The sequence below is a fragment of the Mycobacterium sp. NPDC003449 genome, assembly GCF_053588415.1.
The window spans coordinates 1-50,344 of record NZ_JBSFPX010000027.1 but is presented as its reverse complement, the minus strand read 5'-3'; the positions used below and the strand labels follow the sequence as shown (position 1 = coordinate 50,344).

47 protein-coding genes are annotated in these 50,344 nt (G+C 68.2%); 27 read left to right on the top strand and 20 right to left on the bottom strand.

The window, feature by feature from the left end:
* Positions 1–67: 67 nt before the first annotated feature.
* Positions 68–1,006 (bottom strand): type I pantothenate kinase, encoded by a 939-nt coding sequence (coaA, locus tag ACWDTP_RS10405; RefSeq protein ID WP_450019230.1) that lies wholly within the window; start codon positions 1,004–1,006, stop codon positions 68–70.
* Between the two features lie 30 nt (positions 1,007–1,036).
* Between coaA and ACWDTP_RS10400 the strand changes: the two genes are divergently transcribed.
* The 10 genes from ACWDTP_RS10400 to ACWDTP_RS10355 all read left to right on the top strand — a co-directional run bounded on the left by ACWDTP_RS10400 (position 1,037) and on the right by ACWDTP_RS10355 (position 12,679).
* On the top strand, positions 1,037–2,296 hold the full coding sequence (locus tag ACWDTP_RS10400; protein WP_450019228.1) for a DUF885 domain-containing protein: 1,260 nt from the start codon (positions 1,037–1,039) through the stop codon (positions 2,294–2,296).
* Positions 2,297–2,317: 21 nt separating this feature from the next.
* Positions 2,318–3,781: a glycine hydroxymethyltransferase gene (locus tag ACWDTP_RS10395; protein ID WP_450019226.1), complete on the top strand. Its 1,464-nt coding sequence runs from the start codon at positions 2,318–2,320 to the stop codon at positions 3,779–3,781.
* Positions 3,782–3,893: 112 nt separating this feature from the next.
* Entirely contained in the window at positions 3,894–5,177 is a 1,284-nt protein-coding gene (gene glyA / locus ACWDTP_RS10390) for a serine hydroxymethyltransferase (RefSeq protein WP_450019234.1), read from the top strand.
* A gap of 51 nt (positions 5,178–5,228) precedes the next feature.
* Positions 5,229–6,056: an acyl-ACP desaturase gene (locus ACWDTP_RS10385; protein ID WP_450019224.1), complete on the top strand. Its 828-nt coding sequence runs from the start codon at positions 5,229–5,231 to the stop codon at positions 6,054–6,056.
* 184 nt (positions 6,057–6,240) lie between these two features.
* Positions 6,241–7,584 (top strand): PhoH family protein, encoded by a 1,344-nt coding sequence (locus tag ACWDTP_RS10380; RefSeq protein ID WP_450019222.1) that lies wholly within the window; start codon positions 6,241–6,243, stop codon positions 7,582–7,584.
* 20 nt (positions 7,585–7,604) lie between these two features.
* Complete coding sequence (locus ACWDTP_RS10375) at positions 7,605–8,489, top strand: polysaccharide deacetylase family protein (RefSeq protein WP_450019220.1); 885 nt, start codon at positions 7,605–7,607, stop codon at positions 8,487–8,489.
* A gap of 140 nt (positions 8,490–8,629) precedes the next feature.
* Complete coding sequence (locus ACWDTP_RS10370; RefSeq protein WP_450019218.1) at positions 8,630–9,610, top strand: Acg family FMN-binding oxidoreductase; 981 nt, start codon at positions 8,630–8,632, stop codon at positions 9,608–9,610.
* A 9-nt stretch (positions 9,611–9,619) separates the two neighbouring features.
* Complete coding sequence (locus ACWDTP_RS10365) at positions 9,620–10,273, top strand: universal stress protein (protein ID WP_450019216.1); 654 nt, start codon at positions 9,620–9,622, stop codon at positions 10,271–10,273.
* Positions 10,274–10,284: 11 nt separating this feature from the next.
* Entirely contained in the window at positions 10,285–10,920 is a 636-nt protein-coding gene (gene dosR, locus ACWDTP_RS10360) for a hypoxia response regulator transcription factor DosR/DevR (RefSeq protein WP_450019214.1), read from the top strand.
* A gap of 43 nt (positions 10,921–10,963) precedes the next feature.
* On the top strand, positions 10,964–12,679 hold the full coding sequence (locus tag ACWDTP_RS10355; protein ID WP_450019212.1) for a GAF domain-containing protein: 1,716 nt from the start codon (positions 10,964–10,966) through the stop codon (positions 12,677–12,679).
* A 94-nt stretch (positions 12,680–12,773) separates the two neighbouring features.
* Here ACWDTP_RS10355 and ACWDTP_RS10350 read toward each other — a convergent pair whose 3' ends face one another.
* From ACWDTP_RS10350 to ACWDTP_RS10320, 7 genes are all read right to left on the bottom strand, one after another.
* Positions 12,774–14,198, bottom strand: coding sequence for a class II fumarate hydratase (locus ACWDTP_RS10350; protein WP_450019210.1), 1,425 nt, complete (start codon positions 14,196–14,198; stop codon positions 12,774–12,776).
* 52 nt (positions 14,199–14,250) lie between these two features.
* Positions 14,251–15,279 (bottom strand): class II fructose-bisphosphatase, encoded by a 1,029-nt coding sequence (gene glpX / locus ACWDTP_RS10345; protein WP_450019208.1) that lies wholly within the window; start codon positions 15,277–15,279, stop codon positions 14,251–14,253.
* Between the two features lie 65 nt (positions 15,280–15,344).
* Positions 15,345–16,532 carry a mandelate racemase/muconate lactonizing enzyme family protein gene (locus ACWDTP_RS10340; RefSeq protein ID WP_450019206.1) on the bottom strand — a complete coding sequence of 396 codons (1,188 nt, stop codon included), beginning with the start codon at positions 16,530–16,532 and terminating at the stop codon, positions 15,345–15,347.
* Positions 16,529–17,434, bottom strand: coding sequence for a dihydrodipicolinate synthase family protein (locus ACWDTP_RS10335; protein WP_450019204.1), 906 nt, complete (start codon positions 17,432–17,434; stop codon positions 16,529–16,531). The genes ACWDTP_RS10340 and ACWDTP_RS10335 overlap by 4 nt, the downstream gene beginning before the upstream one ends.
* Positions 17,435–17,487: 53 nt before the next feature.
* Positions 17,488–18,882 (bottom strand): MFS transporter, encoded by a 1,395-nt coding sequence (locus ACWDTP_RS10330; protein WP_450019202.1) that lies wholly within the window; start codon positions 18,880–18,882, stop codon positions 17,488–17,490.
* 166 nt (positions 18,883–19,048) lie between these two features.
* Positions 19,049–19,741: a GntR family transcriptional regulator gene (locus ACWDTP_RS10325; RefSeq protein ID WP_450019200.1), complete on the bottom strand. Its 693-nt coding sequence runs from the start codon at positions 19,739–19,741 to the stop codon at positions 19,049–19,051.
* Between the two features lie 95 nt (positions 19,742–19,836).
* Positions 19,837–20,661 (bottom strand): GntR family transcriptional regulator, encoded by an 825-nt coding sequence (locus ACWDTP_RS10320; RefSeq protein WP_450019198.1) that lies wholly within the window; start codon positions 20,659–20,661, stop codon positions 19,837–19,839.
* A 195-nt stretch (positions 20,662–20,856) separates the two neighbouring features.
* Here ACWDTP_RS10320 and ACWDTP_RS10315 point away from each other — a divergent pair, with 195 nt between their 5' ends.
* The 6 genes from ACWDTP_RS10315 to ACWDTP_RS10290 are packed head-to-tail and all read left to right on the top strand — an operon-like array spanning position 20,857 to position 27,285.
* A complete protein-coding gene (locus ACWDTP_RS10315) occupies positions 20,857–21,885 on the top strand; it encodes a zinc-dependent alcohol dehydrogenase (protein WP_450019196.1) in 1,029 nt (342 codons plus the stop codon).
* Positions 21,882–22,886: a TRAP transporter substrate-binding protein gene (locus ACWDTP_RS10310; protein WP_450019194.1), complete on the top strand. Its 1,005-nt coding sequence runs from the start codon at positions 21,882–21,884 to the stop codon at positions 22,884–22,886. The genes ACWDTP_RS10315 and ACWDTP_RS10310 overlap by 4 nt, the downstream gene beginning before the upstream one ends.
* On the top strand, positions 22,876–23,463 hold the full coding sequence (locus ACWDTP_RS10305) for a TRAP transporter small permease (protein WP_450019192.1): 588 nt from the start codon (positions 22,876–22,878) through the stop codon (positions 23,461–23,463). Before ACWDTP_RS10310 ends, ACWDTP_RS10305 begins: the two co-directional genes overlap by 11 nt.
* Positions 23,460–24,740: a TRAP transporter large permease gene (locus ACWDTP_RS10300; protein WP_450019190.1), complete on the top strand. Its 1,281-nt coding sequence runs from the start codon at positions 23,460–23,462 to the stop codon at positions 24,738–24,740. The genes ACWDTP_RS10305 and ACWDTP_RS10300 overlap by 4 nt, the downstream gene beginning before the upstream one ends.
* Positions 24,741–24,781: 41 nt before the next feature.
* On the top strand, positions 24,782–26,026 hold the full coding sequence (locus ACWDTP_RS10295) for a RuBisCO large subunit C-terminal-like domain-containing protein (protein WP_450019189.1): 1,245 nt from the start codon (positions 24,782–24,784) through the stop codon (positions 26,024–26,026).
* Positions 26,026–27,285 carry a four-carbon acid sugar kinase family protein gene (locus tag ACWDTP_RS10290; RefSeq protein ID WP_450019188.1) on the top strand — a complete coding sequence of 420 codons (1,260 nt, stop codon included), beginning with the start codon at positions 26,026–26,028 and terminating at the stop codon, positions 27,283–27,285. The genes ACWDTP_RS10295 and ACWDTP_RS10290 overlap by 1 nt, the downstream gene beginning before the upstream one ends.
* Positions 27,286–27,290: 5 nt before the next feature.
* Here the strand turns inward: ACWDTP_RS10290 and ACWDTP_RS10285 are convergent, their stop codons facing one another.
* Genes ACWDTP_RS10285 through ACWDTP_RS10270 form a run of 4 tightly spaced genes read right to left on the bottom strand, consistent with a single transcriptional unit; the run spans position 27,291 to position 31,222 of the window.
* On the bottom strand, positions 27,291–28,613 hold the full coding sequence (locus ACWDTP_RS10285; protein WP_450019186.1) for an MFS transporter: 1,323 nt from the start codon (positions 28,611–28,613) through the stop codon (positions 27,291–27,293).
* Positions 28,610–29,467 carry a fumarylacetoacetate hydrolase family protein gene (locus ACWDTP_RS10280; RefSeq protein ID WP_450019184.1) on the bottom strand — a complete coding sequence of 286 codons (858 nt, stop codon included), beginning with the start codon at positions 29,465–29,467 and terminating at the stop codon, positions 28,610–28,612. Before ACWDTP_RS10280 ends, ACWDTP_RS10285 begins: the two co-directional genes overlap by 4 nt.
* Positions 29,445–30,200: a hypothetical protein gene (locus ACWDTP_RS10275; protein WP_450019182.1), complete on the bottom strand. Its 756-nt coding sequence runs from the start codon at positions 30,198–30,200 to the stop codon at positions 29,445–29,447. Before ACWDTP_RS10275 ends, ACWDTP_RS10280 begins: the two co-directional genes overlap by 23 nt.
* Positions 30,200–31,222 carry an NAD-dependent epimerase/dehydratase family protein gene (locus tag ACWDTP_RS10270; RefSeq protein WP_450019180.1) on the bottom strand — a complete coding sequence of 341 codons (1,023 nt, stop codon included), beginning with the start codon at positions 31,220–31,222 and terminating at the stop codon, positions 30,200–30,202. Before ACWDTP_RS10270 ends, ACWDTP_RS10275 begins: the two co-directional genes overlap by 1 nt.
* A gap of 103 nt (positions 31,223–31,325) precedes the next feature.
* On the opposite strand from ACWDTP_RS10270, the gene ACWDTP_RS10265 reads away from it, so the two are divergent.
* From ACWDTP_RS10265 to ACWDTP_RS10255, 3 genes are all read left to right on the top strand, one after another.
* Positions 31,326–32,510 carry a PucR family transcriptional regulator gene (locus ACWDTP_RS10265; RefSeq protein ID WP_450019178.1) on the top strand — a complete coding sequence of 395 codons (1,185 nt, stop codon included), beginning with the start codon at positions 31,326–31,328 and terminating at the stop codon, positions 32,508–32,510.
* 17 nt (positions 32,511–32,527) lie between these two features.
* Positions 32,528–33,160 (top strand): DUF4245 domain-containing protein, encoded by a 633-nt coding sequence (locus tag ACWDTP_RS10260; protein WP_450019176.1) that lies wholly within the window; start codon positions 32,528–32,530, stop codon positions 33,158–33,160.
* A gap of 81 nt (positions 33,161–33,241) precedes the next feature.
* On the top strand, positions 33,242–34,042 hold the full coding sequence (locus tag ACWDTP_RS10255) for a dienelactone hydrolase family protein (protein WP_450019174.1): 801 nt from the start codon (positions 33,242–33,244) through the stop codon (positions 34,040–34,042).
* On the opposite strand, the gene ACWDTP_RS10250 is transcribed toward ACWDTP_RS10255, so the two are convergent.
* The 3 genes from ACWDTP_RS10250 to ACWDTP_RS10240 are packed head-to-tail and all read right to left on the bottom strand — an operon-like array spanning position 34,020 to position 37,180.
* Positions 34,020–35,177, bottom strand: coding sequence for an AI-2E family transporter (locus tag ACWDTP_RS10250; RefSeq protein WP_450019172.1), 1,158 nt, complete (start codon positions 35,175–35,177; stop codon positions 34,020–34,022). The genes ACWDTP_RS10255 and ACWDTP_RS10250 overlap by 23 nt on opposite strands.
* 51 nt (positions 35,178–35,228) lie before the next feature.
* Positions 35,229–36,077 (bottom strand): SDR family NAD(P)-dependent oxidoreductase, encoded by an 849-nt coding sequence (locus ACWDTP_RS10245; protein WP_450019170.1) that lies wholly within the window; start codon positions 36,075–36,077, stop codon positions 35,229–35,231.
* Complete coding sequence (locus ACWDTP_RS10240; RefSeq protein ID WP_450019168.1) at positions 36,074–37,180, bottom strand: NAD-dependent epimerase/dehydratase family protein; 1,107 nt, start codon at positions 37,178–37,180, stop codon at positions 36,074–36,076. Before ACWDTP_RS10240 ends, ACWDTP_RS10245 begins: the two co-directional genes overlap by 4 nt.
* A gap of 465 nt (positions 37,181–37,645) precedes the next feature.
* On the opposite strand from ACWDTP_RS10240, the gene ACWDTP_RS10235 reads away from it, so the two are divergent.
* Both ACWDTP_RS10235 and ACWDTP_RS10230 read left to right on the top strand, forming a co-directional pair.
* Positions 37,646–37,855, top strand: coding sequence for a hypothetical protein (locus ACWDTP_RS10235; protein WP_450019166.1), 210 nt, complete (start codon positions 37,646–37,648; stop codon positions 37,853–37,855).
* 91 nt (positions 37,856–37,946) lie between these two features.
* Complete coding sequence (locus ACWDTP_RS10230) at positions 37,947–38,081, top strand: hypothetical protein (protein WP_450019165.1); 135 nt, start codon at positions 37,947–37,949, stop codon at positions 38,079–38,081.
* Here the strand turns inward: ACWDTP_RS10230 and ACWDTP_RS10225 are convergent.
* The 5 genes from ACWDTP_RS10225 to ACWDTP_RS10205 form a co-directional block, all read right to left on the bottom strand.
* Positions 38,071–38,952 (bottom strand): formylglycine-generating enzyme family protein, encoded by an 882-nt coding sequence (locus tag ACWDTP_RS10225; protein ID WP_450019163.1) that lies wholly within the window; start codon positions 38,950–38,952, stop codon positions 38,071–38,073. The two genes, ACWDTP_RS10230 and ACWDTP_RS10225, sit on opposite strands and share 11 nt — an antisense overlap.
* A gap of 78 nt (positions 38,953–39,030) precedes the next feature.
* Positions 39,031–39,930 carry an HAD family hydrolase gene (locus tag ACWDTP_RS10220; RefSeq protein ID WP_450019161.1) on the bottom strand — a complete coding sequence of 300 codons (900 nt, stop codon included), beginning with the start codon at positions 39,928–39,930 and terminating at the stop codon, positions 39,031–39,033.
* Positions 39,931–39,932: 2 nt separating this feature from the next.
* On the bottom strand, positions 39,933–41,486 hold the full coding sequence (locus tag ACWDTP_RS10215) for an arylsulfatase (RefSeq protein ID WP_450019159.1): 1,554 nt from the start codon (positions 41,484–41,486) through the stop codon (positions 39,933–39,935).
* Positions 41,487–41,489: 3 nt separating this feature from the next.
* Positions 41,490–43,040, bottom strand: coding sequence for an arylsulfatase (locus tag ACWDTP_RS10210; protein WP_450019232.1), 1,551 nt, complete (start codon positions 43,038–43,040; stop codon positions 41,490–41,492).
* Between the two features lie 95 nt (positions 43,041–43,135).
* Complete coding sequence (locus ACWDTP_RS10205) at positions 43,136–43,807, bottom strand: GntR family transcriptional regulator (RefSeq protein WP_450019157.1); 672 nt, start codon at positions 43,805–43,807, stop codon at positions 43,136–43,138.
* A gap of 55 nt (positions 43,808–43,862) precedes the next feature.
* Between ACWDTP_RS10205 and ACWDTP_RS10200 the strand changes: the two genes are divergently transcribed.
* The 6 genes from ACWDTP_RS10200 (at position 43,863) to ACWDTP_RS10175 (ending at position 50,243) form a co-directional block, all read left to right on the top strand.
* Positions 43,863–45,248: an FAD-dependent oxidoreductase gene (locus ACWDTP_RS10200; protein ID WP_450019155.1), complete on the top strand. Its 1,386-nt coding sequence runs from the start codon at positions 43,863–43,865 to the stop codon at positions 45,246–45,248.
* Complete coding sequence (locus tag ACWDTP_RS10195; protein ID WP_450019153.1) at positions 45,245–46,939, top strand: dihydroxy-acid dehydratase domain-containing protein; 1,695 nt, start codon at positions 45,245–45,247, stop codon at positions 46,937–46,939. The genes ACWDTP_RS10200 and ACWDTP_RS10195 overlap by 4 nt, the downstream gene beginning before the upstream one ends.
* A gap of 25 nt (positions 46,940–46,964) precedes the next feature.
* The gene (locus ACWDTP_RS10190) at positions 46,965–48,323 is read left to right on the top strand and encodes an MFS transporter (RefSeq protein ID WP_450019151.1); all 1,359 of its coding nucleotides are present in this window, start codon (positions 46,965–46,967) and stop codon (positions 48,321–48,323) included.
* A gap of 18 nt (positions 48,324–48,341) precedes the next feature.
* Positions 48,342–48,617, top strand: a complete 276-nt coding sequence (locus tag ACWDTP_RS10185) for a dsRBD fold-containing protein (RefSeq protein WP_450019149.1) — start codon at positions 48,342–48,344, stop codon at positions 48,615–48,617.
* A gap of 115 nt (positions 48,618–48,732) precedes the next feature.
* Positions 48,733–49,302: a TetR/AcrR family transcriptional regulator gene (locus ACWDTP_RS10180; RefSeq protein ID WP_450019147.1), complete on the top strand. Its 570-nt coding sequence runs from the start codon at positions 48,733–48,735 to the stop codon at positions 49,300–49,302.
* Positions 49,303–49,409: 107 nt separating this feature from the next.
* Positions 49,410–50,243, top strand: coding sequence for an NAD(P)H-binding protein (locus tag ACWDTP_RS10175; RefSeq protein WP_450019145.1), 834 nt, complete (start codon positions 49,410–49,412; stop codon positions 50,241–50,243).
* Positions 50,244–50,344: the final 101 nt, after the last annotated feature.

The following is a 50,344-nucleotide window of genomic DNA, read 5'->3' as shown; positions in this document are numbered from 1 at the left end:
TCAGACGCGGCGGTACCCTGGAATGCGCTTTCCCGGGTACCGCCGCGTCTGCTCGGCGGAAAAAGCTTCAGAGCTTGCGCAGCCGCAACCGGTTGATCGCGTGGTCGGCGTCCTTGCGCAACACCAGGGTGGCCCGCGGCCGGGTCGGCAGGATGTTCTCGATCAGGTTGGGCCGGTTGATCGAATGCCAGATGTCGCTCGCGGCGAACACCGCCTGATTATCGGTCAGTGTCGCGTAGTGGTGGAAGTGTGACGCGGGATCGGCGAAGGCCGTCGACCGCATGGTCAGGAACCGCGAGATGTACCACTTCTCGATGTCCTCGATGCGGGCGTCGACGTACACCGAGAAGTCGAACAGGTCCGAGACCATCAATGCCGGACCGGTCTGCAGGACGTTGAGGCCCTCCAGGATCAGGATGTCGGGATGGCGCACCAGCTGCTGCTCGTCGGGCACGATGTCGTAGAGCAGGTGTGAGTAGACCGGCGCGCAGACCTCGTCGGCGCCGGCTTTCACCGCGGTGACGAACCGCATCAGCCCGCGGCGGTCGTAGCTTTCGGGGAACCCTTTGCGGTGCATCAGGTTCCGGCGATTGAGTTCGCGATTGGGGTAGAGGAACCCGTCGGTGGTGACCAGGTCAACCCGGGGATGGTGCCCCCACCGGGACAGCAGCGCCTGCAGCACACGCGCCGTGGTGGACTTACCGACCGCCACGCTGCCTGCCACCCCGATCACGAACGGCACCGGCCGGTCCGGATTCTGCTGCGGCTCGCCGAGGAACTCCGCCGTCGCGGCGAACAACCGCTGCCGGGCCGCGACCTGCAGGTGGATCAACCGGGCCAGCGGCAGGTAGACCTCCTCGACCTCGAGGAGGTCGATCTTCTCACCCATACCGCGCAGCCGGAGCAGCTCGTCCTCGGTGAGTTTCAGCGGCGTCGACATACGCAGGGAACGCCATTGACTTCGGTCGAACTCCACATAGGGGCTCGGCTCGCTGGGCCGCGGCATTCGGTCAGTCTTACATTTACGGTTGAGGGCATGGCTAACGGGATGGATTCCGGCGCGAACACATCGACAGATTCGGCGACCCTGATCCGCGAATATCTGCTGCTCGGTCTGCGGTTCGACCGGGTCGAGGAGGGCTACGTCGACTCGTTCACCGGCGATCAGGCGCTGCGCCGGGCGGTGGCCGACGAACCCGCCCCCGACCCGGCCGATCTGGCCCGGCAGGCCGAACGACTGCTCACCCGGATCCCCGATGAGCTGAGCCGCGACCGCGCCGCCTACATCGCCGCGCACCTGCGGGCGTTGAACTGCGCCGGGCGCAAATTCGCCGGCGAGGATGTCGGTTTCGTCGACGAGGTGGCCGCCTACTTCGACGTCCGGATCACCAAGGGGGATCCGGAGCGCTACCGGGCCGCCCACGCGAAGCTCGACGAGGCGCTCGGCGGCACCGGCCCGCTGGCCGACCGGATCCAGGCCCACCGGTCCGGCGACGAGATTCCGCCGCACCGCCTCGAGGAGTGCATCCACGCGTTCTCCTCGGCGCTGCGCGACCGGGTGCGGGCCGAATACCCGCTGCCGGAGACCGAGACCATCACCTACGAGGTGGTCACCGACAAACCGTGGTCGGGGTTCAACTACTACCTGGGCGATTACCGGTCCACCGTCGCCGTCAACGCCGACCTCAAACAGCAGATGTCCAATCTGCCGCGGCTGGTGGCCCACGAGTCCTATCCGGGCCATCACACCGAGCACTGCCGCAAGGAAGCCGGGCTGGTGGCCCGCGGCAACCAACTGGAACAGACCATCTTCCTGGTCAACACCCCGCAGTGCATCATGGCCGAGGGTCTGGCCGACCTGGCGCTGCACGCCGTGATCGGGGATGGGGCCGGCGAAGCGACGGGGGTCAAGGGAGGCTGGGGAGCCTGGGCCTCGGAGATCTACGCCGACCTCGGGCTCCGGTTCGACGGGGAGCGCGCCGCGGCCGTGTCGGAGGCGGTCGCCGGGCTGGCCGAGGTGCGTCAGGACGCGGCGCTGATGCTGCACGACGAGCATCGCGACGTCGACGAGGTGGTCGCCTTCCTCAAACGTTGGCTGCTGGTCAACGACGAGCGGGCCCGGCAGATGCTGCGGTTCCTGTCCTCGCCGCTGTGGCGGGCCTACACCAGCACCTACGTCGAGGGGTATCGGCTGCTGCGCGGCTGGCTGGACGACCGGCCCGACGGTGTGTCGTTGACGCAGCGGTTCGGCCGGCTGCTGGACGAGCCGCTGATCCCGTCGACGTTGCGGGGATAGGCTGCGACTAGGCTGAACGCCATGGCAGTCGACTCGTCATCCACCTTGCCCGCGGCTACTGGCGCCGATTACGCCGATACCGCCAGCGCCGCATACACGGCCGCGCTGCAGGTCATCGAATCCGTCGAGCCCCGGGTCGCCGCCGCAACGCGCAAAGAGCTTGCCGATCAACGTGATTCGCTCAAATTGATCGCCAGCGAGAACTACGCCTCGCCCGCGGTGCTGCTGACCATGGGGACCTGGTTCTCCGACAAGTACGCCGAGGGCACCGTCGGGCACCGGTTCTACGCGGGCTGCCAGAACGTCGACACCGTGGAGGCGCTGGCCGCCGAACACGCCCGGGAACTGTTCGGCGCCCCGTACGCCTACGCGCAGCCGCACTCCGGCATCGACGCCAATCTCGTTGCGTTCTGGGCGATCCTGGCCACCCGGGTGGAGGCCCCCGAGCTGGCCAACCTGGGTGCCAAGCATGTCAACGACCTGTCCGAGGCGGACTGGGAGACGCTGCGCAACAAGCTGGGTAACCAGCGTCTGCTCGGCATGTCCCTGGACGCCGGCGGGCACCTCACGCACGGCTTCCGGCCCAACATCTCGGGCAAGATGTTCCACCAGCACAGCTACGGAACGAATCCGGCTACTGGGTTTCTTGACTACGACGCCGTGGCCGCCGCGGCCCGCGAGTTCAAGCCGCTGATCCTGGTCGCCGGCTACTCGGCCTATCCGCGCCGGGTGAACTTCGCCAAGATGCGCGAGATCGCCGACGAGGTGGGCGCCACCCTGATGGTCGACATGGCGCACTTCGCCGGCCTGGTGGCCGGCAAGGTGTTCACCGGCGACGAGGACCCGGTGCCGCACGCCCACGTCACCACCACCACGACGCACAAGTCGCTGCGCGGCCCGCGCGGCGGGATGGTGCTGGCCACCGAGGAATTCGCGCCCGCGGTCGACAAGGGCTGCCCGATGGTGCTCGGCGGACCGCTGTCCCATGTGATGGCCGCCAAGGCGGTCGCGCTGGCCGAGGCGCGTCAGCCGGCGTTCCGGACCTACGCCCAGCAGGTCGCCGACAACGCCCAGGCCCTGGCCGACGGGTTCGTCAAGCGCGATGCCGGGCTGGTCACCGGCGGCACCGACAACCACATCGTGCTGCTCGACGTGCGCTCGTTCGGACTGACCGGCCGCCAGGCCGAATCGGCCCTGCTGGACGCGGGTGTCGTCACCAACCGGAACTCGATCCCGGCCGACCCCAACGGCGCCTGGTACACCAGCGGCATCCGGCTGGGCACCCCGGCACTCACCAGCCGCGGGTTCGGTGCCGACGACTTCGACCGGGTCGCCGGGCTGATCGTCGACGTGCTGTCGAACACGCAGCCCGACGGGACATCCAAGGCCAAGTACAAACTGGCCGACGGCACCGCCGACCGCATCCACGCGGCATCGGCCGAGCTGCTGACCGCCAACCCGCTCTACCCGGGACTCACGCTCTGACCGTCGCTTTCAGCGAATTCACAGCAACTGGACAGGGTAGGCCCCAATAGGCGGGCCGGGACTGCCAGACTCACGCAGCGTGACCGCCGCAACGAGCCTCGCCGCATCCGTGATGTCCGCCCCGCTCGCCGACGTCGACCCCGATATCGCCGGGCTGCTCGACAAGGAGTTGGGTCGCCAGCGCGACACCTTGGAGATGATCGCGTCGGAGAACTTCGCGCCGCGGTCGGTGCTGCAAGCCCAGGGCAGCATCCTGACCAACAAGTACGCCGAGGGGTTGCCGGGGCGGCGGTACTACGGCGGCTGTGAACACGTCGACGCGATCGAGAACATCGCCCGCGACCGGGCCAAGGCGTTGTTCGGCGCCGAATTCGCCAATGTGCAACCACATTCCGGCGCGCAGGCCAACGCCGCGGTGTTGGCCGCGCTGATGAACCCGGGGGAGCGGCTGCTCGGCCTTGACCTGGCCAACGGCGGGCACCTGACCCACGGCATGAAGCTCAACTTCTCCGGCAAGGTCTACGAATCGGGGTTCTACGGCGTCGACCCCGCCACCGGCCTGATCGATATGGCTGCGGTGCGGGAGCGCGCGCTGGCCTTCCGGCCCAAGGTGCTCATCGCCGGCTGGTCGGCCTATCCGCGCACGCTGGACTTCGCGGCGTTCCGCGAGATCGCCGACGAGGTCGGCGCCCACCTGTGGGTCGATATGGCGCACTTCGCCGGGCTGGTCGCCGCGGGCCTGCATCCCAACCCGGTGCCGCACGCCGACCTGGTGTCGAGCACCGTGCACAAGACGCTCGGCGGCGCCCGGTCCGGGCTGATCCTGGGCCGCAGGGAATTCGCCAAACAGTTGAACTCGGCCATGTTCCCCGGCACCCAGGGCGGGCCGGCGATGCAGGTGGTCGCGGGCAAGGCGGTCACCTTCAAGATCGCCGGGACGCCCGAGTTCGCCGAGCGGCAGCGGCGCACACTGTCCGGGGCCCGCATGGTGGCCGAGCGGTTGCTGGCCGCCGACGTCGCGGCGTCCGGGGTCTCGGTCGTCACCGGCGGCACCGATGTGCACCTGGTGCTGGTGGATCTGCGCCGCTGCGCGCTGGACGGGAAGGCCGCCGAGGATCTGCTGCACGAGGTCGGCATCACGGTCAACCGCAATGCGGTGCCCGACGACCCGCGCCCGCCGATGGTCACCTCGGGGGTGCGGATCGGCACGTCGGCGCTGGCCACCCGAGGTTTCGGCGACGCAGAATTCACCGAGGTCGCCGATATCATCGGGACCGCGCTGGCCCGCGGCGCCGAGACGGATGTGGCCGCGCTGCGCGGCCGGGTGACCCGGCTGGCGCGCGAATTCCCGCTGTATGACGGGCTGGAGGGCTGGGAGTTGCACCCCTCGGTTTGACACGCCCCGCCCGATTTCAAGGAATGTGTGTACTCGGGTTACAGTTACCTCATGGCACAGAAACCTGTCGCTGATGCACTGACCCTCGAGTTGGAACCTGTGGTGACCGCCGAGCTGCGCCGCCACCTCGACTCCGAGGTGCTGTGGTACGCCCACGACTACGTGCCGTTCGACCTGGGGGAGAACTTCGCCTTCCTCGGCGGCAAGGACTGGGACCCTTCCCAGGTCACCCTGCCCAAGAACGTCACCGACGCCTGCGAGATCCTGCTGATCACCAAGGACAACCTGGGTGGCTACCACCGCGAGCTCGTCGAACACTTCATCCTCGAGGAGAAATGGGGCCGGTTCCTCGGCCGGTGGACCGCCGAGGAGCACCTGCACGCCGTCGCGTTGCGCAACTACCTGGTCGTCACCCGTGAGATCGACCCGTCGGCCAATGAGGACGTCCGGGTCGAGCATGTGATGAAGGGTTACCGCGCCGGCACCTACAGCCAGATCGAGACCCTGGTGTTCATGGCCTTCTTCGAGCGCTCGCACGCCGTGTTCTGCCGCAACCTGCAGGCGCAGCTCGAGGAGCCGGTGCTGGGTGCACTGATCGGCCGCATCGCCGTCGACGAGGAGCGCCACGAGGAGTTCTTCGCCAACCTGGTCTCGCACCTGCTGGAAACCCATCGCGAGGAGACCGTCGGGGCGATCGCGGCCCGGGCCGCCGAACTGGACGTCATCGGCGCCGATATCGACGCTTACCGGGACAAGGTCGCACTGGTGGCCGAATCCGGCATCTTCGACACGGCCGCGCTGCGGCGCGTCGTCGCCGACCGGATCGACGCCTGGGGCCTGGCTGACGAGCCACGACTCCGGGATTTCATCGGCGCGTAACGCGCTGGGCGCCAAATATGCGGCGCGCCAATCAGCAAAGCCGCTGCGGCGGGAGTAGCGTCGATTCCGATGGCTAGCGACATGCTCTGCTGTCCGGGCGGTACCGATCGGTTCGATCACGAGAGGACCGGCCCCGGTCCTGGTACTGCAGTGTCCACCACCGAAGAAGTTCGTGTGGGGTCGCATGAACTCGCCTCGCCTCGAGGAGCGCCACGTGACTGATTCGCCTGTCCGTACCTATGTGCTCGACACCTCGGTCCTGTTGTCCGATCCATGGGCCTGCACCCGGTTCGCCGAGCATGAAGTGGTGGTTCCGCTGGTTGTCATCAGCGAGCTGGAAGCCAAACGGCACCATCATGAGCTGGGCTGGTTCGCCCGGCAGGCACTGCGGATGTTCGATGATCTGCGGCTCGAACACGGACGGCTGGATCAGCCGATTCCGGTTGGGACACAGGGCGGCACGCTGCACGTCGAGTTGAACCACAGCGATCCCACCGTGTTGCCCGCCGGCTTCCGCACCGAGACCAACGATTCCCGCATCCTGACCTGCGCTGCCAACTTGGCCGCTGAAGGCAAGCGAGTTACATTGGTGAGCAAGGACATTCCGCTTCGGGTCAAGGCCGGTGCGGTGGGTCTTGCCGCCGACGAGTACCACGCCCAGGATGTCGTGGTGTCGGGCTGGACCGGGATGAGCGAGCTGGACGTCGCGGCCGAGGATATCGACACCCTGTTCGCCGACGGCGAGATCGACCTGGCCGAGGCGCGGGATATGTCCTGCCACACCGGAGTTCGGCTACTTGGTGGCACCTCGCACGCACTTGGCCGGGTCAACGCGGCCAAGCGAATCCAGTTGGTCCGCGGTGACCGTGAGGTGTTCGGGTTGCGCGGCCGGTCCGCCGAACAGCGGGTGGCGCTGGATCTTTTGCTCGACGAATCGGTCGGCATCGTATCGCTGGGCGGCAAGGCGGGCACCGGCAAATCGGCGCTGGCCCTGTGCGCGGGCCTTGAGGCCGTGCTGGAACGTCGCACCCAGCGCAAGGTCGTGGTGTTCCGGCCGCTGTACGCGGTCGGCGGCCAGGAGCTCGGTTACCTGCCCGGCAGTGAGAGCGAGAAGATGGGCCCGTGGGCCCAGGCCGTGTTCGACACCCTCGAAGGGCTGGCCAGCCCGGCCGTGCTGGAAGAGGTGCTGGCCCGGGGCATGCTGGAGGTGCTGCCGCTGACCCATATCCGGGGCCGGTCGCTGCACGACTCGTTCGTGATCGTCGACGAGGCGCAGTCGCTGGAACGCAATGTGCTGCTGACGGTGCTGTCCCGGCTCGGTGCGGGCTCGCGGGTCGTGCTCACCCACGACGTCGCCCAGCGCGACAACCTGCGGGTGGGCCGCCACGACGGGGTCGGCGCGGTGATCGAGAAGCTCAAGGGGCATCCGCTGTTCGCCCACATCACGCTGCAGCGCAGCGAACGGTCGCCGATCGCGGCGCTGGTCACCGAGATGCTTGAGGAGATCAGCCCGGCGGCCCTGCCCTGAGGGGCCGGTAGGCTGCCGGGGTGAGCAGCCCCGCAAACCGGCAGGCCTGGTTATGGACCGTGATCGGTGTGATAGCCGCGGTTGCGGTGTTGGTGGTCGGCGCGCTGACGGGGCATGTGCGGCGCGCCGACGCCGACGACGTCGACTGCGCGGTGCAGAAGTGCGTCGCCTTCACCTTCGATGACGGCCCCGGCCCCTACACCGACCGGCTGCTGCAAATCCTCAAGGACAACGACGCCAAGGCCACTTTCTTCGAGATCGGGAACAAGGTGGCCGCCAACCCCGAGGGCGCCAAGCGGGTGGTCGAGGCCGGGATGGAACTGGGCAGCCACACCTGGGAACACCCCAATATGACCGCCATCCCGCCCGAGGACATCGCGGCCCAGTTCAGCAGGGCCGGCGACGCCATCGAGGCCGCGACCGGGCAGCGACCCAAGCTGGTCCGGACCGCGGGCGGGCTGATCAACGATCAGGTGCTCGCCGAAGCCGGCCGGCAGGGCCTGGCCGATATCAACTGGGACGTCATCCCGTTCGACTGGGCCAACGACGCCAATACGGCGGCCACCCGCTACATGCTGATGACCCAGATCAAGCCGAACTCGGTGGTGCTTTTCCACGACACCTATTCGTCCACGGTGGATCTGGTCTACCAGTTCATTCCGGTGCTCAAGGCCAACGACTACCACCTGGTGACGGTCAGCCATATGCTCGGGGACCGTGCGCCGGGCAGCACCTACGGCGGCCGCGAGAACGGGCCGCCGGTCCCGCCCGCCGATGCGCTCAAGGACATCCCGCCCGGCGAGATCCCGTCGCTGCCCGCTACGCCGTCGCCGGCGCCGATGCCCAACTTCCCGATCACCGACATCCCCGGGGCCAACTCGGGCGGCCCCAACAACGGCGCCTGATTCTTCCCGCCGAGCCCGCCGAGCAGACACAAAACTGCCCACTTTCGGCGGAAAATGGTCAGGTTTGCGTCTGCTCGCGCGGGAGAAGGTGAGGACCAAAGACCCTAACCGGCGCGCGTCCGCGCGACGAGGCTGATGTCATGCCCGACACCATGATCGAACCCGCAACCATCACCAGCGCAGTGCAGTTGGCCGCGCGGGCCCCCTCGTTGCACAACACCCAGCCGTGGCGATGGCTCTCCCACGCTGGTGACCTGCAATTGTTCCTCGACCCGAACCGGGTGCTGCACTCGACGGACCGGTCCGCGCGCGAGGCGCTCATCAGCTGCGGGGCGGTACTCGACCATCTACGAGTCGCGATGGCGGCGGCCGGATGGAGCACCACCGTCGAGCGGTTTCCGAACCCGAACGATCCCGACCATCTGGCCACCCTGCGGTTCGGCCCGATGGCATTCGTCACCGACGCCCATCGTCGGCGGGCCGATGCGATCCTTGCCCGGCGTACCGACCGGTTGCCGATGGCGGCGCCCGCGGACTGGGCGTCGTTCGAGAGGCTGCTGCGGGTACGGCTGGCTGACGGGCCGGTGCAGCTCGACGTGGCGGGCGATGACATGCGCCGCCAGCTCACCGAAGCCGCCGACCTGAGTGAGTCGCTGCGCCTGTACGATTCCGCGTACCATTCTGAACTCATCTGGTGGGCAACACCGTTCGCGACCGAGGATGGGATTCCGCAGAGCGCGCTGGTATCTGCGGCCGAAAGTGAACGGGTCCCGGTGGGACGCACCTTCCCGGTCCTCGCGCACGGTGAGCGTCGGCCCGCGGTCAACGATGACGCCGCGGAGATCCTGGTGCTGTCCACCGACGGCTACAGCAGGGCCGATGCGCTCGATGCCGGCGAGACCCTCTCGGCGGTGCTGCTCGACGCCACCATGGCCGGATTCGCCACCTGCCCGGTAACGCACGTGACCGAGTTGCATGCCAGCCGCGATATCGTCGCTGCCCTGATCGGCCGCGACGCGTGCCCGCAGGTGCTGGTTCGGGTCGGGGTCGCTCCCCTGCTGGACGGGGTACCGCCGGCCACGCCGCGCCGGCCCGTCGACACCTTCCTCACTTTCGCGTAGGAGGCGGCCATGACGAGTGGACCCGCGGTCGTCGTCGGCATCGACGGATCGCGCAGCGCCGTCGATGCCGCCATCTGGGCGGTCAAAGAGGCGGTATCCCGTGACATCGCGGTGCGGCTGACCTACGTCGTCGACCCGGACTGCCCAGCAACCGACCATCAGGACCCGGCCGGCGCGCTCGCGACCGCCGAACGCGCCGTCCGGCAGTCGTTCATCGCGCCAGAAGTCGCCGAACAGCCGGTCAAGATCGAACTGGAAGTGCTGCGGGACAATCCGATTCACGGTCTGATCGCCGCATCGCGGTCGGCGGCGATGCTGTGCGTCGGCGCCGTGGGGCTCAGGCACGCCGCCGGAGCACGCATCGGGTCGACCGCGGCGGCGGTGACGAAATCCGCGCACTGTCCGGTCGCGGTGGTCCGGACTGCGGGAGCGGAACGTGGGGGAGTGCTGGCGGAGTTCGACGGCCATGCAGCGGCAGGGGCGGTGCTACAGGCCGGGATGGAGGAGGCGCGGCTGCGCGGCGCGCCGTTGCGGGTGATGACGGCATGGCGGGCCCCGCACCGCGGCGGGGCGGCGGCCGATCCGGCCGGCCCACCCGGTCTGGCGGTGCTGGCCGGGTCCCAATGCTCGCTGCTCACTTGCGATCGCCGGCAGCGGTTGTGAGACTCGACAAGATGATCAGGGTTTTTCTGGTCGACGACCACGAGGTGGTGCGCCGCGGTCTGATCGATCTGCTCGCCGCCGATCCGGAATTGGAGGTGATCGGCGAGGCCGATTCGGTGGCGCAGGCGCTGGCCCGGATCCCGGCGGCGCGGCCCGATGTCGCGGTGCTCGACGTCCGGCTGCCCGACGGTAACGGCATCGAGCTGTGCCGGGATCTGCTGTCCGGGGTGCCCGATCTGCGGTGCCTGATGCTGACCTCGTTCACCTCCGACGAGGCGATGCTCGACGCGATTCTGGCCGGGGCCAGCGGGTATGTGGTCAAGGACATCAAGGGCATGGAACTGGCCAAGGCCATCAAGGACGTCGGCGCGGGCCGCTCCCTGCTGGACAACCGGGCCGCCGCGGCGCTGATGGCCAAGCTGCGCGGGGACACCGGGCGTTCCGATCCGCTGTCGGGATTGACCCAGCAGGAACGGGTGTTGCTCGACCTGCTCGGGGAGGGCCTGACCAACAAGCAGATAGCGGCCAGGATGTTCCTGGCCGAAAAGACGGTCAAGAACTACGTGTCGCGGTTGCTGGCCAAGCTCGGTATGCAGCGTCGCACCCAGGCGGCCGTGTACGTCTCCAAGCTGGACCGGCACGGGTGACGCCGACGGGTGAGGCTTGGTGTGGTGCCGCGTTGGTGCCAGCATGGGCAGGGTGACCGGGCAGGCGCCGCAACCCGACGACGAGCGGCGGACGTCGTCGTTGCGGGACACGCTCTCGCAGCTGCGGCTGCGCGAGCTGCTCAGCGAGGTCCAGGACCGGGTCGAGCAGATCGTCGAGGGCCGTGACCGGCTTGACGGGTTGGTCGAGGCGATGCTGACGGTCACCTCGGGGCTGGACCTCGAAGTCACGCTGCGCACCATCGTGCGGACCGCGATCGAGCTGGTCGACGCCCGGTACGGCGCGCTCGGGGTGCGCGGTGACGGTCATGAGCTGACCGAGTTCATCTACCAGGGTGTCAGCGATGAGATGCGCCGCGCCATCGGACCGCTGCCGGAGGGCCGCGGTGTGCTCGGGGTGTTGATGGAGGACCCGAAACCCATTCGGCTCGAAGACATCCGGATGCACCCGGCGTCGGTCGGATTCCCGCCCAACCATCCGCCGATGCGAACCTTCCTCGGCGTGCCGGTCCGGATCCGCGACGAGGTGTTCGGCAACCTGTACCTGAGCGACAAGACCAACGGCCAGCCGTTCGGCGAGGACGATGAAGTGCTGGTGCGGGCGCTGGCCGCGGCGGCGGGCATCGCGATCGAGAACTCCCGGTTGTACGAGCAGTCGCGGGCCCGACAGGCCTGGATCGCCGCGACCCGCGACATCAGCACCGAACTGCTCGGGGGCACCGATCCGGCCACGGTGTTCCGGCTGGTCGCCGACGAGGCGCTCAAGCTGGCCGGTGCGGACCGGATCGTGGTCGCGATACCGCTCGACGCCGACGTTTCGGCCGCCGAGGTGGATGCGCTGGTGGTGGCCGCGACGGCGGGCACGCCCATTGCGGTCGAGTCGATCCCGGTCGGTGACAGCGCGGTCGGCACGGCCTTCCGCGCCGGCACACCGCACCGGCTGGACCGGTTCGACCTCGACGGATTCGGCGGCCCTGCAATGGTGCTGCCGCTACGCGCGACCGACACCGTGGCCGGTGTCCTGGTCGCGGTGCGCGCCGAAGGCGCCAAGGCCTTCACCGCTGAACAACTGGAACTGGCCGCGGTGTTCGCCGATCAGGCGGCCGTGGCCTGGCAGCTGGCGAGTTCGCAGCGCCGGATGGCCGAACTGGATGTCCTGGCCGACCGCGACCGCATCGCACGCGATCTGCACGACCATGTGATCCAGCGGTTGTTCGCGGTCGGGCTGTCGCTACAGGGCACGATTCCGCGGGCTCGTTCGCCGGAAGTGCAGCAGCGCCTGACCGATTCGGTCGACGATCTGCAGGCCGTCATCTCCGAAATCCGGAGCGCCATCTTCGATCTGCACAGCGCGCAGACCTCGACGACCCGGCTGCGCAAACGCCTCGAAGACGTCGTTGCCCAATTCGCGGCTGTCGGGCCTGGGATCACCACCCGTTTCGTCGGACCGTTGTCAGTGGTCGACACCGGATTGGCCGATCATGCCGAGGCGGTGCTGCGGGAGGCGGTGAGCAATGCCGTGAGGCATTCCGGGGCAACCGAACTCGCGGTGCGGGTGAGCGTGGACGACGACCTGTGCATCGAGGTCACCGACAACGGCAGCGGGATCACCGGCCCGGTCACCGAGAGCGGGCTGGCCAATCTGCGGGACCGGGCGGCGGAGGGTGGCGGGGAGTTGACGGTCGAGGACCGCTCCGGGGGCGGTACCGTGCTGCGATGGTCGGTCCCGCTTCCCGATTAGCTCCCCGAGCCCGCCGAGCAGACACAAAACTGCCCACTTTCGGCGGAAAATGGTCAGGTTTGCGTCTGCTCGCGCGGGGGAAGGAACAGGAAATCTAGTCGCCGTCTTTGACCTTGGCCATGGCGAGCACGTCGAGGCGGCGGTCCAGCTCCTCCTCGCTCAGCTTGTCGCCGATCAGCCCGCGGTCGATGACGGTCTGGCGGATGGTCTTCTTCTCCGCCAGCGCCTGCTTGGCGACCTTGGCGGCCTCCTCGTAACCGATCGCCGAGTTCAGCGGGGTCACGATCGACGGCGAGGACTCGGCCTGCTCACGCAGGTGCGCCTCGTTGGCCACCAGGCCGTCCACGCAGCGTGCCGCGAACAGCCTCGACACGTTCGCCAGCAGGGTGAACGATTCCAGCAGGTTGCGGGCCATCATCGGGATGTAGACGTTGAGCTCAAAAGCGCCCGACGCCCCACCCATCGCGATCGCGGCGTCGTTGCCCACCACCTGGCAGGCCACTTGGGTAACCGCCTCGGGCAGAACGGGATTGACCTTGCCCGGCATGATCGAGCTGCCCGGCTGCAGATCGGGAAGCTGGATCTCGGCCAGGCCGGTCAGCGGGCCCGAGCCCATCCAGCGCACATCGTTGGCGATCTTGGTCAGCGACACCGCGATGGTGCGCAGCGCCCCCGAGGCCTCGACCAGTCCGTCGCGGGCCGCCTGGGCCTCGAAAGAGTCGACGGCGGTGCGCAATTCGGCCAGGCCGGTCTGGTCGACCAGCACCTCGACCACCTTGGCGCCGAACCCTTCCGGGGCGTTGAGTCCGGTGCCGACGGCGGTGCCGCCGATGGCCAGCTCACCGAGCCTGGGAAGGCAGCCGCGCACTCTTTCTATGCCGGCCTCGATCTGGCGCGCATAGCCGCCGAATTCCTGGCCCAGCGTCACCGGCACCGCGTCCATCAGGTGGGTGCGGCCCGACTTCACCACGGTGCGCCACTGCTTGGCCTTGGCGGCCAGCGATTCGTGCAGCAGCTCCAGCGCCGGAACGAGATGGCGCACAGCGGCTTCGGTGGCCGCGATATGGGTCGCGGTGGGGAACGTGTCGTTGGAGCTCTGCGACATGTTCACATCGTCGTTGGGGTGAACCGTCATCCCGTTGCGGGCGGCGATCGAGGCGATCACCTCGTTGGTGTTCATGTTCGAGCTGGTGCCCGACCCGGTCTGGAACACGTCGATCGGGAACTGGTCGTCGTGTCGGCCGTCGGCGATCTCACCGGCCGCGGCGATGATCGCATCGGCCTTCTCGGGGTCCAGCAGACCGAGGTCCTTGTTGACCTGGGCACAGGCCGCCTTGAGCAGGCCGAGCGCGCGGATCTGGGTGCGCTCGAGGCCGCGGAACGAGATCGGGAAGTTCTCCACGGCCCGCTGGGTCTGCGCGCGCCACAGGGCATTGACCGGAACCCGGACCTCGCCCATGGTGTCGTGCTCGATGCGGTATTCCACGTCGCCGGATTGGTCGACAGCGCTGTCGGTCATATGCTCCCTGTTCGTCTTTCGGTGTGGTGGGGGAAGGGGACTAGGGCAGTGACTAAGGCAAGGGGTAGGCGGCGGTCTTGTCGCCGGTGAAGTCGACCGAGGAGTACTCGTTGAGCTTGGCCAGCCGGTGGTACGCCTCGATCATCCGGACCGTGCCCGACTTGGACCGCATCACGATGGACTGGGTGGTGCACCCACCGCCCGAGTAGCGCACACCCTGCAGCAGGTCGCCGTCGGTGACGCCGGTGGCCGAGAAGAAGACGTTCTCGCCCGAGACCAGGTCCTCGGTACTGAGCACCTGGTCGAGGTCGTAGCCGGCGTCGATGGCCTTCTGGCGTTCGGCGTCGTCGGTCGGCGCCAGCACCGCCTGGATCGCGCCGCCCATGCAGCGGATCGCGGCCGCGGTGATGATGCCCTCCGGGGTGCCGCCGATGCCGGCCAGCAGGTCGGTGCCCGAGTTCGGTCGGCACGCCGAGATCGCGCCTGCCACGTCGCCGTCGGAGATCAGCCGGATCCGGGCGCCGGCCTCGCGCACATCGGCGATCAGCTGCGCGTGGCGGGGCCGGTCCAGGACGCACACCGTGAGGTCGGCGACGCTGGAGTTCTTCACCTTCGCGACCCTGCGGATGTTCTCGCCGATGGGGGCGGTGATGTCGATGACGTCGACGGCGTCGGGACCCACCGCGATCTTGTTCATGTAGAACACCGCCGACGGGTCGAACATGGCGCCGCGCTCGGCCACCGCGAGTACCGAGATGGCGTTCGGCATGCCCTTGCTCATCAGCGTGGTTCCGTCGACCGGGTCGACGGCGAAGTCGCACTCCGGGCCGTCGCCGTTGCCGACCTCCTCGCCGTTGTAGAGCATCGGGGCGTTGTCCTTCTCGCCCTCCCCGATGACCACGACGCCGCGCATCGACACCGAGTTGACCAGCTCGCGCATGGCGTCGACGGCGGCCCCGTCGCCACCCTCTTTGTCGCCGCGGCCGACCCACCGGCCCGCGGCCATGGCGCCGGCCTCGGTGACGCGGACGAGTTCGAGGGCAAGGTTGCGGTCCGGCGCTTCACCGCGCGAGGGGCTCATGGCGGTGATTCTCCCAGAACGGGCTCGTCAATTGGGAGGCGGGATACGGGCGGGCCGATCAGGTGCTATGCGGTGTTTGTCGAATCAACCGCATCGTGGCGACTCACCCGGTCCACGACGCCCGCGATGTCGGTGACCGGCCAGCGCAGCGGCCCCGAGGCCGCAGACAGCCGCTCGGGATCGATCTGGAGCCCGAGCCCGGGTCCGTCGGGCAGCAGCAGGTCACCGCCCCGGTAGCGGACGGGCTCACGGACCACGTCCGTGGTGTAGAGGAGCGGGCCGACCGGGTCACTCGCCACGGTCACCGACGGGGCGGCGACACCGAGGTGTGCCGCGGCCGCGGTGCCGATGGAGAGCTCCTGGGTGGTGCCGATCAGGCAGCGCAGTCCGGCTGCCTCGGCGATGGCGAGGAGCCGTCGCGCTCCGGTGATGCCGCCGATCGCGAACAGGCCCACGTTCAAGACGTCGACGGCCCGCGCGGCCACCAGCTCGAGCGCCCAGCGTCCGCTGTAGACATGTTCGCTGACCGGAACCGGAGACCGGTTGCGCGCGTATGCCAGGCCGGCCAGGTCGCCGGTCCGGGCCGGCGCCTCGATGAGCTCGTAGCCCAGCTCGCGGGTCCGGTCCACGAAAGCACATGCGTCGCGTGCCTCGAGCAGGTTGGAGAAGTCGAGTGACTTGATTTCGATTGCGTCCCCGAACCTTTCCCGCGCCCGCCGCAGGAACGATTCGTCCAAATCGAGCCGCCGCCCCAGATAGACCCGGAATCGGAAGAACCCGGCCGACAGTTTGTCCGCGACGAGTTCGAGGTTCGCATCGACGTCGTCGGGCTCCTGTTGGCGGAAGATCGGGTACGCGACCGGGAGGGAGTCCCGGACGGCTCCGCCGAGCAGCTCGGCGACGCTTCGACCGTCGAGCTTGCCGATCAGGTCCCACACGGCAATGTCGACGCCGCACTTGACGACGCTGCTCTTGTCGTAAAGGTTCCCGGCCTGCGGGAAGTTCTCCTCGAGCCGCCGCTCGATCTCGTTGAGAGCGCGCGGATCGAGCCCGATCAGGAGGCCGTTGAGGGTGCGTTCGAGTTCGCCGACATCGATATGGAAGCGCGGCAGATGCTGGAAGTCCGACATTTCCCCGATGCCCACCAATTGGTCGACGTCCGTGCCGATTTCCACGATGACATGCCCACACACGAGCCCGCTCGTGCGTGGGGTGTTGACGGAGGTGAGCTTCACCTCGGTGATCCGGGTCATGCCGCCCCCCATGAGGCGAGCACGTCGCGCACGGCATCGCGCTCGTCCCGGTTCAATGCCCGGATCGGTGGCCGCACGTCGGGACGGCAGAGACCGAGTTGCGCGAGTGCCTCCTTCACGACGCTGACGTTGTTGGCCGATCGATTGGCCGCGCGCATCTCCTCGAACCGGCGAATCTTGTCCCAGACCCGCATCGCCGCGGCGTTGTCGTCCTGCCGGAGCGCCTCGAGCAGGGCCAGTGACATGTCCGGCTGGACGTTGACCAGCCCGGAGGTGAATCCGCGAGCTCCCGCTGTCCAGTGACTGGGCGCGTACGGCTCGGCGAGGCCGGCGATCCACACCAGCCGATCGAGGCCGACATCCCTTGCCACCGAAGCGAATCGCACCGGGTCGGGGACTGAGTACTTGATCCCGACGAGGTTCGCGCAGGCGTCGCACAGCCGGCCGATGTGTTCGCCGGTGAGCTCGGGATCGCGGAGGTAGGGCACGACGCCGAGCTCGGGAACGGCATCCGCGATGGCTCGGTGATATTCGACCCAGCCGTCTGCCGACACGAACGGGTGGACCGGTTGATGAACCATGATCGCCTCGGCGCCAATGCTTCTGGCGTGCTGGGCGTCGGCGATCGCGGTCGCCACGTCGTGACCGACGCCGACCAGCACGCTGGCGCGGTCGCCTACCGTCTTGACGGTCAACTCGGCGCATCGCCGGGCCTCGTCCCCGGTCAGCGAGTAGAACTCGCTGGTGTTGCCGTTGGGGGTGACCGCTTCGATTCCCTGATTGATCAGCCGGCCGATCAGGCCTACGTAGGACTCGGTGTCCACCGCACCGTTCGAATCGAACGGGGTGACCGGGATCGCGACGACGCCGGCCAGGCGTCCGCTCAGCGGCTTGAATTCCATGAGGTGTGCATTCTCCTTGATGTCGACCATTGTTGGGGTTTGCTCCGCTCGGGTCAACGCGCTTGCAGCGGTTCGACTTTGACCACGAAGGTGTAGATCAGCGCGCCGAGCACGCAGATCCCCGCGGTGGCCAGCAGCGCGGGAGCATACGAGCCGCCGCTGGCGGTCAGGATCAGGCCGATCATGATCGGCCCGCCGATGCCGCCGATCTGGGAACCGACATTCTGCAGGCCCGCGAGCGTGGCGACCGTCGAGGATGTCGGTGCGACGTCGGTGGGCAGCGACAGCACCGGGCCGGACGCGAACGATGCCGCGCACGACGCCAGGGTCAGGAAGAACATGACCAGGAAGGCGTTGTCGGTGAGCGCTGCGCCCGCGATCGTGGAGGCGCCGAGTAACGCCCCGACGATGGGGATCTTGCGGGCGAGGCCCGTGCTGTACCCGAGCCGCACCAGATGGTCGGAGAACCAGCCGCCGATCCAGCCGGCGAACAGCGACAGCAGGGGCGGAAGCATCCCGTAGATACCCAATTCCAGCAGCCCGAAACCCCGTTCGTCCACCAGGTAGCTCGGATACCAGGTGAGGAAGAAGTAGACCACGACGCCGCGGCAGACGTAGCCGAGGATCATGCCCCAGACGGTGGAGTACCGCAGCAGATCGAGCCAGCGAACGGTCGGCTCGCCGTCCTGCCGCACGGATCCGGTGTATGCGCCGCCTGCCTCGATGTACTCGAGCTCCTCGGCGGTGATCCGCGGGTGCTTGTGCGGGGAGTGATACCCCCACCGCCACAACAGGATCCACCCGAGACCGACGACGCCGATCACCACGAATGACCAACGCCAGCCGCTCAGGGCGAGCAACCCCGCCATGACCGGTAGCGCGACCGCGCTGCCGAGCTGCTGGCCGGTGTCGACGAGGCTGGAGGCGAACGCCCGTTCCCGTTTGGGGAACCACTTCGAGACCACCGCGATATTGGCCGGCTGCACCGGAGCCTCCCCGACCCCGAGCGCCATTCGCGCACCGATGAGACCGCCGACGCCCTGGACCAGCGCCGTGGACGCCGTGCACACCGACCACCATGCGACGGCGGCGCCGTAGACGACTTTCGGGCCCAAGCGGTCGGTCAGCCACCCGCCGGGGATCTGAAACACGGCGTAGGTCCAGAAGAACGAGGAAAGGATGACGCCTTGCAGGGCGGGATCGATGTCGAGGTCGGCCTTGATGCTGGGCATCGCCACGCTCAGTGCCGACCGGTCGAGGTAGGCGATGGCCAGGCCGAGCGCCCCGACCGCCAGGACGGTCCAGCGCACGTACCCGTGCCATCGCGCGGCAGGCGCCGGCGGCCCCTCGGCCCCGGGAACCGCCTCGCTACCAGACTGTTTCACCACACCGTCGGCCGCGGAGGCGGCGGGTTGGGCGCCACCGGTTCGGATATCATCACCGTGCATACAAACTCCTCCGAGTTCTTCGCGGGCGGACGCGCCTCTCGGCTCGTCTGGTGGCTTCCCGATCCGCGCCAACGGATGGGACGCCGGGGTTATATGTGAGGGTGTGACCCGGTGCTCGTGTCCGACGGTTCCGGGTCACACCCGCCTGTTACTCGTCCATCCGCGGCTACGGTGCGGACGCCTTCCACGCGGGCAGGCCGTTCCTTTCGGCCGGCAGCCGGGCCAGCACCCGGTCACGGAAGTCTTGGATGTGCGCGCGTAGCAGCCCGGCTGCGTGTTCGGCGTCGCCGCTCGTGGCGGCGGTCAGGATGGCGCGGTGTTCGCGTTCCTCGTCGCCCCAGGTGGGGCTGACGCCCCAGCCGGTAATGCTGATCAGGGCGGTCTGGTCCCGCAGCCCGTCCAGGATCTCGATCATCAGCGGGTTGCCACAGGAGCTGTACAGCGCGCGGTGGAAGTCCCGGTTGGCCTGGTTCATCTCGGCGTGCGCGGCCGCGTTGTCGGCGCACGACATCCTGGCCAGCGCGTCGGCCGCCGCGGTGAGATCGGCGCCGAGTTCCACGCCGCGTCGCAACGCTTCGGGCTCCAGCACCATGCGGACGTCGCTGACCTGCCGGACCATCGCGGCATCGGCGATGCGGACCGAGGCTCCGCGGTATTCCGTCATCACCACCAGACCCGATCCGCACAGCGTCTTCAACGCCTCCCGGACCGGGGTCTTGGATACGCCGAGCGAGGCGGCGAGTTCGCTTTCGACCAGTGGCTGTCCGGGCCGCAGCGCTCCGCTCAGGATCGAGGTGGTGATCGCCTGCAATACGAAGGCGCTCCGCGATGTCGGCGCCGCAGCAGCACTACCCGCCAAGATTATCTCCGATGATATATGAGCTCATATATTGTGATGCCGGACACGTTATCGTGCCGATCCGGGCCGGTCAAGATGGGTGGTGCGGTCCGCGCTCAGCCCCGTCGGGGCGGGCCCCCGGGGTCGGACGGGGCGATCAATGACGACAACTCGGCGACCAGGTCGCGGACCCGCTGCAGGTCGGGCGGGGTGGATTCGCCGTCCTCGACCCGCGCGTCGACGTCGAACACGGTCGAGGGCTGGTGCCACACCGTGGACCACTCCAGCCCGCGGTCCTGAGCATCGTTGGTGACGGCTTGCAGCAGCAGGATGGGGGTCCCGACTTCGATCCCCAGGTGCCCGGCGACGATCGGGTCGGCGGGGACCGCGCGCAGCTGCCGGGGGCCGCCGACCGGGACGGTGCCGGTGGATCTCATGTAGCCGAGCAGCGATCCGGCGATCGCGTCGGCGGTGAGATCGGGGAACAGCCGGCGCGACACCCACGACCGCATGAAGACCAGCGGGACATCGTCGACATAACGCAGCCGCTCGATGCGCCAGGCCTCCGATGTGCCCAACGCGGTGGCCGCGGCCTCGGGTGCGGTGTCGGCGGTGAGGTCGAGGACGACGGTCCGCAGCTGTTCGCCCGCCGCGGCCAGTTGCCGGCTCAGCCCGCCGGCCTGTGCGGCCCGCCGGTGGTGCACCCGGGCAGGCACGACGACGCTGCCGCGGCCGCGTTCGCGGCGGATCAGGCCGGCGTCGGCGAGCTCGGCCAGCGCCTGCCGGATCACGCTGCGGGCCACGCCGAATCGGTCCTGCAGCTCGAGCTCGCCAGGCAGATGCTCGCCGGGGGCGATGTTCTGGGCGAGGATCTGGCTGCGCAGCACATCGCGAACCTGGGCGTACAACGGAACGCCGCTGGCGCGGTCCACAACCGGCATCGAAGTCACAGTACCCACGGTGCTCGGCTCCCTCGATCGCAGTCATTGTTGACACGCCATGTGAGCCACAGCATACTTGTCCGCACCAATTGTACGTACAAGTTTGTGCAGTCGACGCATGGAGGACGACGTGGTCCGATCCGGCCCCACCCAGTCAGGCTCACCCCGCACGCCGCGACGCCCGGAGCCTCGCGCATGAAGGCGGCCGTGCTCACGGCCCATCGCGAGGTCGAACTGCACGACATCGCCGAACCGCAGCCGCGGGCGGACGAGATCGTGATCGCCGTCGAGGCCTCGGGCATCTGCGGATCGGATCTGCACGCCTGGCACGGCAGGCATCCGTTCCGGCAACCGCCGGTCGTGCTGGGCCACGAACCCGCGGGCACGGTGCGCGCGCGGGGCTCGGCGGTCACCGACGTCGAGGTGGGTGAGCGGGTGGTGATCCAGCCGCACCGGATCTGCGGCACCTGCGCTGCCTGCCGGCACGGTGACAACGAGATCTGCGAGCACAAGCAGTACCCGGCCACCCACGGCTGGACCGGCAGCCTCGCCGAATATTTCGTCGCGCCGGCGAATATGGTGCACCGGGTGCCCGACGGGGTGCCGCTGGACCTGGCCGCGCTCGCCGAACCGCTCGCGGTGGCCTGCCACGCCAACCGCCGCGGCGGCACCGGGCCCGCGACGACAGTCAACATCGTCGGCTCGGGCACCATCGGGCTGCTGTGCCTGACGGTCGCCCGTCAGCTCGGCGCCGAGGTCGACGTCGTCACCGATATCGACCCCGACAAGCTCGGCGTGGCAGGGCGATTGGGTGCGGCCCGGCCCAGCGATGTGCGGACCTCCGATATCGTCGAGGAGCTGCGGGGCAGCCGGTTCGAGCGGGCCGACATCACCATCGTGGCCGCCACCGCGCCGCAGAGCCTGCTCGACGCCGCCGCACTGACCAGGCCCGGCGGGCGCATCGTGCTGCTCGGGCTGTACCCGGACACCGCCGAGGTGGCCGCCTCGGCGCTGGTCACCGATGAGCAGACCATCGTCGGATCGCTGACCTACAACAGTGCCGACTTCGATGCGGCCCTTGGCCTGCTGGCCGGTGAGACCGACCGCTACGCCGGGTTCGTCACCAAACGGATCGGGCTGCACGAGGTCGGCGCGGAGTTCAGCCGCCAGGCCGGCGGCGGTGCGGCGATCAAGACGCTCGTGGTGCCGGGGCTGACGGTATGACGGTGCGAAAGTCGGGTCGGGGCAAGCTCATAACGTCGTTGCTGACGGTGACGACGGTGCTGGCCGCGGTGACCGGCTGCTCGGGCGGCAGGCACGACACCATCGAACTGCGGCTCGGTCACGTCAACTCCGCGACCGATCCGTGGCAGACCTCGGCGCAGGAGTTCGCGCAGCTGGTGAACGACAACAGTGGCGGCGAGATCGAGGTGGAGGTCTATCCGGGCGCCCAACTCGGCGGGGACCGCGACATGGTCGAGGGCATGCGGATCGGGTCGGTCGACTTCACCATGGTCGCTGGCGTGCTGTCCTCGGTGGAGCCCGAGATGACCATGCTGGAGATCCCGTACCTGTTCACCAGCCAACGCTCACTCAATCAGGCACTCGCCGGGCCCGGCGGGCAGAAATTGTCGGAAGGTCTGCTGGAGAAGGGGATCCGGAACCTGGCCTGGCTCGACCGGGGGCCGCGAGAGCTGACCGCCAACCGTAAGATCACCACCCCGGCGGAGCTGGACGGCGCCAAGATCCGGGTTCCGGAGATCCCGGCCTCGCTCGACGCCTGGCAGGCCATGGGGGCCAACCCGACACCGATGGCGTTCTCCGAGGTGTACGGCGCGCTGCAGCAGGGTGTCATCGACGGGCAGGAAAACCCCTACGCCATCATCGAATCCTCGAATCTGTACGAGGTCCAGCGCTACATCATGCAGACCGACCACGTATTCGGCTACGTGATGCTGGCAATGTCCGAACGGGCCTGGAACCGGCTCTCGCCCGAACAGCGGGATGTGGTCAGCGAGGCCGCCGAGACCGTGCGCGCGCATCACAACGAGCGGACGGCGGCCGAAGAGCAGCAATATCAGGACGAGTTGCGCTCACAGGGAATGACTTTCGTCCAGGTGGACAAGAACGCCTTCCGGCAGGCCGTCCAGCCCGTGCACCGGCACTACGCACAACAGTTCGGCCAGGACCTCTACAACGATCTGGTGGCCTCCAATGACTCGTAACCAAGCGGTCGGTGCGTTCGGCCGGTTCGCCGACGGCGTCGATATGGTGGCCAGGGCCGTGGCGGCGGCCGGGCTGGTCGGCATGATCGTGGTGATCACCCTGCAGGTACTGTTCCGCTACTTCCTGGACCAGTCACTGGCCTGGACCGAGGAGATCTCCCGGTTCCTGTTCATCGCAGCCAGTTTCATCGCGATCACCGTCGCCCACCGCAGACAGATGCATGCCGGCTACTCCAGCCTGGTCACCAAGTTCCCGGTGCCGGTCCGGCGCATCGTGATCCTCGCCGTCGACGCGATCAGCATCGCGTTCTTCGTGGTGGTCGGACTGTCGAGCCGCAACCTCATCGAGATCGGCTTCGACTCCAAGGCGCCGGCCACCGGAATGCCGATGGCCTGGATCTATTTCGTGTTCCCGGTGTTCGCGGTGCTCGGCGTCGTGTTCAGCCTCGAGCACATCGTCATGCATCTGCGCGGCGGGGCCGACGAACTGTTGTCGGCCGACGAGGACCGCGCGGTGGCCGAGGAGGCCGCGGGAGCGATCGGGGACGATCACAACGACGGACGGAGCGCATCATGATGATCGCCTGGCTCTTCGGCGGTTTCGCGGTGTTGGTCGCGGTGAACGTGGCGGTGGGGATCGCCCTGCTGATGTCGGTGGTCGTCGCCATGATGGCGACCGGAACCGATCTGCCGCTCGCGGTGATCGCGCAGCGGATGTTCACCGGCATGGATTCTTTCGCGCTGATCGCTATCCCGGCGTTCCTGCTGGCCGGCGAGATCATGGCCCGCGGTGCGATGGCCCGGCGGATGGTCGAGTTCGCCGCGACCATGGTGGGTCACCTGCGCGGCGGTCTGGCCGTGGTCGGTGTGCTGTCCACGATGCTGTTCTCGGGAGTGTCCGGATCGTCGGTGGCCAACACGGCCGCGGTCGGCAGTGTGCTGGTGCCGCAGATGCGTCAGCGCGGCTATGACCCGGCGTTCGCCGGTGCCGTCGTCGCCAACGCCGGTGTGCTGGGTTCGGTGTTCCCACCGTCGATTCCGATGGTGCTCTACGGGATCGCCGCGGGAGTGTCGATCAGCTCGCTGTTCGTCGCGGGCATCGTGCCAGGCATCCTGATGGTGGTCTTGCTGATCGCCGTCGGCTACTGGCAGTCGGTCAAAGCGGGCTACCCGGCCGGTGAGCGCGCATCGGTGCGGGAGTTCGGCCGTTCGTTGGGGCGGGCCTTCCTGGCGCTGCTGACCCCGGTCCTGATGGTCGGCGGCATCGTGTCCGGAATCCTCACGGTTACCGAAGCCGCGGTCGCGACCGTGCTCTACGCACTGGCGGTGGAACTGTTGGTCTACCGCGAGCTCAAATTCCGCGACCTGTCCGCGGTGCTGACCAGGGCGACCACCGCGACCGGCATCGTCATGCTGATCATCGCGGCCTCGACGCTGTTCGGCTGGATCATGACGATCGAGCAGATACCGCAGGCGATCGCCGGATTCATGCTGTCGCTCACCTCGACGGTGTGGATCCAGCTGATCCTGATCAATATCCTGCTGCTGATCATCGGGACTTTCCTCGACGTCGCACCGGGGATCATCATCGCCGTCCCGATCCTGGCGCCGCTGGCCGACGCGCTCGGCATGGATCCGGTCCACTTCGGCGTCATCGTCGTGATCAATCTGCTTGTCGGACTGGTTACCCCGCCGGTGGCCCCGACCCTGGTGGTTGGCGCCTCGATCGCCGGGGTGAGCCTGGACCGGATCACCGCCGCATCGTGGCGGTTCTTCCTTTCGCTGCTGCTCACCCTGGCGCTGATCACCTTCATCCCCGCCCTGTCCACCTGGTTGCCCAGCCTGTTCGGTTGAGCGGCACCCGATTCCGACCAGAGCCACTGAGAGGTAACGACTTGACCGACACCATCGACGTCACCTACCGCATCCTGAGCTACCTGCCGCTGGAGCAGGCCGCCGAGGCGATCGCCGGGGAGCAGACCACCGGAACCTTCACCAAGGTCGCCGGCGAAACCCCGGAACTGCATCGCAAACACCGGGCTCAGATCCTCGACATCACGCCGATCGCCGAGGATCTCAGTTCCGCGCTGCCCGGAGCCCGCGGCCGCGAGACCGGGACGCTACGGGGCGGGCTGGTGCGCATCGCCTACCCGCTGGCCAACAGTGGGCCGTCGCTGACCCGGCTGCTGGCCTTCGTATCGGGCAACCTCTACGAGCTGAGCGAACTCGCAGGCATCAAACTGCTCGACATCGACTTCCCCGAGGAGTTCGGTGTGGCCTATCCGCCGGCCCCGCACGGTGTCGCAGGCACCCGCCGGCTCGTCGGGCGCGAATCGGGGGTGCTGCTCGGCACCATCGTCAAACCCAACATCGGGCTGGCGGCGCCCGACTACTACCACGTGGTACGCGAACTCGGGCTCGCCGGTTTGGATTTCATCAAGGACGACGAGGTCAACGCCGACTGCCCGCCCACCCCGCTGCGGGACCGGGTGCCGCACATCATCCGGGCCCTCGACGAGGTCGAGGCCGAAACCGGCAGGCGGCCGCTGTACGCGTTCAACATCAGCGACGAGATCGACCACATGCTGGCGTCGGCGGATTTCGTCGCCGAGGCGGGCGGCAGATGCGCCGTGGTCAACACCGCGCTGGTCGGAATCCCCGGGGTGGCCGCGGTGCGCAGGCACACTGATCTGGTGATCCACGGTCATCTCGCCGGATTCGCGGCCGCGTCCCGTCATCCCAATCTCGGGATGGGGTTCACCGCGTTCCAGAAACTGGCCCGGTTCGCCGGGGTGGACCACCTGCACGTCGGCGGGTTCAAGTCGAAATTCTTCGTGGAGGACGCCGAGACCGCGGCCAACATCGGTGCCGTGCGGACGCCGCTGCTGGGCGGGCGGGCATGCCTGCCGGTCATCTCCTCGGCGCAGTGGGCCGGCACCGCGCCCACGACGTGGCAGCACACCGGCACCGACGATCTGCTGGTGCTGGCCGGCGGGGGTGTGCTCGGGCATCCCGGTGGCGCGGGTGCGGGGGCGCGCAGCATGCGTCAGGCCTGGGACGCCGTCACCGCGGGAGTGTCCCTGCAGGACGCGGCCACCGAACACAGCGATCTCGCCGCGGCCCTGGCCCACTTCGGCTGATGGTGCTCGCCGCCTTCGTCGCCGACGATTTCACCGGGGCCACCGATGCGCTGTGGCAGTTTCAGCGGTTCGGGCTGCGGTCGCGGCTGTTCACCTCGGCGGCCGAACTCGACACCCTCGACGGTGATTACGACGTGATCGGGATCGCCACGACGGCGCGTTCGGCCGAGGGGCCGGGCTCGGCCGCGATCGCCATGCCCGCGCTGCGGACATTGGCCGGTCTCGCACCGGAACTGCTGCAGTACAAGGTGTGCTCGACGTTCGACTCGTCGCCGCGGCGGGGCAGCATCGGGGCGGTGATCGACACCTGGCGCCGCGAATCCAGGTCCGGCGTGGCGGTGCCGGTGCTCGCCGCGCAGCCCGAATTCGGGCGCTGGACGGTGTTCGCCAATCACTTCGCGGCCTATGCGGGGGACAACTACCGGCTGGACCGCCACGATCCGATGCGGCGGCATCCCGCGACCCCCGTCGACGAGGCCGACCTGCGTCGGCACCTGAGCCGTCAACTCTCCGGGACCGTCGGGACGCTGCCGGTACCGCTGCTGACCGAGACCGCGGCGCTGGCCGGCGCGCTGCGGGACTGTTTGGGCGCGGAGCCGGGTGCGTTCATCGTCGACGCGATGACCAACGACGATCTGGTCCGGTTCGGCGCGGCGCTGCGCGAACTGCGGGCCGGGTCCGGCGGGCCGGTCCTGGCCGTCGGCTCGGGAGGGCTGTCCTACGGGTATGCGGCCGCCGCGACGGGATCGGATCCGGCGCCCGCACACGGCGACGTCGCGCCGCCACCGGGCCCGGTCCTGGTGGTGTCGGGCAGTTGTTCCCCGGTGACCGACCGGCAGATCCGGGTGGCCGAGGAGGCCGGCTGGTTCTGCACCCATATCGATGACGACGCGGGCCGGGCGGTGGCGGCACTGCGCGAGGGCAGGCACACCGTGGTGTACACCGCGCGCGGCGCGGGCTCGGGCACCGCCACCGGTTGGGGGGAGCGGCTCGGTGCACTGGCGTTGACGGCCGTGGCCGGCGGGGCCACCCGCCGCCTGGTGGTGGCCGGCGGTGACACCTCGGGTGAGATCGTCGGCATGGCCGGGGTCACCGCGATCGAGATCGTCGGCTCGATCGACGTGGCGGGCCTGCTGTGCCGCACCTTCGGGACCGGCTCGGTGCTCGACGGCGCCGAGGTGGTCCTCAAGGGCGGTCAGGTCGGTGGTGACGACTTCTTCCTGCGGGTCGCGGGCGCGTCGCGCAGCCGGCCGTCGTGACCACGTTAGTCCGCGGTGATGGTGCGGCCCGCGGTGTCGGGCACGAACAGGCAGCCGACCAGGCCGAGCGCCGCGCCGACACCGCCCAACGCAAGGGCAAGCCGGAGATCGCCACCGGCGATGGTCAGGGCGAACAGCGGGTAGAGCCCCGAGCCCAGCCCCCTGGCGATGTAATACGTGGCGTTGGAGCCGAACGCGCGGAACCGGGTCGGGTAGAACTCCGATATCCAGGTGCCGAGCACCCCGAACCCGGCGTAGCCGATCGCGGTTCCGGTCAGCGCGGCGATACCGACGGCGGGAGATCCGTTGCCCCAGACCGCGAACACCGCGAACCCGGCCACTCCGAGCACACCCGCGTAGAGGGTGGCCTTGCGCCGGCCGGTCCGGTCGGATAGCCAGCCGAAGGCCACGTAGCTGGCGATCCCCAGCAGCGTGCCCACCGTGAGGACGGCGGTCGACACCGCCAGCGACGCGCCGAGCGTTTCGCGTACGAACGTCGGGGCGAAGGTGATGTAGGAGTAGCTGGCCGCGAAGACCCCGGTGGTGCAGACGGTCAGGAACACCGCGCCCCACGCCAGTTTCGCACCGCGCAGGTCGTCGCCGGGTTCGGGTGCCGCGCCGGTGTGTTCGGCCGGGGCTTCGGCGCCGGCCCGCCGGGCGGCCTGCCACAGTTTCGACTCGGGCAGCCAGAAGTAGGCTGCCACCGCGATCAGCAGACACCCGGCGCCGATGACGGCGAATCCGGTGCGCCAGCCGGCATTCGAACCCAGCGTGGAGATGGTGATGAACAGGACGAGCTGGGTGATCAGCTGACCGCCGATGAACATCGCCTGCAGCACCGAACCCATCAGGCCGCGCTTACGTGATTTCCAGCTCTCGGCGAACATCGCGAACAGCACCCCGAACGCGCCGCCCATCGCGACACCGGCGATGACCCTGGTCACCACGAAGGCGTCGTAATCGGTCAGCAGGCTGCCGACGATGGCGGCGACCGAATAGGTACCGGTGAACAATATGTACGACGGTTTGCGCCCGAACCTGTCGGCGATCCAGCCGAACAGGAATCCGCCCACGATCGATGCGAGACCCTGCGCGGTGATGGTGGCCACCACGTCTTGATGGGTGACGCCGAAGGATGCGGCGAGATCGGACATCGGGAAGCTCAGCAGGTTGAGCTCCATGCTTTCGATCACCGCGCCGACGATGGCGAACCACAGCACCAGACGACGTTCGCGCGGGGTGTAGGCGGTGGCGGCGGTGAGCGTGCCGGCACGGTGCGCTGAGCCGGCTGCGGGCCGGGAACCAACCGGCCCAACGGGTTTGGTCATGATGCTGGGCCCGCCGTCGGGCCGCCGACCAGGCGGTGGCGCATCGAACCGATCCGCTCGATCGAGGTCACGAGTTCGTCCCCGGCGTTCAGATAGGACGGGGGAGTGCGGCCGAGGCCGACGCCTTCCGGGGTGCCGGTGAAGATGAGGTCGCCGGGCAGCAGCGTGACGATGCCGGACAGGTAGGCGATCAGCCTCGGCACGCTGAACACCAGATCCGACGTCCGCGAGTCCTGCACCGTGGCACCGTTGAGTCGGGTGGCGACATGCAGGTCGTCGGGATCGTCGAACTCGTCGAGGGTGAGCAGGGCCGGCCCGATCGGGCCGTAACCGGGAAACGACTTGCCCATGCTGAACTGCGCGGGGTTCCCGGCCTGTTGGACATCGCGGTCCGAAATGTCCTGCCCCACGGTGAGTCCGGCGACGTGGCTCCACGCGTCGGCTTCGGTCACCCGGCTCGCGCTGGTGCCGATCACCACCACCAGCTCGACCTCCCAGTCGACGGTGTTCCCGCTCAAGGCGATCTCGCCGTGCGGGCCGGTGATCGAGCTGGGAAACTTGGTGAACACCATGGGTCGTTCCGGGAGCGGTAAACCGGACTCCGCGGCGTGCTTGACGTAGTTGAGGCCGATCCCGAAGACCTGAGCCGGCCGGGGTACCGGGGCGCCCAGCTCGGTTTCGGCATAGGGTTGCCCGTCACCGGACGCGGTGCGGGCCCAGCCCGCGAAGGCCGGCCAGTCCTCGAACACCGCCTGCGGGTCGGGGCCGAACCGACCTGCGCTGGCGGTGTGGACGTCGATCGCCCCGCCGTCGGTCAGCAGAACGAGACGGTCACGAAGGTTGGCTATCCGCATGGGATCTCCTCACGGGGGTTGGGGCGGCGCGAAGTTCGACGATCAACTCGAAGCTGCGGGCCGGGGTGGGCTGGCTGATCCGGATGCCGGCCTGCGCCGCACGGCCGAGCAGCGCGGCGATGAGCCCGTCGGGATCGGTGCCGCTGTGCAATTCGGCCAGCAGCACGGCCGAGGATACCTGTTGCTGCTGGGCCGACGACTGTCCCTCGGCGGTGGCGTTTTTCGCCGAGCTGACCGCCGTATCGGGTTCGTACAACGACCCGGCCAGCAGCGCATGTTCGGCAATCAGCCCGGGGAACAGGGTGTCGGCGAGCAGGGTGCGCAGTGCGGGCAGCGCGGTACCCGCGTCGATCTCCATCGCCACCACGCGGCCCGCGGAGCCGTACCCGCATGAGACGCTCACCCGGCATGCGGCGCGGCGGAACTCGGCGAACAGCGGCACCATCCTCCGCGTCAGCTCGGTGGGATTGTCGAGCCGGCGCAGGTATTCGGATGAGGCGAGCACATCCAGGCCGGTGGTCTCGTACAGCGTGAGGTAGTCGAGCCGCGGCCGGTCCCGTCCGTCGGTGCCGATGAACCGCCTGGCGCGCAGAAACCCCGGCGTGGAAACCCGTTCGGGCAGATGCTGGTAGTTGTACCAGTCCTCGTACAGCGGTACGTGCTCACGGGCCACCGTGATCCAGTTGATCATCGCGCCGGCACCGAGCACCGATTCGAACGGTGCGGACTCCATCAGAAGGCTCCGTCGCGCTGCTGGAACTTGGTCGGCTTGCCGATCAGCGGATGCGCGGCCGAGACCCAGTCCGTCACCGTCTCGATCATCTCCGGCAATGTGGTTCTCGGATAGCCGAATTCGCCGTGCAGGGCGGAGCCGTCCATCACATAGGCGGTGCCGCTCTCGGTGCCGTCGAACACCGGAGGCCGCCCGAACCGCTCACCGAACTGTTCGGCCAGCCACCGAATCGACACGATCTCGGGCCCGGTGATGTTGAGCGCGCGTGGCGGATTCGCCGCGAGCCGCAGCGAGCGCAGCGCGTACTCGGCGACGTCGCGCTGCCAGATCACGCTGGCGTGGCCCATGTCCAACGGAATGGGAACGCCGTCGTGGACCGCCTGGGCGATCTCCTGCAGCACGCCGTAGCGCGTCTCGATCGAGTAGCCCAACCGGAACAGCAGCACCTCGGTGCCGTGTTCACGGGAGAAGTGCTCGAAGATGCGCTCCCGGCCCACGCACGACGCGGCGTACTCACCGATCGGGCCCGGTGGGTCGGATTCCCGGGATCCGCCGGTGGCGACGTCGGCAAGGGGATAGGTGACCAGCGTCGAGAACACCACGATGCGCGAGGCCCGGAAGCGCTGGGCGATGCGGCCCGGCAGGTAGGAGTTCATCATCCAGGTGTAGTGCTCGTTGCCGACCGTGCCGAATTTGTGACCGGCCATGTAGACGACGTTCGCGGCGTCCGGTACGGCGTCCAACTCGAGGTCGTCGGTGAGGTCGGCCCGGATCGGGATGACGCCGCTGCGCTCCAGCGAGGCCAGGGCCGCCGGGTCGGAGAACCGGGCGACACCGAACACCTTCTTGTCGACGCCGGCCTCGTCGACCGCGCGCCGGGCCATCACCGCCACGCTCGGACCGACCTTGCCGCCGACGCCGAGCACCAGGATGTCGCCGTCGAGCCGGGCGATGTCCTGGACGAGTTCGGGGGTGGGACCGGTCAGGTCTCGTTCGATCCGATCGATCGCGGTGGTGTTCACGCTGCCTCCTGCCTTCGCCTTGTCCGTGGCAGCAATCACCCTGCTATGTGTTATCTCCTCATGTCGACCCGTAAATACCCAACGTTCCTCCTATCATGTTGTGATGGTTTCACAGCCTCCGCGGTATGCGCCCGATCTGGACGTGCTCACCCAGCGGGCCGCCGAGCTGATGTGGAACGTCTATCCCGGGTACTCGCCGGACAGATTCGGGCTGGATGAGTTGATCCCGTCGGTGCGGGAGAATCTGGAACTCGCCGTGCACGTGCTGCACCGCGACCGCAAGCCCGGGTCGGCCGAACTGGCACCGGCCCGGGCCCTCGGTTCGCGCCGGGCCAGCCAGTCCGTGCCCCTGGAATCGGTCATCCAGGCCTACCGCTCGACCGAGCGGGTGATCCTGCTCGACCTGTTCTCCGACTCCCGGAAGTGGCCGGCCCGCCAGGCCAGCCATCGGGCCGATCTGATCATCAGCACCTTCGATCTGCTCACCGACGAGATGATCAACGCCTACCGGGACACCTCGTCGGCGATCGAGGGGTCGCGGCGCCGCACCGAGGCCGACCTGGTCAACGCGCTGACCAGCGGGCATCCGGTGGCGACCGCCGAATTTCAGCAGTGGACCCGGATTCTGGCGATCGATCCGGACCTCGGCTGGTTCGCCTTCGCGCTGCTCGGGGAGGCCGGGGCCGATCCCTTGGATCTGCAGCGTTTGCGGCGCAGGCTGGTGGCCCAGTTGCAGCCCCATGTCACCGCCGTGGTGCTGGGTGATGTCGGGCGGGCGACCATCGCGCTGGTATCGCCGCGCGACCCGGCCGAGCCGCCGCGCCGGATGCTGGACACGGTGCTGCCGGTGTTGGCCGACCAGGCCACGATCTTCTGCGGAATCGGCCGGACCAGCGACAGCCTGACCGCGGCGGGCGAATCCTGCCGCCAGGCGCTCGACGCCGCGGGTGCGGCGGCGGCGCGCACCGGTGCCTCGGGTGCCGTGGTGCTCGACTATCACGAGGCGCTGGTCGAAGTGCTGCTCAGCGGTCGCCCGACGGTCGCCGACACCCTGGTCGAAACCAGGCTGGGGCCACTGGCGGGGCACCCGCACCTGACCCAGACCCTGGAAGCCCTCCTCGACAACGATCTGTCCCAATCCCGGGTGGCCAGGACCACGTTCGTCCACGTCAACACGGTGAACCATCGGGTGAAGCGGATCCGCGACATCACCGGCATGGACCTCACCAAGTTCTCCGACGCCGTGGAGTTGGCGTTGGCGGTGCGCTGGCGGCGGCTCACCCGCTGACTGGGATACTGGCGTCCATGACTGAGCAGCCGCGGCCCATCCCCAGGCCGGCCAAGGCCCGGTTGTTGCAGGACGGCCGCGATATGTTCTGGTCGCTGGCTCCGCTGGTGGTGGCCTGCATCGTGCTGGCGGGCATGCTGGGGATGTGCTCGATCCAGGGCAGCGGGCCCGATTCCGGCCCCGCCCCGCAGTACGACGTCCCGGCCGCGCTGCAGGCCGACGCCGAGGTGCTGCAGATTCCGATCCGGATGCCTGCGCTGCCCGAGGGCTGGACGGCCAACTCCGGCGGCCGGGGCGGGATCGACGGCGCCGTGACGCGGCCGGACGGCACCCGCTCGCGGGCCGTGACCTCCCGGGTCGGCTACCTCACGCCGAGCGGCATGTATCTGAGCCTGACCCAGAGCGACGCCGAGGAGTCGGCGCTGGTGGCCTCGCTGAAACCGGACTCCTATCCGTCCGGGGCGCAGGATGTCGACGGGGTGACCTGGGTGGTGTACGAGAGCGCCGACCCGGAGCCGGTGTGGACGACGCGGCTGAGCGGTCCGGGTGGTCCGGTGCAGCTCGCGATCACCGGTGCCGGTGGTACGGATGAGTACCGTACGCTTGCGGGTGCGACGCAGAAGCAGTCGCCCTTACCCGCGCACCACTGACAGGGGCCGAACGTGAAGAAGATGGCGAGATTGCCCGGAAATCTCGCGATCGTCTTCACGTTGGGCGCAAAAGGATGAGTGATGACCGCACTGGAAGCTGATCTGACCGGCTGGACCGTCGCACCGTTCACCGCGGCCGACCAGACCCACGACGTGTACCGCAAGGGGCAGGGCCCCGGCGTGGTGCTGATCCCCGAGATGCCCGGCCTGCACCCCGGTGTGCTGGCCCTTGGTAATCACCTCGTCGAGAACGGGTTCACCGTCGCGGCCCCGTCGCTGTTCGGCACGCCCGGCGCGCCCGCGGTGCGGCTCGGTGCCCTCCCGGCGATTGTGAAGGGCTGTGTGACAAAGGAGTTCGCGGCTTTCGCGACCAACGCCGACCGGCCCGTCGCGCACTACCTGCGGGGGCTGGCCCGCGATCTGAACGCCAACACCCCCGGCCGGGGTGTCGGCGTGATCGGCCAGTGCTTCACCGGCGGATTCGCCCTGGCCGCCGCCGTCGACCCCAGTGTGGCGGCCCCGGTGCTCAGTCAGCCGTCGGTGCCGATTGCGCTGACGCTCAAGCAGAAACGTGACCCCGGCCTGTCGGAGGCCGAGCTCAAGGTCGTCGAGCAGCGGGCCGCCGAGGACGGCCTGTGCGCGCTGGGCCTGCGGTTCAGCCAGGACCGGATGTCGCCCGGCGAGCGGTTCGGCACGCTCAAGGCCCGCCTCGGTGATGCGTTCGAGGTGATCGAGATCGACTCGGGCAAGGGCAATGCGCACGGCCTCTCCGCGGCTGCCCATTCGGTGCTGACCGATCAGGTGCGCGAGGTCGACGGACACCCGGCCTATGAGGCCCGCAAACGGGTGGTGGAGTTCCTCACCGCGCGGCTGGCGGGGTAGCCGCCGGTTTGCCGGGGCGGCGCCACCGCCACTGCCACCGCCGCCGGCGCGGTTCATCGGGTTCGCCGGTGTCGAGTTCGACGCCCTTGTACACCGCGAGGTACACGCTGACGGTGGTGACGATGATGATCATCAGCACTGGGCCGATCACCAGGCCGAAGAAGCCGAACATCGAGATGCCGGCGAACACCGCCAGCATCATCAGGGCGGAGTCCATCCGCGCGGCCCTCGGCACCAGGATCGGCCGCAACACGTTGTCGATATTGGTGACGACCAGGATGTGGAACGCCACCACGAAGATTCCGCCGACGACGTTGCCGAAGAACATCATCCCGATGCCGAACGGAATCGAGAGGATCCCGCCGCCGAGCGGGATCACCGACAGCGCGGTCAACAGGATCGCGAAGATGAAGAACCCGTCGTGGAAGCCGCCGATGTAGATCGAGACGGCCCCCGCGATGCCTTGACACAGCGCTATCACGAACTGCCCCTTCACCGTGCCCTTGACCATGGCGCCGGTCTTGGCCAGATACAGGTCGGTGATCTCCTCGCCGAGCGGGTTGAGCCTGCGGATCAGGATGATCACCTCGTCCTTGTTGACCAGGAGCGAGATGAAGACGTAGAGGAAGATCACCGCGGCGGTCAACGCGCCGACCACCCCGCCGACCGCGCCCTGGAGGACGCCGAGCAGCCATTCGCCGACCCGCTGGGAAACCGAGACGATGGTGCCGCGCAACGACTCCGGGGTGAGATGCACATCGAGGAAGGGCACCCGCTCCGCGAGTGAGTTGATCAGATCGAGGGTGCGGTCGCCGAGGGTGCTGACATCGGTGTCGGCGACCCATGCGCTGACCGTGTTCACCATCTCGGTGATCTGCACGACGGCGAGGAAGACGATCGCCGAGACCGGGATGATCACCATCAGCAGTGCCGAGAGCACGGTCAGGGTGACCGAGATGCCGGTGCCGAAGCGGTGCCGAAATCGTTGGTACAGCGGAGAAAACAGGTAGGCGCCGACCGCGGCCATCACGATCAGGATGAAGAAGGTACGCAGGAAGTAGGCCCCGAGCAGCAGGGCCAGCACGGTGATGACGGCCAGCGCACGCTTCTGGGAGACGGTGAATTGACTGTCCATGACCTCTTCCCTCGCTGCGCTGACCTTAACCGGGCGGGCGCCGGAACGGGGTCAGGCGCGGGCCTGGCGGGCCCGCTGCGTCGCGACGAACCGCACCGACACCCGTTGCAGCAGGCCGGGCGCCAGGCGGGCGAACACCCATGAGGCGTGGGCGCGACGGGGTTTGACCAGGATCGCCTTGTTCCGCTCGATCGCGCGCAGGGTGTCGGCGGCCAGCCGGTCGGCGTCGTAGGCGGTCTTCACGCCCTGGCCCTGCAGGAAATAGTCGCGGCCGATGAACCCGCCGACCGCGCCCTTGTCCAGGATCGGGGTCTCGACCGCGGCCGGGCACACCGCGAGCACCCCGACGCCGTGTGCGGCGGCCTCCGAGCGCAGTGCCAGCGAGAGCCCGACCACGGCGTGTTTGGTCATCACATAGCTGGTGAGCTGTCCGGCTGCGGCCAGTCCGGCCATCGACGCGGTGTTGACGATATGGCCGTGGCCCTGCCGGATCATCTGCGGATAGGCCGCGGCCACCCCGTGCACCACACCGCGCACGTTGACGTCGATGATGGCGTTCCACTGGTCCAGGGTCAGCAGCTCGGTGTCCCCGCCCCACACGATGCCCGCGTTGTTGAACATCAGGTCGAGCCGGCCGGACCGCTCGACCATGCCGTCGACCGCGGCCGCCACCGCGCCCGCATCGGTCACGTCGAGGCGCTGCGACGGTGCGCCGAGCGGATCGGCGGTACGGGCGGCCGCGTCCTCGTCGATATCGGTGCACAACACCTCGGCCCCGGCGGCCACCAGGGCGCGACACAGCGCCGCGCCGATCCCGGATCCGGCGCCGGTGACGATGGTCTGCTTACCGGCGAACGAGGGTGGCTTCGTGACGTGCGGCGCGCCGCGTCGTGTGCTCATGGCCGGCTCCGATCCGGGCTCGGGTCGCCCCACTTCGCACCGATGGCGTTCCAGACGTCGGCGTAGCGCCCGGGATGGTCCTTGTAGGCCGACTTCGACCGCAGGAATCCGCGGATCAGCAGTGCGGCCAGGCCGATCGGGACACGCTTCCATCCGGTGTTGGCCCTGGTGTCGGCCAGCAGCCGGGGCCAGGAGTGCCGCTGGAACCCGAGGACCTCCTGGGCGCGGCGGGTGTCCATCCAATCGGTCGAGAACCAGGCGGCGGCGTCGTCGTCCGGGTTGCCCGGCCTGCCGAGCGGCAGCCCGCCCTTGATTCCCATCGCGGCGGCCGCCTGCGATCCGACCGCGGACTGGGTGTGCCGGTGGGTTTCGGGATCGCCGCCGATCAGCAGCACCTCGTGGTTGGCGGTCTCGGCCGGCACCGTGGTGGCCGCCGCGAAGGCCGCCGCGACGTCGCGCACATCGACGGTCTGCAGCCGCCCGTCGGCGGGCAGCACGCTCTCGAACGAGATCAGGTCGACGTCCATGTCGAGGCTGAACTCGGAGCTCATCACGCCGCCGAGGCGCAGGATCAACCAATCCAGCGTGGACGCCCGGACCAGGCCCTCGGCCTCGACCTTGTGCGCGCCGTAGATGTCGGACGGATCGGTCGGGGTGTCGGGCGTCAGCACGTCGTCGATGCGGTGCGGATTGCGGGCGCCGTAGACCGCGACGCTGGAGGCCTGGACGAACCGGGGCGGGCTGGGCCGGGCCTCGGCCGCGCGCAGCAGCGATGCGGTGGCGTCCACGTTGACCCTGCGGGCGAGCCCGCGGCGCCGATAGCAGAACGGCGGGATGATCGCGGCCAGGTGGACGATCGCGGCGGGGGAGACGTCAGCCACCAGTGCGTCGACGGCGGCCGGATCGGTCAGGTCGGCCCAGTGCACCGCGACCGAAGCGGGCAGGCCTGCCGCCGCCTTGCGGTTGGCCGGCACGTCGAGATCGGTCGCGACGACGCGGCGGCCTGCCGCGGCCAGGGTCTTGACGACCGCCGAACCGACCAACCCGAACGCGCCGGTGACCAGTACGGCGTCGGACGACTGCGGGCTTACTGGATTGCTCACCGGCCTCCTCACTAGAACGTGTTGCAACCCTAACCAACGGCGGTGTGGTGTGTGTCACTGTGGCTGCGGCCGATTTTTGTGCCGAACCGGTCAGCGTTCGCCTTCGCGCAGTCAGCAACGTTAGATCCGCAGTTCACCGGCATGATGACAGTCATGGCGAATTTCGCGACAGTTGCCTGAACGGCAATGATCGATGGCGTCGGGCAAAAGGTAAGTGTGACCGACATCGCGCCACCGACGGCACTGTGACGCATTTGCCTGATGGGGATTCATTCGTCAATTTGTATATTTGCTTGAGGCCTATGGATCGTGTGGCTGTCGGAATGAAACGAAAACGAGCCTATTGCCGACGTATGTGGTGTACTCGGTTGCACGCGTCAGCAATTGGGGAGGTGCGAAATGTCGAAAGATGTAGCCGCGGAGGTTAACGGAAGCGGACCTGAGGACGTTGCCGGGGACATTGCTGTGGACAGCCGGGTGGTGGTCTATCCGGGCAGCGATCAGGAACTCCACGGCATCGTCGTCGAAGATTTCGCCGATCTCGCGGGAACCGCGGTCGAGGTCGCCGGCGAGCGGATCGTCGGGCCGGCCCGCAGGTGGGCCGTCAACCTCGACGAAGGCGGTCTGGTGTTCGTCGACGACGACAGCATCGTCGTCGAAGCACAGCCGGCCTGATCTCACCCGCACTGCAGCGGTAGCCGGCTCAACCGGCGCACCAGCCATTCGGCCTCCACGGCTGGCCGCGTTCCCCACCGAACTCAACGGGTTGGCCGAGGACGATCCGGTCGCTGCGGCCTGGATCGTGCGGTTGGTGCTCTCGCTGCTGGTCTGGCCGGGCGCCGACGAGGAAACCGAACAGGAGATGTTGCGCCGCTTGGTGGTGCCGGGGTTCAGCGTTTGACGCAGCGAAACCCGATGTGGCTCATGCCGGTGTCGATCATCTGCGGCCGGCGGGCGGCGGGCCGGTACCGCATGCAGTAGCTGTCGGCGCACAGGAACGATCCGCCCTTGATCACCCTGCGGCCGATCTCGAACTGCGGCTGGTCCGGATCGTAGCTCTCCGCGGCGCAGCAGGGCCGGGTGTCGCGGTCGGCGCCGTACCAGTCGGTGGTCCATTCCCACACGTTGCCCGCCATGTCGAACAGCCCGTACCCGTTGGGCTCGAAACTGCCCACCGGTTTGGTGGTGCCATAGCCGGTGTCGGGGAGGTAGGGAAACTCGCCGTGCCAGTAATTGGCCAGCCGCTGCCCGGGCCGCTCCGGTTCGTCGCCCCAGGTGTAGGCCGCGCCCGAGAGCCCGCCGCGGGCCGCGGTCTCCCACTCGGCCTCGGTGGGCAGCTCCAGACCGGCCCAGCCGGCATACGCCTGCGCATCCTGGTAGGCGATGTGCACCACCGGATGATCCGCCCGGCCGGTGAGCGAGGACCTGGGCCCGCGTGGGTGATTCCAGCAGGCCCCAGGGGTCCACGCCCACCACAGGTTGATGTGGCGCAGGTCCACCGGGCCCGGCGTGCGGCGGAACACCATGGACCCCGGTACCAGGTTCTCCGGTGGAGCGCCGGGGAAGTCGTCGGGGTCGACCGGCCGCTCGGCGACGGTGAGATAGCCGGTGGCGGCCGAAAACTCGGCGAATTCGGAGTTGGTGACCTGATGGCGCTGGATCCAGAACCCGTCGGTGTCGACCCGCCGGGCCGGCGCCTCCTCGGGGTAGTGCGTGTCAGAGCCGAGGATGGTGGTCTGCGCCGGAATCCGGACCAGATCGGTGGTCGTCATGCGTCGAGCCTGCGGTGAGGGCGGGGATCACTCGCACAGGCGCGCCCCGGACGCAGAGTCGACGATGACCGGGCGCCCTCAGTCAAAGACCCCGGTCCAATCGTCACGCATGCTCGCGACCGGCCAGCCCCGGTCGGCGGCGAGCCCCAGCGCCTTCTCCGCGCCTGCGGTGTAATCGAATTCGCGCTCGGCGTCGTCGTGGCGGACCAGCAGACTCAGCGACGGGCCACCGCCCGCCGCGGTGTACTCGAGCATCTCGATATCGCCGTTGGAGTTGCCCACCGCGAAGATCGGTCTGCGCCCCACCCGCCCCCAGATGCGTACCGCCTTGACCGGGCCGTCGTTCAGGAACTCCGGTGTGGCGGTCGTTTTGAGCTGGCCGTCGGCGAAATCCAGCCCCACCGAGCTGCCGATCACCCGTTCCGGCGGGATGCCGTACATCGACGTCGTGACCGGGCGCATGAAGTCCCGGCCGCCGCCGGAGACGATGTAGTTGGTGAAGCCGTTGGTCTCCAGATAACGCAGTAGGTCCACCATCGGCCGGTAGCCGCACGCGGTGTACGGACGTCCCAATGTCGGGTGCTGCGCTTCGGCGAAGAACGCCATGATCTGGTCGGCATGCTCTTCGACCGACAATCCGGCGTACGCCGAAAGTATGCCGCCCGCCAGGACTTTGAGGGCCGAGTCGTCACCGTTGTAGTGTTTGGTGACCGCGTCGCCGAACCAGCCGAGATCGCCCGACGCGGCCGCGGTGTAGGGCTGGCGGGCGGCCAGCGCGGGGTCGGCGGCGGCCTGTTCGGCCAGCCTGCGCACCAGGAAGTCGAGCTGGATGTAGGCCGGCTTCTCGACCCACAGCGTGCCGTCGTTGTCGAACACGGCGACCCGTTCCTCGGGCGCCACCTCGGCGCGGGCCCGGTCCACGAAATCGACGATCGCCGACTTCGTGGACCCGTCGGTCCAGGAGTCGAGGTCCGGCACGGTCAGCCGCCCCGGGTGGCCAAGAACTTCTCCAGCTCTTCGACCGCATGGTTGATGGTGAAGGACGCGGGCTCCTGGCGGGGCGGGAACTCTTTGAAGGTTTCCAGGAACTGATTGACGATCGCCCCCGCGTAGAACATCAGGTACAGACGGTCGATCACCCAGTCCCAGTAGGTGTTCGACGTGACATCGGCGTGTTCGAACGGGTCGGTGCGCAGGTTGAACAGCTTGGGCGCGCGCAGTTTGGTGAACGGTTCGAACCACACCTCAAGGGTGCCCTGGCAGCGCTGCTCCATGAACACGACCTTCCAGTTGTCCGCGCGGACCCCCAGAACATCGCCGTCGTCGGAGAAGTAGATCATCCCGCGCCGAGGGGATTTGTCGACCTCGCCGGTCAGATAGGGCAGCAGGTTGTACCCGTCGATGTGAACCTTGTATTCGGTTTTCCCGTCGGCGCCCGCCTGGTAGCCCTTCTTGAGCTTCTCCACGATGTCCGGGTCACCGGCGGCCGCGACGAAGGTCGGCAGCCAGTCGTGGTGCTGGACGATCTCGTTGGACACGCTGCCGGCCTTGATCTTTCCGGGCCAGCGGATCATCTCGGGGATGCGGAAGGCACCCTCCCAGTTGGTGTTCTTCTCGCTGCGGAACGGTGTCGTGGCACCATCCGGCCAGCTGTTGGCGTGCGGGCCGTTGTCGGTGGAGTAGATGACGATGGTGTCCTCGGCGATGCCGAGTTCGTCGATCAGGTCCAGCAGTTTCCCGACGTGGCCGTCGTGGTCGATCATGGTGTCGTGGTAGGAGGACTGCCAGCGTCCGGCCTGGCCCTTGCTCTCCGGCTTGGTGTGGGTCCGGAAATGCATGTGGGTCGCGTTCATCCAGACGAAGAACGGGGTGTCCGACTCGTGCTGTCGTTGGATGAAATCCACACAGGCTGACGTGGTTTCATCGTCGACGGTTTCCATCCGCTTCTTCGTCAGCGGCCCGGTGTCCTCGATGCGCTGCTTGCCGACCGGCCCGTACCGCGGGTCGACCTCACCGGAATCCTGGTCGGTGGCCCAGGAATGGATGACACCACGGGGGAGCAGCGCCTTGCGGAGCAGGGGCGCCTCTTCCTCGGTGGGATAGTCCTCGTGCTCGGGCTCCTCCTCGGCGTTGAGGTGGTAGAGATTGCCGAAGAACTCGTCGAACCCGTGTGCCGTCGGCAGATACTTGTTCAAATCGCCCAGGTGGTTCTTGCCGAATTGTCCGGTGGCGTAACCCATGGGCTTGAGCAGCTCGGCGATCGTCGGGTCCTCTTTCTGCAACCCGACGTCGACGCCCGGCATACCCACCTTGCTCATCCCGGTGCGGTAGACGCTCTGTCCGGTGATGAACGACGCGCGCCCGGCCGTGCAGCTCTGCTCACCGTATGAGTCGGTGAAAAGCATTCCCTCGTCGGCGATCCGGTCGATGTTGGGGGTCTGGTATCCCATCATGCCTCGGCTGTAGCAACTGAGGTTCCAGATCCCGATGTCGTCACCCCAGATGACCAGGATGTTCGGCTTTCCGTTCGGCATGCTTCAGTCCTTTGCCAGGAATTCGTGGAGTTTCGCTACCGCCTGGTCGACGCTGAAGCTCGCCGGTGCGTGCCGGGGTGGGAACTCCTTGAACGTCTCCAGGAACTTGGTCGCCATCGCGGTCGCGTAGAACACGAAGAAGTCATGGCGCAGCAGCCACTCGTAATACGTGTTCGAGGTGATGTCGGCGTATTCGTACGGGTCGGTGCGCAGGTTGAACAGCTTGGGCACCCGCAGCGGTGTGAATGGTTCGGCCCAGACCCGAAGGGTGCCCTGGCAACGTTGTTCGGAGAAGACGATCTTCCAGTTCTCGAACCGCAGCGCCACCAGGTCCCCGTCGTCGGAGAAGTAGAAGAACCCGCGTCTGGGGCTGGTGTCGACCTCACCGGTCAGATACGGCAGCAGGTTGAACCCGTCGATATGGACCTTGTATTCGGTTTCGCCGTCGGCCCCTGCTGTGTGGCCATTCTTGAGCTTCTCCGCGATGTCGGGATCACCGGCAGCGGCCAACAGGGTCGGCAGCCAGTCGTGGTGCTGGATGATCTCGTTGGAGACGCTGCCGGCCTTGATCTTCCCGGGCCAGCGGATCAGCTCGGGTACCCGGAAAGCACCTTCCCAGTTGGTGTTCTTCTCGCTGCGGAACGGTGTGGTGCCGCCGTCGGGCCAGGTGTTGCGGTGCGGGCCGTTGTCGGTGGAGTAGATGACGATGGTGTCCTCGGCGATGCCGAGCTCGTCGAGCACGTTCAGCACCGTCCCGACGTTGCGATCATGGTCGATCATGGTGTCGTGGTACGGCGACTGCCACAGCCCGGCCTGTCCGCGGCTCTCCGGTTTGGTGTGGGTGTAGAGGTGCATGTGGGTGAAGTTGCACCACACGAAGAACGGATTGCCCTCCGCATGCTGACGCGTGATGTAGTCGACCGTGGCGTCGGCGATGTCCTCGTCGATGGTCTCCATCCGCTGGGTGTTGAGCGGGCCGGTGTCGGTGATGGTCTGCTTGCCCACCGGCCCGAACTTGGGGTCGTCGGGTTCCGCTGACACCTCGGTGGTGGCTTTGCATTTGAGCACACCACGTGGTTTGGCCAGCTGGTAGAGCCGCGGGTACCGGTCCTCGTGCGGGTAGTCGAAGTTCTCCGGCTCCTCCTCGGCGTTGAGGTGGTAGAGGTTGCCGTAGAACTCGTCGAAGCCGTGCACGGTCGGGAGATACTTGTTGAGATCGCCGAAATGATTTTTGCCGAACTGACCGGTCGCGTAGCCCAGCGGTTTGAGCAGCTCGGCGATGGTCGGATCCTCTGCGGCCCAGCCGATGTCGACCCCGGGGACGCCGACTTTGCTCATCCCGGTGCGGTAGACGCTCTGCCCACTGATGAATGCCGCCCGGCCGGCCGTGCAGCTTTGCTCTCCGTAGGAATCGGTGAACCGCATACCCTCATCGGCGATGCGGTCGATGTTGGGGGTCCGGTAGCCCATCAGCCCGTCGCTGTAGCAGCTCAGGTTGCTGATCCCGATGTCGTCACCCCAAATGACCAGAATGTTGGGTTTGCCGTTGGGCATGTCGAAGCCTCTCATTGGCGAAAACCTGTGGCACCTCGACCTTATGCGGTGAAGGGGGGGCACGATGGAGTTTCGGGCGGTGCGCAGCGGAAAATTTACGCCTGTGGCTGGTCGCGGCCGGGCAGGGTCGCGTAGGTGAAGTCGAACAGATAGTCGCTCAATGCGATTGACGCGGCATGGGCCGCGTCGGCCGCACCGTCGGCGATCGCGGCCAGGATGTCGTGGTGCAGCCGGGCAGCCCGGCGCAGGTCCTCGGGTGGATCGCCGAGATGCCCGAACCAGAACCGCCGGGACAGCCCCTGCAGCGGCGCCATCGCCACTTCGACGTACTCGTTGTGGGTGGCGGCCACCACGAGGGCATGCGCGCTGCGCAAGAAGATCGAGAAGTCGCCGACGGACTTGTAGCCGCCGATGATGTCGTCGGCCAGTTCGCGGGCCGTGCGCCGTTGGGCATCGGTCGCCCGGGAGGCGGCCAGCCGCACGGCGAACGGCTCGAGCGTGCGGCGCAGTTCGAGCAGCTTCAACTGCGCCTCGACGGAGGTGGCGGGCACGAGCACGCCGCGGTTGGGGTGGATCTCGACGAGCCGCTCACGGGACAGCCGCTGCAGCGCCTCCCGTACCGGGGTGCGGCCCAGGCCGGTCAGGTCCATCAGCTGTTTCTCCGACACCAGGCTGCCCGGGGCGATCTCGCCGAGCACGATCATCCGCTCGACCGCGACGAAGGCCTGCTCGCTCTTGTTCCGGGTGCTCTGGAGTGTCCCGTCCATATTCCCCCTTCCGCCCGGCTAGACAGTATCGCGACAGTGGATGTACGGTCCACATATGACCAATATATCGGTTGCATGGCGGCTGGAGACGGGTATCGACGAGCGCCGGATTCCGGTGGTGGCCGATGTCGACATCGTGGTGGTGGGGGCGGGGGCGGCCGGTGTCGCCGCCGCCACGGTCGCCGCCGAATCCGGTGCGTCGGTCCTCGTGGTGGAGAAATACGGGTTCGCCGGTGGGGCGGCCGTGGCGGGCATGTCGGGAACCATCTGCGGGATGTACCTCGCCACCGACGGTGGCGGGCGGCCCGAGCAGGTCGTGCACGGCTTCACCGAGCGGTTCGCAGGCGAGCTGAGCGTGCGCGACGGCCTGACGGCACCGCAGCCCTACGGCAAGACCTTCACCGCGGCGCACGATCCGCTGGTCTGGCGCGAGGTGGCCGACCACCTGCTCGCCGCGGCGGGCGTGCGGGTGCTGTTCCACACCGGGGTGATCGACGTGCTGATGGACGGGGACGCGTACCGGGGCCTGGTGGTCGCATCCAACGCCGGGGTGGGGCTGATCCGTGCGGCGCGGGTGATCGACGCCTCCGGTGACGGCGCGGTGGTCGCACGCGGTGGCGGTTCCTACCGGTTCGGTGCCGACGGGCGGATCCAGAACCCCACCATGTTCTTCCGCCTCGGCAATGTCGACCGGGAGGCGTTCTGGACCGCCTGGGGGCCCGACACCATTTGCCCGCCATGGGTTTCCGACGCCATCGGCGCGGCCCGCACCGGCGGTGCCGACCTGCCCAGGAACAAGATCTGGATCTTCGACACCTCCCGGCCCGGCGAGCTGCTGGTCAACGCGACCCGGCTGACCGCACCCGATGGCCGGATGCTCAACGTGATCGACCCGGCGGACTTCACCATCGCCGAGGTCGAGGGACGGCGCCAGGTCCGCGCGTACGCGCGGTTCCTCGCCGAAGCGGTGCCGGGCTGCGCCCGGTCGTTCGTCGTCGACACCGGTGTCGAGGCCGGGATCCGCCAGACCCGGACCGTCGAGGGCATCGAGACGCTGCGCGACGGCGACGTCGTCGACGGCACCAAGCGCGACGACAGCATCTGCCGCTCGCCGTGGCCGATCGAACTGCACGACGGCGAAAAGCCGAAACTGCACTGGCTTCTCGACGACTACTACGACGTGCCATACGGCACGCTGGTGCCGGTGCGCGGCGAGAACATCATCGTCGCCGGCCGCTGCCTGAGCGCCGAGCACCAGGCCCTTGCGTCGGCGCGGGTGACGGCCCAGTGCTTCGAATACGGCCACGCCGCTGCGGTGGCCACGGTGCTCTCACTGGACCGCGACACCGCCTACCGCGACCTGGCTCCCCGCGACATCCAGGCCCGGATGGCCGCGAACGGGAGCGCACTGCAGCCCCAGGAAAGGCAGGAAGTCCGGTGACCGACAACTTCGAACGCGCCACGGCGCCAGGGGAGCTGCGCAGCAACTTCACGCCGGGCAGTACCCGGTGGGCGGTGCGGCGCGCGCAGTGGAGCGCCATGGGAATCAGCTGGCCCGACCAGCAGAAGCCCAAGATCGCCATCGTCAACACCTCCTCCAGACTCTCGGTGTGTTTCGCCCATCTCGACGATGTGGCGGTGCGCGTCGCCGATGCGGTGCGCGAGGCGGGCGGCCTGCCGTTCGAGATCCGCACCACCGCGCCAAGCGATTTCGTCACAAGTGCGGGCCGCAAGGCCCGCTACCTGATGCCGACCCGCGACCTGATCGTCAACGACGTCGAGGCGGCCGTCGAAGGCGCGGTGCTCGACGGCATCGTGTTCCTGTCCTCGTGCGACAAGACCACGCCCGCGCATCTGATGGCCGCGGCCCGCCTCGACCTGCCCGCCATCGTGGTGGTCGGCGGGTACCAGCGCGGCGGCACCTGGAGCGGGTGCTCGGTGGACATCGACACCGTCTACGAGTCGGTCGGCGCCCTCGCCGACGGCAGCATGTCCGTCGACCAGCTGGGCGATCTGGCCGATCACGCGATCGAGGGACCCGGCGTGTGCGCGGGCCTGGCCACCGCCAACACCATGCACTGCCTGGCCGAGGCCCTCGGCATGACGGTCGCGGGATCGGCACCGACCCGGGCGAATTCGGAGCACATGCTGGCCAACGCGACCGCCGCCGGACACCGCATCGTGGCGATGGTGACCGAGAACCTCACCGCCCGGCAGATCATCACCGAGAAGTCGGTCGAGAACGCGATCGAGGTGGCGCTGGCGCTCGGCGGATCGGTCAACTGCATCCGTCACCTGGCCGCGGTCTGCGCCGAGGCCGATCTCGACCTCGACGTGGTGGGGCTGTTCGAGAAGCACGGCGGGGATGCGGTGCAGCTGGCCGCGATCCGGCCCAACGGAACACACCAGGTGTGGGATCTCGACGGGATCGGCGGGATCCAGACCGTGATGCGCACGCTGCTGCCCCGGCTGCACGGCGACGCGCTCACCGTCGACGGCGGCACCGTCGCCGAGCGCGCCGGCCGGGCCCGCCAGGCGGACGGCGACGTGCTGCACACGCTCGAGGATCCGGTCAACGACGAACCCGGGCTGATCATCCTGCGCGGCTCGCTGGCCCCGGACGGATCGATCGTCAAGGTGGCCGGGGTCGGCAAGACCACCCGTCGCCAATTCTCCGGACCGGCAAATGTTTTCGTCGGCGAGGACGATGCCATCGCGGCGCTGGGCGACGGCCGGATCCGGCGTGGCGACGTCATCGTGCTGCGCGGGATGGGTCCACGCGGCGGACCGGGTACCGTCTTCGCGGCCAGTTTCGTCGCCGCGCTGAACGGCGCCGGGCTGGGTGGCCACGTCGCGGTGGTGACCGACGGTGAGCTGTCCGGCCTGAACCACGGACTGGTGGTCGGCCAGGTCATGCCGGAAGCCGCCGACGGTGGACCGTTGGCAGGTCTGCAAGACGGCGACACCGTCACGATCGATCTCGATGCCCGGCGGATCGACAGCAGCCCGGCGCGCATCGGCGATCCGGTGCGGGCGGCCGGTGAACATCCCGAACGCGGCTGGCTCGGCCAGTACGCCGCACTCGTCGGCCCCGTCCAGCGCGGCGCGGTACTGCGCAGGCGACACAACTGAATTCCCCGGCAAAGGAGCCCATGTCATGAGTAGTGCCCCCAACCAGGCCCGCAAGGCGGGTATCGCGGCGCTGGTCGGCACCACGCTCGAGTGGTACGACTTCCTGATCTACGGCACGGCCGCCGCGCTGGTGCTCAACTCGCAGTTCTTCCCCGGTGCCAGCCCCACGGTCGGCACCCTGGCGGCGTTCGCGTCCTACGCGGTGGGCTTTCTGGCCCGGCCGCTCGGCGGCATCGTGCTGGGCAACATGGGGGACCGGGTCGGGCGAAAGCGCATGCTGGTCTTCACGATCGTGCTGATGGGCGTGGCCACCACGCTCATCGGTGTGCTGCCGAACTACGACGCGATCGGCGTGCTCGCGCCGGTGCTGCTGATCCTGCTGCGGCTGCTGCAGGGCTTCGGGGCGGGCGGCGAATACGCGGGCGCGGTGGTGCTCTCCGTCGAGCACGGCGACCAGAACCGACGCGGTATGGCAGGCGCCTGGGCGCCAACGGGATTCGCTATCGCGACCCTGCTGTCCACCGGGGTCTTCCAGCTCGCGACGCTGCTGCCCGACGATGCCTTCCACAGCTGGGGGTGGCGGGTGCCGTTCCTGCTCGGTGCCGTTTTGCTCGTGGTCGGCTACTTCATCCGCCGCAACATCGACGAGACCAAGGCCTATGAGAACGCGGTGGCGGCCGAAGCCCACGGCGCCGTCGAGGAGACCAAGATCCCGGTTCTGGAAGCCATCCGGCGCAATCCGCGCAACTTCCTGGTGGTGGTCGGGTCCCGGCTGGCCGAGAACGGTTTCGCCTATCTCTTCCCGGTGTTCGCGGTGGGCTTCGCGGTCAACAATCTCGGTGTGCCCAGCAGTACCACCCTGCTGGCGGTGGTGATCGCCTCCGCGGTGCAGATCGGCGCCATCCCGGTGTGGGCCCACGTCAGCGACCGGATCGGCAGGCGGCCGGTCTACGCCTGCGGCGCGCTGGTATCGGTGCTGTGGCTGGTGCCGTTCTTCCTCATGCTCGAATCACTGAGCCCGGCGCTGCTGATCGTGGGCTTCGTGGTCGGTCTCGGCATCCTCTACCCGGCGATGCTCGCGCCCCAGGCGGCCTACTACGCCGAGCTGTTTGACACCCGCACCCGGCTCTCGGGCTTCGCGTTCGCCCGCGAGATCGGCTCGGTGCTGGCCGGCGGATTCCTGCCGTTGATCGCGACGGCGCTGATCGCGGCGTTCGGGCACTGGTGGATCATCGTCGCCTATCTCGCGCTGCTGACCGCGGTCACCCTGGTCGCCCTGGCCTACGGGCCGGAGACCAACCGCAGGGATATCGAGGAGGCCGGCGTCCCGTCGGATGCCGGCGGTCCGGATGTTGTCAGCGACGAGCCGGCGGTGCACCCTTGAACATGGAGGTTGATCGCCATGTACGACAAGGATTTGTCCAACAAGTGGATGGTCGAGATCGTGTTCTCCGAGGACGACGTCCACACCCACGCCTCGGCCCGGGCGCATCTGCGCGATGACACCATGGCCACCACCGGGGACGCCTACCGCAACCCGAGAGATCCCAGCGCGCCGATGATCGGCGAGGAGATCGCGGCGGCCAGGGCGCTGATCGCCCTGGGGGCAGATCTCCTGCACGAGGCCTCGGCGCGCATCGAGCAGGGCACGCATCACCCGGTGCACCTCTACCGCTGACGCCACCCCATTTCTGCTCGTGCTTCACTGGGCAGTTATGGATCTCGGCAGCTCTGAGCCCGCCGCCGGAGCACCTCGACGACGAGCGCCGCGCCCGGAGCCCACCAGGCGGACCGTGAAGCGAGTCGAGCGGCGCGACCGCGTCTACGAGGCCGCCATCGCGCTTTTCGTCGAGCGCGGCTTCGATGCCGTCTCGATGGACGACATCGCCCAACGGTCCGGCCACTCACGCAGCACCGTCTTCAAGCACTTCCCGCGGAAGACGCTCTTCCTCGAAGAATGGATGCGTCGACGGCGCGAAGAGGCCGCGCGAGCCGCGCGGATCGACGGGCCTGCGGGACGGGCGCTTCGCGAGGTGCTCGGCTCCTACCTCGCCACCCTGGCCAAGCTGAACTCCGCCGCCCGAGCCGAAATGTGCGCCCTCGTGCCCCCCACGCTCCAGCACACGACGCTGCTCGTCGATCACCCTGTCGCACTGGATCTCACCGCTCTCACCAACGAGTCCGAAGCCGTCCTCCGGCCGTCCGTTCACCCCGATCACGTCGGCCGGCTGCTCGGCCTCGGTTACGTGTCGGCGATGGCGCGATGGGTGGCGGCCGAACCTCCTGTCATCGACCTCGGTGCCGACCTGGCCGCCCTGCTCGACCTCGTACTCGTCGGCGCACTGCCTGACGCGGCACGGTAATTCACCTGCTGTTATGCAACGAAGTCGGACTCAAGTCTTGTTTCGTTGCACGATTCGCCCTAGCCTTGTCGTCGTCGGCCGCGCGCGCGGCACCGGGAAAGGAACACGTGACCACACTGATCACCGGAGCGACGGGCGCCATCGGAGCGAGCCTGGTGCGCAGGCTGTCCGCGGCGGGCCATCCGGTCCGGGCGGGCAGCCGCAACCCCGCGCGGGCCGGGCAGCCCGATGTCGAGACCGTCACACTGGACCTGACCGCACCCGACACCTTCGATGACGCACTGAAAGACGTCGACCGGATCTTCCTCTACGCCGAGCCGGCCGCGATCGGGCAGTTCGTCGACAGTGCGGAGCGGGCAGATGTCCGGCACATCGTGCTGCTGTCCTCGGACTCGGTCGAGCTGGCGGACGCCGAAACCAACGCGCTGGCGCAGCATCACGCGACTGTCGAAAAGTCCTTGGCGGGAACCGGTTTCGGCACCACGGTGCTTCGGCCGGGTGGGTTCGCTTCGATGACGCTCGGCTGGAGCTCGTTCATCCGCTCCGGAGTTCCCGTCGAGCAGGCCTGCTGGGACGCCAGACTCGACGTGATCCACCCCGAGGATATCGTCGACGTCGCCGAACTCGCGCTCGTGACGAACCAACTCGACGGCTCGATCATCCCGTTGGGCGGACCCGAACTGCTGACCTTCCGCGAGCAACTCGGCGTGCTCGGAGACCTGCTCGGGCGGGAGCTCGAATATCGCGAGCCGAGCCGGGAGCAGGCCGCCGCACACCTGGCGAATCACGTTCCCGCGCCGGTCATCGACGCGCTACTCGATTACTGGGCGGACCTGCCGTTCGACGGCGATGCGGCGACGCGATCGGCCGAACGCATCACCGGCCGGCCCGGGCGCACGTACCGGCAGTGGGCCACAGAGCATCTGGCCGCGTTTCGCTGAGCAGGCTCCTAGTACTACAGCCGCACTTATTTCCTGGGTGATCGGCGTGTCGTTGTGTGACACTGGGATTTGCCAGGCATGTTGCTTATGTGACTTATGGG

Coding starts and splice junctions, on each gene's coding strand:
- ACWDTP_RS10290 (WP_450019188.1), top strand. CDS start 26,026: ATGGTGCTCGCCGCCTTCGTCGCCGACGATTTCACCGGGGCCACCGAT.
- ACWDTP_RS10400 (WP_450019228.1), top strand. CDS start 1,037: ATGGCTAACGGGATGGATTCCGGCGCGAACACATCGACAGATTCGGCG.
- ACWDTP_RS10355 (WP_450019212.1), top strand. CDS start 10,964: ATGGGCAGGGTGACCGGGCAGGCGCCGCAACCCGACGACGAGCGGCGG.
- ACWDTP_RS10385 (WP_450019224.1), top strand. CDS start 5,229: ATGGCACAGAAACCTGTCGCTGATGCACTGACCCTCGAGTTGGAACCT.
- ACWDTP_RS10365 (WP_450019216.1), top strand. CDS start 9,620: ATGACGAGTGGACCCGCGGTCGTCGTCGGCATCGACGGATCGCGCAGC.
- ACWDTP_RS10225 (WP_450019163.1), bottom strand. CDS start 38,952: ATGACGACCACCGATCTGGTCCGGATTCCGGCGCAGACCACCATCCTC.
- ACWDTP_RS10185 (WP_450019149.1), top strand. CDS start 48,342: ATGTACGACAAGGATTTGTCCAACAAGTGGATGGTCGAGATCGTGTTC.
- ACWDTP_RS10210 (WP_450019232.1), bottom strand. CDS start 43,040: ATGCCCAACGGCAAACCCAACATTCTGGTCATTTGGGGTGACGACATC.
- ACWDTP_RS10380 (WP_450019222.1), top strand. CDS start 6,241: ATGAACTCGCCTCGCCTCGAGGAGCGCCACGTGACTGATTCGCCTGTC.
- ACWDTP_RS10330 (WP_450019202.1), bottom strand. CDS start 18,882: ATGCACGGTGATGATATCCGAACCGGTGGCGCCCAACCCGCCGCCTCC.
- ACWDTP_RS10340 (WP_450019206.1), bottom strand. CDS start 16,532: ATGACCCGGATCACCGAGGTGAAGCTCACCTCCGTCAACACCCCACGC.
- ACWDTP_RS10265 (WP_450019178.1), top strand. CDS start 31,326: ATGGTTTCACAGCCTCCGCGGTATGCGCCCGATCTGGACGTGCTCACC.
- ACWDTP_RS10190 (WP_450019151.1), top strand. CDS start 46,965: ATGAGTAGTGCCCCCAACCAGGCCCGCAAGGCGGGTATCGCGGCGCTG.
- ACWDTP_RS10215 (WP_450019159.1), bottom strand. CDS start 41,486: ATGCCGAACGGAAAGCCGAACATCCTGGTCATCTGGGGTGACGACATC.
- ACWDTP_RS10305 (WP_450019192.1), top strand. CDS start 22,876: ATGACTCGTAACCAAGCGGTCGGTGCGTTCGGCCGGTTCGCCGACGGC.
- ACWDTP_RS10300 (WP_450019190.1), top strand. CDS start 23,460: ATGATGATCGCCTGGCTCTTCGGCGGTTTCGCGGTGTTGGTCGCGGTG.
- ACWDTP_RS10320 (WP_450019198.1), bottom strand. CDS start 20,661: ATGCCGGTTGTGGACCGCGCCAGCGGCGTTCCGTTGTACGCCCAGGTT.
- ACWDTP_RS10285 (WP_450019186.1), bottom strand. CDS start 28,613: ATGACCAAACCCGTTGGGCCGGTTGGTTCCCGGCCCGCAGCCGGCTCA.
- glpX (WP_450019208.1), bottom strand. CDS start 15,279: ATGAGCCCCTCGCGCGGTGAAGCGCCGGACCGCAACCTTGCCCTCGAA.
- ACWDTP_RS10250 (WP_450019172.1), bottom strand. CDS start 35,177: ATGGACAGTCAATTCACCGTCTCCCAGAAGCGTGCGCTGGCCGTCATC.
- ACWDTP_RS10245 (WP_450019170.1), bottom strand. CDS start 36,077: ATGAGCACACGACGCGGCGCGCCGCACGTCACGAAGCCACCCTCGTTC.
- ACWDTP_RS10350 (WP_450019210.1), bottom strand. CDS start 14,198: ATGACCGACAGCGCTGTCGACCAATCCGGCGACGTGGAATACCGCATC.
- ACWDTP_RS10260 (WP_450019176.1), top strand. CDS start 32,528: ATGACTGAGCAGCCGCGGCCCATCCCCAGGCCGGCCAAGGCCCGGTTG.
- ACWDTP_RS10205 (WP_450019157.1), bottom strand. CDS start 43,807: ATGGACGGGACACTCCAGAGCACCCGGAACAAGAGCGAGCAGGCCTTC.
- dosR (WP_450019214.1), top strand. CDS start 10,285: ATGATCAGGGTTTTTCTGGTCGACGACCACGAGGTGGTGCGCCGCGGT.
- glyA (WP_450019234.1), top strand. CDS start 3,894: ATGTCCGCCCCGCTCGCCGACGTCGACCCCGATATCGCCGGGCTGCTC.
- ACWDTP_RS10395 (WP_450019226.1), top strand. CDS start 2,318: ATGGCAGTCGACTCGTCATCCACCTTGCCCGCGGCTACTGGCGCCGAT.
- ACWDTP_RS10315 (WP_450019196.1), top strand. CDS start 20,857: ATGAAGGCGGCCGTGCTCACGGCCCATCGCGAGGTCGAACTGCACGAC.
- ACWDTP_RS10310 (WP_450019194.1), top strand. CDS start 21,882: ATGACGGTGCGAAAGTCGGGTCGGGGCAAGCTCATAACGTCGTTGCTG.
- ACWDTP_RS10335 (WP_450019204.1), bottom strand. CDS start 17,434: ATGGAATTCAAGCCGCTGAGCGGACGCCTGGCCGGCGTCGTCGCGATC.
- ACWDTP_RS10200 (WP_450019155.1), top strand. CDS start 43,863: ATGACCAATATATCGGTTGCATGGCGGCTGGAGACGGGTATCGACGAG.
- coaA (WP_450019230.1), bottom strand. CDS start 1,006: ATGCCGCGGCCCAGCGAGCCGAGCCCCTATGTGGAGTTCGACCGAAGT.
- ACWDTP_RS10275 (WP_450019182.1), bottom strand. CDS start 30,200: ATGGAGTCCGCACCGTTCGAATCGGTGCTCGGTGCCGGCGCGATGATC.
- ACWDTP_RS10370 (WP_450019218.1), top strand. CDS start 8,630: ATGCCCGACACCATGATCGAACCCGCAACCATCACCAGCGCAGTGCAG.
- ACWDTP_RS10255 (WP_450019174.1), top strand. CDS start 33,242: ATGACCGCACTGGAAGCTGATCTGACCGGCTGGACCGTCGCACCGTTC.
- ACWDTP_RS10280 (WP_450019184.1), bottom strand. CDS start 29,467: ATGCGGATAGCCAACCTTCGTGACCGTCTCGTTCTGCTGACCGACGGC.